Here is a 57,671-nt window from a genome sequence, read left to right on the forward strand (position 1 = left end):
GATCGTCGACAATGAGCGTGTGAATGGCGGAAGCGGCGGGCATGACTGGACCTCAGGCGACGGGACGGGCGACAGCAGAAGGGTCGCCGCAGAGTTCAAGGATGGCGGCCGCCATGCGGCCGAGCGGCAACTGGCGCTGGACGGCGCCCGTTTCGAAAGCGGCGCGGGGCATGCCGTAGACGACGCTGCTGGTCTCGTCCTGGCCGAGGGTGCTGGCGCCGGCCTGCCTCATCTCGAGCAGACCCGCCGCGCCGTCGCGGCCCATGCCGGTCAGGATGACGCCGGTCATCGGGCGACGCAGTCGCGCGACAGAGCGGAACAGGACGTCCACCGAAGGGCGATGGCCGCTGACGGTGTCGGAGCGGACCAGCCGGCACCGCGGCGTAACGCCACCGATTTCGAGATGGGCTTCGCCGCCCGGCGCCAGATAGACGCAGCCCTGCTCCAGCACAGCCCCGTCTGACGCTTCCCGCACGGTCGCGGCCGAGGCCTTGTCGAGGCGGTTGGCGAAGCTGCTGGTGAAGGTCGCCGGCATATGCTGGGTGATCACCGTGGCCGGGCAGTTCGCCGGAAACGCCGAGATGATGGTCAACAGGGCTTCGACACCGCCGGTCGAGGCGCCGATGGCCAGCACGTGGTCGGCGGCGATGCTCCAGTTTCCAGCGGCAGGCCGGGCGTCCATGCCCGCGCCCGAACCGGCCCTGACCCGCGAGCGGGCGGCCACCTTCACCTTGGCGGCGAGATCGGCGAACGCCTCCTGCACGGTCGTCCCGGCTCCCGGCTTTCCGACCGCGTCGACGGCGCCGAGCTCCAGCGCGGCCAGGGTGATCTCCGCACCGGCCTGCGTCAGGGTCGAGACCATCACCACCGGCATCGGGCGCAGCCGCATGATCTTCTGAAGGAATTCGAGGCCATTCATATTGGGCATCTCGACGTCGAGGGTGATGACGTCGGGGTTCAGACGCTTGATGGCCTCGCGCGCTTCCAGCGGATCCGCCGCCGAGCCGACCACTTCGATCTCGGGGTCGCGTCGAAGGGCGGCGGTGATCAGGCCGCGCATGGTGGGAGAGTCGTCGACGACCAGGACGGAGACGGTCATGCGGTCATCCGGTAGGTCGTCAGACCGGTGGTGTTGAGGCGCTTGGCGGCCGCGCCGGTGACGCGCTCGGAATGACCGATGAACAGGGTCGCATCCGGCGTCATCAGAGGCAGGAACCGCCCCCACACCCGTTCCTGGGTCGCGTCGTCGAAATAGATCACGACGTTGCGGCAGAAGATGACGTCGAACTTGCCGCGCATCGGCCAGTCGCCGATCAGGTTCAGTTCCTTGAATGACACCAGCCGACGCAGGGTCGCATTGGCCGACAGCATGTTCGGCCCGTGGCCCGGCGCCTTGTCGAACCAGCGGTGGCACAGCAGGGGCGGGGCGGGCTCCAGCGCCTCCTCGGAATAGAGGCCGGCGCGACCTTCCGCGACCATGTGGGGATCGATGTCGGTGGCCAGGATGCGTACGTCCAGATCGGCCGCCTCGGGCAGGACGGACAGGACCGTCATGGCCATCGAATAGGGCTCCTGCCCGTTCGAGCAGGCCGCGGACCACAGCCGCACCCGCCCGCCGCTGCGGGCGCGCTCGGCGAGGCCGGGCATGACCACGTCACGCAGATGGTCGAAATGGTGCGACTCGCGGAAGAACCGCGTGACATTGGTCGTCAGGGCCGCGGTCATAGCCTGCCGCTCGTCCACGCCATCGACGCCCTGAACGAGGGCGCAATAGTCGCGGAAGCTGCGCAGACCGAGGACGCGCAGACGCTTGGCCAGTCGCGAATAGACCAGGGCGGCCTTGCTCTCGTTCAGGGCGATGCCGGCGTGGCCGTGCAGGATTTCAGCGATCTGGCGGAAGTCCTCGGCGGTGAAGACGAATTCGCCTTCGACCAGGGACGCGCGGCCGGCGGCGGGGGTCATGCGGCCTCGGCTTCGGTCTCGGGCAGGATCCACTCCAGCTCGAGCAGGCTGACCATCCGGCCCTCGACGGCGAAGATGCCCTTGACGAACGTCTTCACCTGATCGCTGGCCACGTCCGGTGTGGCCTGGACCAGTTCGTCCGTCAGCTGGATGATGTCGGAGACGGCGTCGACCAGCAGGCCGACCGTGCGGCCGCCGATGTGCGCCACCATGATCACGTGCCGGGCCGTGGGCTCTGCGGTGCGCAGGCCCAGCCGGGCGCCCAGATCGATGATCGGCAGCACGGCGCCGCGCAGGTTGATGACGCCCTTCATGAAGCCGGGCGCGCGGGGCAGGGGCGTGGCCGGGGTCCATCCGCGGATTTCGCGGACCGACATGATATCCACGCAGAACTCCTGCTCGCCGATGCGGAAGGCGATGAGTTCGCGCGAGGCGGAGGCGCTCAGGTTATCGGACATGATCAGCTCGCGAGTTTGAATTCAGGGCGCGCCTTGCGGCGGGCGTTGCCGACGATGGCGTCGACGTCGAGGATCAGGGCGACCCGGCCGTCGCCCAGGATGGTCGCGGCGGCGACGCCCTCGACCTGCTGGTAGTTGGTCTCAAGGCTCTTGATGACGACCTGCCGCTGACCCTGGATGGCGTCGAACAACAGGGCCGCGCGCAGGCCCGCCTCGGTCTCGATGACCACCGCCACCCCGCCGGACGACGGGACCGGGGCGTCGCGGAAGCCCATGGTCAGGGCCACGTCGATCAGGGGCACGAACTCGTCGCGGAACCGGATCACCGCGTCATGGCCGCCGACGTGGTGCACGTCCTGCGCGCGGGGCGTCAGGCTTTCCACGATGGTGGTGAGGGGCGCGACGAGGGTCTGGTCGGCGGCGGTGACCACCATCCCGTCCAGCACCGCCAGCGTCAGCGGCAGGCTGAGGGTGAAGGTAGAGCCCTTGCCGGGGTTCGAGGCGATGCTGATACGGCCGCCGAGCGCCTGGATCGAGCGGCGCACGACGTCCATGCCGACGCCCCGTCCCGAAACGTCGGAGATGGTCTCGGCCGTCGAGAAGCCCGGCAGGAAGATCAGGTTGTCGATCTCCTCGTCGGACAGCACGACATCCTCGGCGATCAGCCCCTTCGAGGTCGCGATGCCCTTGACCCGTTCGCGGTTGATGCCGCGTCCGTCGTCGCTGATCTCGATCACGATGCGGCCCGAACGGTGCAGGGCGACCAGCCGCACCGTGCCCTCGGCAGGCTTGCCGGCGGCGATGCGGTCGTCAGGGCTCTCAAGCCCGTGATCGATGGCGTTGCGCAGCATGTGGGTGATCGGTTCGGCGAGGCGTTCGACCACCGTCTTGTCGACTTCGGTGTCCTCGCCGGCGGTGACCAGACGCACACGTTTGCCGGTCATCTCGCCGACCTCGCGAACGAGCCGCGGCATGCGCTGGAAGACCGACTTCACCGGCTGGGCGCGGATCGCCATGACGCTGTCCTGGATCTCGCGCGTCAGCAGTTCGAGGTCCTCGAGCCCGACCGAAATGCCCGACGAGCGGGCCAGGCCGCTTTCGACCACGCGCTGGGCCAGCATGGCCTGCTGGATGACCAGTTCGCCGACGACGTTGATCAACCGGTCGACGCGATCGAGATCCACGCGGATGGTCACGGCGGGCGCGGGCTGAGCCGCGGCGGCGGGCGCGGCCGGCGAAGGGGCGGCTGCTGCAGGAGCCTCGACGGGCGCCGCGACGGCGGGTTCCGGCGTCGACGCTGGTGGCACAACTTCGGCGGAAGCCTTGGCCAGCAAGGCGGCGATATCGAAATCGTCAGTCGCAGGCGCATCGGTTGCCACGGACTGTTCGGCCTCCTGATCCAGCGGCTGGACGGAGAGGTCGCAGTCGGCCTCGACGAAGTCGAACACCTCGCGGATCGCGGCCTCGCCGGCGTCCGTATCGATGTCGATCGTCCACGCCAGATACGCATCCTCGGCCGTCAGCGCGGCGAGGTCCGGCAGAGTCGAATGATCGAGCGTCACCGTGATCGGACCCAGCTGCGAGAGTTCCCGCAGCAGCAGACCGGTCTCATTGGCCTTGGCGTACATGGCTGCATGGGGACGCAACACGATACGCCAGCGGCCTTGCGACGGGGCCGCCGCGGGCTGGCCCAGCGCCGCCAGGTCGAAGACGACCGGGCGGAAGTCGAACTCGTCGACGTCGGCCGTTTCCCGCTCGGCGGGAGCGGGCTCCGCGGGAGGCGGGATCGACGCCTCACCGTGCGTCCGGGCTTCAAGTTCAGCCACGAGGGTCGCGGAGCGCTGCGGGTCCACCGGCGCCCCCTGCCCCCGGGCGGCGGCCACATGATCCGACAGGACATCGGCGGCGCGCAGCAACGTCTTCACCGTCGGGTCGTCGCAGGGTTTGCGGCCGGCGCGGATCTCGTCCAGCAGGGTTTCGAAGACGTGGGCGAAGCGCACCAGCTCGTCCAGACCGAAGGCGCCGGCGCCCCCCTTTACCGAGTGGACGGCGCGGAAGACCGCGTTGACGGTCTCGTCATCGGCCGCGCCGGACTCGATCGCGAGCAGGCCTGTTTCCAGGTCGCCAAGCAGCTCGTCGCATTCCTGGAAGAAGACGGCCTTGATGGCTTCAAAGGGATCGGCGGTCATGGTCAGGCGGCCACCCGGCGGACGGCGTCGATCAGCTTGACCGGGTCGAACGGCTTGACGATCCAGCCCGTGGCGCCGGCGTCGCGGGCGCGCTGCTTCTTGGCGGCGTCGCTCTCCGTCGTCAGCACCAGCACCGGCGTGCCGCGATGGGCGGGATCGGCCCGGACGCCTTCTATGAAGCCGAAGCCGTCAAGACGGGGCATGTTGATGTCGGTGATGACGACATCCGCCCCTTCGGCGCTGAGTGTTTCCAGACCATCGATTCCATCGACGGCCTGGATCACCCGATAGCCGGCCTCGACCAGGGCGAGCTGCAGCATCTCGCGCATGGTGCGGGAATCGTCGACTGTGAGCACGGTCTTGATCACGCGGTTTCTCCCGGCCCTGCCGTCGTTGGCGTTGCACCGAACATGTTCCATTGGTTGGCGAAGGACTCCGACGCCTGCTCGATCGCGACGGTCCGCCCCTCACGCGCCCAGCTCTGCTGGGCCGAGATCAGGACCTGAAGGCACAGGGCGCCCAGCCGTTCGACATTCGAGGCGTCGAGGACGACGTCCTGTCCCCGGATGGCCAGCAACTGCGCGCGCAGGGGCTCGGCCGCCTGAATGTCGAGGACCGACGGCAGCGTCAGGGTGGCGGTCATCAGAACTCTTCCCAGCCTTCCTCAGCGCCGACGAAGGCGGGCTTCAGGGCCGCGCCGCCCCGCCCGACGGTCTTGAGGACCGCGACCGGGCGATTAGCGGAAACAGGCGCCGTGCGCACAGGTCTGGCGACCGCACCGATCTCGAACCGGGATACGGAGGCGGCCAGGGTTTCGGCTTCCTGCGACAGCGCGTGGCTGGCGGCGGTGGATTCCTCGACCATGGCGGCGTTCTGCTGGGTCACCTGATCCATCTGGTTGACGGCGGTGTTGACCTGCTGAAGGCCGGTGGCCTGTTCCTGGGCCGAGGCGGCGATCTCGGACACCAGACCGTCGATCTCAGCCACGCGTCCGACGATGCGATCCAGAGCATCGCCCGTCTGGCCGACCAGGCTGACGCCCGAGTTGACCTGGGTGGTCGAGGCCGAGATCAGCACCTTGATCTCTTTCGCCGCTTCCGCCGAGCGTTGCGCCAGGGCGCGGACTTCGGAGGCGACGACCGCGAAGCCTCGGCCGGCGTCGCCGGCGCGCGCGGCCTCGACTCCGGCGTTCAGCGCCAGCAGGTTGGTCTGGAAGGCGATCTCGTCGATCACGCCGATGATCTGGCTGATCTCCTGGGCCGATTTTTCGATCGCGCCCATGGCCGCGACGGCGTCGCGGACGACGATGCCGCTGGTCTCGGCGTCGCCCTTGGCCGCCTTGACCGTCTCAGAGGCCTGACGGGAGGCCGAGGCGGTGCGGTTCACAGTGGCGGTGATCTCGTCCAGCGCCGCCGCGGTTTCCTCGAGGCTGGCGGCCTGCTGCTCGGTGCGGCGCGACAGATCGTCGGCGGCCTGACTGATTTCGCCGGCGCCGGACCGGATGGCCGAGACGTTGGTCGAAACCACGCCCATGGCTTCTTTCAGCTGGCCGATGGCCGCGTTGAAGTCGACCTGCAGCTTCGCATAGTCGGACGGGAAGGACTGGGTCAGGCTGTAGGTCAGGTCGCCGCGGGTGAGGTGATCCAGACCCTCGGCCAGGGCTTCCACGACCAGGGCCTGTTCCCGGGCCGCCGCATCGGCAGCGGCCTGGTTGCGGGCGCGTTCGGTTTCCGCGGCTTCGCGCTGTGCGACGGCCTCGGCCTCGAGGCGGACCTTTTCGATGGCCGCGTCACGGAAGGCGACGACCGACCGGCCCATTTCGCCGAACTCATCCTTGCGGGCGACAGCTGGCACCTCGAAATCCGTATCGCCGCCGACCAGCTTGCGCATGTGGGCGATCATGTTGGCGACCGGGCCGCCGATGCCGCGGGTCAGAACCCAGCCGGCGCCCAGGGAGATCAGCAGGGCTGCGCCGAGACCGGCGAACAAGGCGATCAGCGCGGTCGTCGCAGTGCTGGCCTGGGCCTCGCGCAACACGTCCAGCCGCTCCATCTTGAGAGCCTTGAGCGCATCGAGCGACTCCTCGACGGCGCCGATGTAGGCGTCCGCCGATCCCTGACGCCCGATCATGGCGACGGCTTCGGCCCTCGTGGCCGGATTGGCGGCCAGCGCCGCGCCGGCCTCGACGACATTCTTGCGCCATGCGGCCGCGGCCGTCTCGATCTTGCCGATGTCCGCCAGGACCTCGGGCCCGGCGCCCTCCTTGAGTTCGGCGAGAGCCTTGAGGAAGTCGTTCCGGTGGGCGTCCAGCCGTTCCAGATAGTAGGGGTCATTGGAAACGAGGAAGCCGCGGTAGCTGTTCTCCTGACGGGCCAGCTTCAGCTCGACGGTCGCGAGGGTGCGCACGTGACTGTTGGCGAGGCTGCGGGCCTGGCCGGCTTGATCAAGCGCCCGAAGGTTCATGAAGACGACCGCGCCCATGGCGGCGATGGCCAGCAAGACCGCGGCGAAGGCGATGGCCAGCTTGCGGCCGATAGGCATGTTTGTGAGCAGCACGACAGGGATTCCTTTGGGATCGTTGACGCGAAAGCGGCGAACGCCGGAGATCAGAATGAAAGCGACAGGGCGCCGACCAGGCGGCCTTCGTAGGCCTCGCCGTAGCTGTGGCCGTCGGTGTCGAACCAACGGACGTCCAGCGCCACGCGATCGGTCAGCTTGTGCTTCACCCCGACATTCCAGGCGACGTACTCGGCGCCGCCATCCGCAGTGCGGTTGGCGATCGCCGCCGAGGCCTTGGCGCCTGCGGCCAGGGCCACGGCGCCCTGGGCCTCGATCCACCAGGCCTCTTCCGTCGCGGCGAAACCGTCAGGCGTGTAGTTGAAGCGCAGACGTGTGCTGACCGGTCCAAGCTTTCGCGAGACATCGGCCTGATATTCCATGTAGTTGCCGTCGACCCCGGCCCGGGTGCCGGGCAGGTCGCGGTTGATGACGGACAGGTCCAGATCGAACCCGGCGACCTCTGGCCGGTAGCCGATGGCGCTGATGATCTCGGCGTCCGAACCTTGCGACAGCTCGGCGGTGGAGGCGAACACGCTGGCGTAGAAGGCGCCCGATGAAACCTCTGCCGAGCCGAAGACGCTGGGGTCCTCGGCGCTCTTGCCCACGCCCTTGCCGACGTACTGCGTCGCAACGCCGATCTGGCCACTGAATTCCTGGGCGTTTGCGGGGATGGCGTGGAGCGATCCGATCATGGCCGCCAGGGCGCCGGAAACGGAAAGCAGTTGGGTGAAGGAAGGCGTTTGGCAGGTCATAAAGGGCTCTCAAGTTGCCCGATCATCATTCGCAAGCCGCCGGTATTATTGATGAATCGCGCGTTACGTAGGATTACGTATCGAGGCTCACCCGAACCGGACGAGTTGCGCCTGCACGCGCGGCAGGTCACAGCGAGTCGGCTTCGCGCCTGTCCGGGCAACCTCGTCCAGGGCTGCAAGTAGCGTCGCGGCGCAGACCGGTTTCGGCAGCCAGAGGTTCGCGCCGGCGGCGGACATAGCCGCACGGATTTCCGGATCGTGTTCGCTTGAGACGACGAAGATCGGGCGCTGAAAACCATCTGCCCGCAGGCTCAACACCAGGTCGCGGCCCGTCTTTTCCGGCATTGTGTAATCGGTCAGGACGACGTCCGGGCGGTGCAGCCTGCAGAGGTCGAGACCGACATCGACGCACTCGGCAAAGGCGACATCGTGCCCGGCCGCCTGAAGAATCGCTCCGAGTATCGCCCGTATCGCCGGCGAGTCGTCCACTACCAGAACGCTGAGCACGTCTATCATGATCTTGCTCCCCCTTCATGCACCTTGGAGGGCGGGAGCAAATGAGACGTAAGCCGCGAAGTAGGTAGTATAACCTAGTTAGATTTCCCTATATCAGGGTTTCGTTAGCCATGATTCGATTCATGGAACGATGAATTATCAATTGTTTCCGGCCCCCACGTCTGTCCATGGTCAGTTCAACGACAGCGAAATCTTTGCCGTGGCGTGAGATCAAGCGAGCCGCCCGAAACTATCTGATCGCGGTCGTGGCGGTCGCGGTTTCGCTGGCGTTCAGGATCCTGCTCGAAAGGTTCGGACAGTTCTATTACCTGCCGATGGTGCCGGCGGTGATGGTCACGGCCATCGTCACGGGATGGCGCGGCCCGACCCTGCTGGCCATCGCGCTCGCCATCGCCGCCAACGTCGTGCAGGTTCAACGCGAGGGCCTGACCGACATCATGGTCAACGCCCTGCTGTTCGTCGGTGTTTGCTGGCTCATCGCGGAGATGTGCTGGCGCGTGCGGACGATGCAGTCACGGGCGAGCGACCTTTCCCGGCGGCTTGCGCGGCGTAACCGGATGCTGGACGCCATCCTGGCCTCCGCGCCCGTTGTCACCCTGGACCGGGCCGGCACGATCCAGTTCCTTACACCCCCGGCCTGCGCGGTGCTGGGCGTCGCGGCGGACGCGGCCGTAGGCCGGCCTTTCTCGGAGTTCGTGGAAACCTTCACCGTCGATGCCGTCGGCTCCGACGACGCCGGAGAGACGACATGGACCGGCCGGAAGCCGGACGGGCAGACCTACCCTCTCAGCATCCAGGTCGGCGTGATGGCCGACGATCCGGACGGACCGCACGTCACGCTCAGCCTGACAGACCTGACCCAGGCGCACGCCGCCGACGCGCGCGCGCGCGACCTGCATGCCCAGCTCAATCGGGTCTGGCGACTGAACTCTCTCGGCGAGATGGCCGCGGCCCTCGCCCACGAGTTGAACCAGCCGCTGACGGCGGCCACCAACTATCTCCATGCCAGTCAGACCGCCGCCGACAAGGCCGGCCTTATGGGGCAGCCCCTGAGTCAAACGATCGAACTGGCCAAGGGGCAGCTCCTGCGCGCGGGCGGAATCATCCGTCGCATGCGCGAGTTGCTGGCCCACGAAACCCGCAGCCTGGGAATCGAGCGCGTGGCGCCGATGATCGCGGACATGCACGGTGTTCTGGGCATGATCGAACGCAACGGCTGCGTGGTGATCGAATACCGCATCGACGATCTCAATGACCGCGTGCGCGCCGAGCGGATCCAGTTCCAGCAGGCCATGATCAATCTGATCCGCAACGCCGTCGAGGCGCTGGAGGGACAGGAGGACCGCCGTGTACGGATCGTGGGGCGGGCCACCTCCGACGAACACTATGAGATGAGGGTCGAGGACAGCGGTCGCGGCATCGACGCGGATGCGCTCGACACCATCTTCCGGCCGCTGATGACCACCAAGAGCGCCGGCATGGGGCTTGGCCTGTCGGTCACCCGCACCATCGTCGAGAGCCACGGAGGCGCGCTGGGCGTCGAGCGGAGCGAGATGGGCGGCGCGGCGTTTTCCTTCAGCCTGCTGCGCGAGCGTGAACTGGAGGACGCGTGATGGACGCTTCGGTCTTCGTCATCGACGACGATGGAGCAGTCCGCGATTCCCTGCTGGCGCTGCTGCGGGCCCAAGGGGTCACGGCGCGCGGTTTCACAAGCGGATCTGACTTCTTCGAACGCTTGCCGCAGGCGGAGTCGGCCTGCGTCATCACCGATGTGCGCATGCCCGGCATGGACGGATCGGACGTCGTACGCCGCCTCGCCGAACTCAAGGGTCACGCCTGGCCCGTCATCGTCATCACCGGCCATGCCGAGGTGCCGCTGGCGGTTCAGATGATGAAGGCGGGCGTTGTCGACTTCATCGAAAAGCCGTTCGATCCGCACCGCCTGATCGAAACGGTGCAGGGTTGCCTCGGGCTGCTGGCTGGCCGCCGGAACGAGGCCGAGGCCCGCAAGGCCGCATCCGAAAGGCTGGATCAGCTGACGCCCCGCGAGCGTCAGGTGTTCGACGCCCTGGTTGAGGGACGATCGAACAAGGAGATCGCCCTGGGCCTGGAAATCAGCCCCCGAACGGTCGAAATTTTCCGCGCCAAGGTGATGACCAAGATGAAGGCCAACAGCTTGTCCTCGTTGGTCCGGATGGGACTGTTGTTGTCCGGCGGATGACCCGGGGCCGTCCTCGCCAACCCTCCCGACGTCAGCCGGCGGGCTGCATCTCCGCCCCGGCCGCCAGATCGATTTCCTGCTCATAGTCGTCGCCGGAATCGAGCTGGATGATGATGGCCGTGTAGCCGAGGCGCAGCAGCTCGCCGAGACGATCGATCGAGTTGACCACGATCGGCCGACGGTTGCCTCGCCCTTCGCCTGCGGGGGCGATCAGCGCCACCGCCAGGTTGACCGGCAGCTGGATCACGCCGCTCGACCCCACAATCCCTCCGGCAGGCGCCAGGAAACGGTCGACGAGGATCTGGCGCGCGTCAGTGGAGCCCGAGCCGACCACCGTCTGGCCATTGACGTTGATGGTGCCGTTCGGATCGGTCGTGATGGTTCCGAACGTGCCCTCGACCTTGCCGCCCGGAGCATTGACCACCACCGCACCGGCGTTGACGTTGACGACGACCGGCAGAGGCGAGGTCACGGTGACCGCGCCGGGGGTGGAGACATTGGCGGTGATCGGACCCTGGGCGGCGATCGCCACCCCTGCGCCGCCCTGGACCGAGCCGGTCACCGAGCCGCCGCTGGAGGTCACGGCCACCGCGCCGGTGGAAGTCACATTGGTGTTGATCGCACCCTGGGCCGCGATCGTAACCCCTGCGCCGCCCTGAACCGAGCCGCTCACAGAACCCCCGGTGGACGTCACAGCCGCCGTGCCGTTGGTGCTGACATTGGTGTTGACCGCGCCCTGTGCGGCGATCGTCACTCCGGCGCCGCCCTGCACCGAGCCGCTGACCGAACCGCCGGTGGACGTGACGACCACCGTGCCGCTGGAGGTCACATTGGTGTTGACCGCGCCCTGGGCGCTGACGGAGACGGGGCCGACGCCCTGGATGCCGCCCGTGACCGATCCGCCCGTCGAGGCCACGGCGACCGATCCGGTCGAGGCGATGTTGTGGTTGACCGCCCCCCCCGCGACGACGCTGACGGGACCGCCCGCCGCGATCGAGCCCGTGCTGGTCCCTGCGGTGGCCAGGGTGACAGCCCCCCCGGCGACCACCGGTCCGCTGTCGTTGCCGCCGACCTTGGCGTCCACGCTGGCGAGCGTGTCGAGCGTGTTCGCGCTGAACACCTGATCGCCGCTGAGCACCGAGATGAAGTCGCCCGCCAGCTTGACGGTCTGGGCGGAGAAGTCGTCACCGCTGACCGTCATGGCGCCGAGGCGGAGCGCCTGACTGCCGAGGTTGCCAAGGGTGATGTCCCCGTTGTCGGACCCCAGACCGGAGCCGGCGTTGAACACCACGCTCTGGGCGCCGTTCACCGTGCCGATCAGGTCGGGCTGGATGACGATATCGCCAGCCGTGGCCCCCGCGGTGTTGAAAGTGGTCACCGCCCGGGTCAGGCGCACGGTCGAACCCGCGTCCGAGCCGAGGAAGGACAGGCTGGAGCCGGCGTAGGTCGAGCCGTTCAGCACCGTGCCCGCCGATCGGACCAGCACCGCGCCGAGGCGCACGCCCGCACCTGCCGAACCGAGGGAGGCCGTACCCGCCCCGGCGTCGACCGACAGCGACTGGCCGCCGGCGCCGGAGCCGTCGACCGTTCCCGTGACGACATCGCCGCCGTTGGTGCTGATCGTTGTGGCGCCGTCCAGCGTGGTCAGGCCGATCAGGCTGAAGTCGCCGCCGTCGGTGGCGAAACCACCCGCGAGGCGTATGGCCTCGCCGGTCCAGGACTGGGCGCCCACGGTGCGGGCGCCGCGCGCGACGATCGAGGCTCCGGAGACGTCGAGCCCGGTCAGGGCCGTGATCGCGCCGACGACTCCCAGGCTGACCGCGCCATCGGCGGCGATCGACAGGCGCCGGGCGCCGTCGATGGCTCCCATGACCACCCCGTCGGCGTCGATCGAGGTTGCACCGTTCAGCATCGTCGCGCCGTCGACCACGAAATCACCGCCGGCCGCATAGAGGCCCGCCAGATTGACCGCGGCCGCATCGTACGACTGGTCGCCGCTGGTGACCGCTCCGTTCGAGACGATGGCCGCGGCGGTCACATCCAGATTGGCCAGGGCGATGGTCCCGCCGACCGCACCGAAGCTGGCCGAGCCTGCCGCGCCGACCGACAGCGAATGTGCGCCGTCGACCGTGTCGAGAACGACGTCTTCTTCCGCATCCAGGTTCGCATCGCCGGTCAGAACCGCTGCGCCGTCGACGACCAGATCGCCGCCGGCCGCATAGGCGCCCGACAAACCGACGGAGGCGGCCGTCCAGACCTGGTCGCCCGTGGTCGCCGCCCCCTGCGAGGCAATGGAAGCGCCCGAGACATCCAGCGACGCGAGGGCGACGGCCGAGCCGACGACGCCGAGGCTTACGGCGCCATGAGCGGCGACCGTCAGATCGTGAGCGCCGTCGACCGACGCCAGAGTGACCGCGTCCGCCTCGATCCCGGCGTCGTCGAGGAGGTCCGTCGCGCCATCGACGGCGAAGTCGCCCCCGGCGGCGTAGGCGCCCGACAGGCCCACCGAGGCCGCCTTGAAGATCTGGTCGCCCGTGGTGGTCGCGCCCTGCGAGGCGATGGAAGCGCCCGAGACGTCAAGCGAGGCCAGGGCGGCCGTTGAACCGACCACGCCGAGGTTGACCGATCCGTCGGCGTCCACGGTCAGGTCGTGAGCGCCATCCACCGCGGCGAGGACGACATCGTCGCCCTCGATGGTGACGTCGCCGATGAGGTTCGTCCTGCCGTCGACCGTGAAGTCGCCGCCCGCCGAGTAGATTCCCGACAACCTGGCCAGAGCGGCCTTGAAGAGCTGGTCGCCCGTGGTCGTCGCGCCAACGGAGATGATCGAGGCCCCGGATACGTCCAACGACGCGAGGGCGGTGGTCGAACCGACCGCGCCAAGGTTGATCGCGCCATTGGCGACCACCGTCAGGTCATGGGCTCCGTCGACCGAGCCGAGAGCGACCTCGTCGCCGTCGATGGCGACGTCGCCGTTCAGGTCCGTCACGCCGTCGACCGTGAAGTCGCCGCCGGCGATGAAGGCGCCGGACAGACCGACGCGGACGCCGGAGAAGAGCTGGCTGCCCGTGGTCCGGGCGCCCGCGGCGGTGATCTGATCCGCCTCGACGATCAGGCCGGCAAGGGCCGTGGTCCCGCCGACCGGGCCGAGGCTGGCGAAATTGACCGCCCGGATCGTCAGGTCATGAGCGCCGTCGACCGAACCCAGGACGACATGGTCATCGCTGTTCAAGCTGGTCGCGCCGTTCAGGTTTGCCGCGCCGTTGACGGTGATGTCCCCGCCCGCGGCATAAGCTCCGGACAGACCGACCGTGGGCGCGTTCCAGCTCTGGAAGGCCGTGGTGGTCGCGCCCTGCGAGGTGATGGCCGCGCCCAGCACATTGAGGCCGTTCAGCGCCTCGATTGCACCAATCACGCCAAGGTCGACCGCGCCGCCGGCGTTGAGCGACAGGTTGTACTCGCCGTCGATGGCGTCGAGCCGGATATCTCCGTCGCTGTCGATGACGCTGTCCCCGCCCAGGGTGGTCGGGCCGTCGACGATGAAGTCGCCCCCGGCGTCGAACCCGCCCCAAAGCAGGACCGTGTCGCCGCTGAAGGACTGGCCGCCCGTCGTGTTGGCGCCGCGCAGAATGATGTCCGCGCCGGTCACCGAGAGCGAGGTCAGCGCGGCCGAGGCGCCGACCTGGCCCACATGGACCGCGCCTTGACCCTCGACCGCCAGCGCATGCTGGCCATCGACCCCGATCAGGCTGATGTCGCCGCCCGCCGCCAGACGGGTGTCGCCGCCCAGCACGATCGCGCCGGCGAGATCGAGACTGCCCGTGGCGGTGATGTCGCCCGAGAGGATCGTGCCGGAAGCCCCCGACGTCAGGACCAGCCCGCCCAGTTCCACCACGCCGAAGCGCAGGTCGCGCTGACCGGTCAGGGTGGAGACGCCGCCATAGAGGCCGGAAGCGACGTCGATCACCGATCCGGTCGACGACTTGTCGAAGGCGGTCTGGATCGACAGGAACTGCAGGCCCGCGCCCGCATCGCCTGCGCCGACATGGAAGTGGTTGTCGCCCTGGCTGCCGTTCCAGCCCTGGACGTAGCTGCCGCCCGCCCCCAGACCGACGGCGAAGTTCAGGGCGTCCTGCAGGCCGGCCTTGTAGAAGGTGTATCCCGCTGCGTCCGGCTGGAAGGCGTCGTTGCGGACTGTGAAGTTGAAGCCCGGCAGGGTCAGGCTGCCGAAGTTGAACAGGGCCGACTCGTCCTGGGTGTAGAGTCCCCGGTTCTCGCCGAACGCATTGCTCGCCTCGACCACGATGCCTTCGACCCGCTGATTGTAGAAGCGGTTGGCCTGATAGAGGGCCAGGCCGCCCCAGGCGTTGCCCGAGGTGGTGGTGTTGCGCACCGTCACATCGGCCGAGTCGGTGATCGAGATGCCATTGCCGGCGGTGGCGCCGGTCACGGTGACCCCGTCGATGACCGCTCCCACCACGCCGTTCAGGTCCAGGCCGGTGCGGCGCGTGCCGTTGATGGCCACGCCGGTGATGGTGAAATCGCTGACCCGCGCGCCGGCGGCGCCCGAGTTGGGCTGGACCTTGATGCCGTAGCTGCCGCCCGGGTTGCCGTTGAAAGTGAAGCCGCTCAGGGTCACGTCGTTCGCCGCCGCGAAGATGCCGTAGCCGGTCGAGGCCGAGTTGAAGATGGTGGCCCCTGCGCCCGCGCCGATCAGACTCAGACTCCTGGTGATGCTGAGCTCGCCGGGCAGGGCATAGGTCCCCGCATCGACGCGAACGGTGTCGCCGGCCAAAGCGACATTGACGCCGCGCTGGATCGAACCCGAGCCCGTGGTGACAAAGACCTCGCCCGCCTTGACGCGGACCAGACCACGGCCGGCGACGTCCGTGCCGTGGCTGATCAGATCCTCGACGTCGAACAGTTCGTCGAGGCTCATGGCCGAGCCGAGCTTGCCGTTGAACGACACCCCGGTCAGGTCGAGACCCGCCGCGCTGCGCCACACGATGTGCTGCACCGTGTTCGCGCCGGCGATGAAATTGTTGCCGGCTCCGAAGGTGACCGCGCCGCCCGCCAGGGCGTTGTTCGGCATGTAGATGCCGTAGCGGTTGTTGGTGAAAGTGTTGCCGGCCAGGAAGGTGTTGGTCGAAAGACCGCGGCCCGGCTCGATCGCCAGCACCTGGTTGTTGTTGGCGAAGGTGTTGCCGACGATGTTCAGCTGCTGGACGTCGCGGGTGATCAGCACCGCGCCGTAGGCCGCCTCCCCCGCCGGATTGAAGCCGCTGGTTCCGACGCCGCTGACGCTGTTGCCGGTGAAGTCGACCGTATTGGCGTTGAACACCTTGAAGACGCCGCCGAACGAATTGGTCGAGTTTCCGACATTGCTCACCGTGTTGTTGGCGATGACGATGTTCGGATACGCGAAGGCGCCCGTCTGCTGACGGAAGGCGACATTGCCGCGCGAGTTGTCGATGGTGTTGTTCGAGAAGACGCCGCTGGCGATCTGCGTGCCGCCACCGGCGCCTGCGCCGCTGCGCGTGTCGAAGACCACCCAGCCGTCGATGTTGGCGAACTGCGAGTTGGTGATGGAGATCGCGCCGCCGTACTGGCCGCTGCCGAAGCCATGGCGGCCCGCGACGTTCTGGCCGTCGATACGCACGCCGTCGACCGTCAGATTGGTGATCTGACCGCCCTGGACCACGAAGCCGCCGCCGGCGTTGCCGGTGACGGTGAAGCCCCTCAGCGTCAGATCGTTGAACGCGCCCGACATCAGGATGCCGCCGGTCAGACTGGTCTGCCCGATGCCGGCGCCGGCGAGGGTGAGGCCCTTGCTGAGCCGGACGGTCGGGGCGTAGGCGCCCGCGCCGATATTGATGGTCCCCCCTGTGCGCGCGGCGGCGATGGCGGCGTTGATCGACATGGCCGTCGGGCCGATCACGCCGACGGAGAAGACATTGTTGCCCGCCGTCCCGTTCCAGCCCTCGATGAAGCCGGTCGCGGCGCGGCCCGTCAGGCCCAGCCAGTTGAAGGCCGTGGCCTCATCGCGCTGGAACCAGGTGTAGATGTCGGCCGCATTGCTGCGATCGCTGACGATATAGCCGTAGCCGGCGATGTTGAGCACGCCGTAGTCGAGCCCGACCCCGCCGACCACGCTGCCGGCGCCACCGGCGGACTTGTCCTGGAGATAGACGCCGTTCGCCTCGTTGAAGGCGTTCGATCCATCCACCGAGATGTTGGTGACCTGCTGGTTGAAGAAGTTGTTGGACTGGTACAGCGCCAGACCGCCCCAGGCGTTGTTGAGCGTGGTCACGCCGGTCAGGGTGATGTTGGCGCTGTCGGTGATCGAAATGCCGTTGCCGGCGGTGATCGTCGACCCGCCGACGGTCATGCCGTTGGCCGTGACATTGGAGATGGTCGCGCCGATGACGCCGTTCAGGTCCAGTTCGGTCTTTCCCGAGCCCTGGATGGTGACGTTGCTCAGCGCGAAATTCAGCAAGCGGGCGTTGGGATCGTTCGGGCCGGTCTGCAGCGGCTCGACCTTGACGCCATAGGTGTTGCCGGTCGCCGCGACGCCCCACAGGGTGAAGTCGTGCAGGTTGACGTTATCCGCCTGGACGCGGATGCCGTAGGTCGAGGCGCCACGCGCGTCGATGATGGTCAGCCCCTGGCCCGCGCCGGCGATCTCGACCGACTTGTTGACCCACAGATAGGCCGGTGACCCGGTGGGCTGCACGAAGGTGCCCGCGCCGACATTGACCTTGCCGCCGTTGACCACGGCATTGATGCCGGCCTGGATGGTGGCCAGCCGGCCGAGGGCGCTGCCCTGATTGGCGTCATTGCCCCCGATGCCGACATGGACCGAGGTCCGGTTGGCGAAGCTGTAGCCCTGATCCTGCGCCGACATCCCGCCATTGGCGGCCGACACGGCCAGCAGCGCCTGCTGCACCGCCGTAGAGGCGGTCGGCGCGATCTTGACCGCGTTGCCGACGAGGCCGCCCGGCGTCTGGTGGCCGTTCAGGTGGAAGTTGAAGCCCCACTCATTGCCGAACGGGCCTTCGCTGTTGCCCGCGATATTGACCGCGAAGCCCTCGGCGTTGAGCAGGCCGGCGTCGGTGTACTGGACCGAGACGCCGCTCTTGGTGTTGTCGATGAGGTTGCCGGTGATCGAGCCGCCGGCGTTGCGGCCGTCGACGAGGATGCCCGTGCGCACGCCGTGGATGTTGTTGTTTGCAATGGTGAAGTTGTCGGCCCCGTTCATCGCGAAGATGCCGCGGGTGATGCCCGACCAGCCATAGGTCAGGTAGGACTGGCTTGCCGCCGGGCCGACGATCTCGAGGCCCTGGACGGTGACATTGTCGGCGGCGATGGTCAGGCCGTTGAGCTCGGGCGTCTCGGGCAGGACGATCCGGGCGCCGGCCTGGCCGGTCAGGGTCAGACCATTCCTGTTGATGATCGTGCCGCCGACATAGTCCCCGGCGCCGATCAAAATCCCGGCATTGGCCAAGGCCACGTCCACCGCATTCTGGATGACGCCGCCATTGCGGACGTTCACCTGGGTCGCCTGACCCAGCAGGCGCTGGTTGGCGCCCAGGCGAATGGCGGCGTTCAGGTTGACGGTCAGGCCGGCGACGCCGCCTTCGTCGTTGAGCGACAGGGTGTTGGCGTTCGACTGGGCCGAACTGTTGATCAGGCTGTCGATCGTGATCGAGTTCTGCGCCTGCAGCACGACATTGGTCGTCGCCAGGCTGGCGACCACGGCCGCGGCCTCGCCCGCGCCTATCACCAGATCTTCCGGGTCGATCGACCACGAGCCGTTGGCTCCGTTGGAAGCCGTCGTGTCAACGCGCAGGCCGGCGTCGAGGCTGACAGTCTTGCCCGACGTCTCGATGAAGCCGCCGTCGCCTCCGTTCGCGCCGCCGCGGGCGGACTGGGTTCCGGCGTAGGTCCCCTGGCCTCCGGCGATCGCCACGATCGAACCGCCGTCGCCGGTCGTGGTCGCGTCGGCGCGCAGGACGGCGCCGGCGGCGGTCTGGATGGTCGCGCCGCCGATGGCTATGTCGCCGCCGCCCGTGGCGCCCGAAGCGTTCAGTTCGCCGCTGACGGTTACGCCGCCCTCGGCGCCTTCAAGCACGATGGCGCCGCCCTCGGCGCGGGCCGAGGCCACCGAGATGAGACCTCCGGCGTTGATCACCTGATCGACCACGGCGCCGGCGGCCACGGCGCTGAGCTGCACCCGCCCGCCATCCACCAGAATGGACCCGAAATTCTCGACCAGCGGCGAACGGGCGCCGAGGCCCAGTTCGATCAACCTGTCTCCGGCCAGATCGAGGGTGAAGGTCTCGCCCGACGCCAGCGCCACCCGCCCGAGCCGGGCGTTGATGACGCCGTCGTTGCGGACATGCGGGGCGACAAAGGCGGCCAGACCTGCCGAAGCGATGTTGATCGCGCCTCCCGTCAGGATCTCGCCCGAGCTCGCGTCGGTGAAGTCGAGACGGCTCGAACCGGCCATGAACTGGCTGACGTCCATCCGGCCCGTCGAGGCGACGAGGCCGCCGACATCGACGCGCGAGGTCGCCGAAAAGATCACCCCGTTCGGGTTGAGGATCACCACCGTGCCGTTGGCGCGCAGGACGCCCTGGATCTGGCTGGGGACTCCGCCCTGCGAGATGCGGTTGACGGCGATCGAGCCGCTGCCCGGCTGGAAGAAGTTGACCTGCGCGTCCCGACCGATGTCGAAACTGCGCCAGTCGATAACCACACGGTCCGTCGACTGGTTGATGTCGAGACGCGAACCATCCTCTGCGAAGGTCGCGCCGCCGGCGACCACGTTGGGATCGCGGGGCAGGGCGTTGCGGGCGACATCCGGCAGCACCGCAGGTCCGTTATGGGGAACACGTACGACGCGCTCGCCGCCCGGAAGCCGGGCGGACCCGCCGGACCCATGGGCGATTCCGGCGCTGGACGCGCTGGCGTCCGGGGACACCTGGTCCGGATCTGCCCATGCGGGGCCCACCGGCAGCCCGGTCAGGGCCACTGCGGCGGCCGTGGCCATCAGGAAGGACCTGCGGCGGAGGACTGGGGCGGTGCGGAGTGCAGTGCGCTTGCTCATGGTCGTCTCCAGAACCCCCGTTTACGCCCGGGGCGAGGCGCAGATTTTGTGTCGCCCCTAGAAGGCCGCCGAGATCGAGAAGAAGAGGCGGGCGTCGCGGTCGCCCTCGGACGCGACGTCCCTTTCGAAGGGCTGGGAATATTCGAGAGAGGCGGCCCAGTTGTCGTCGGCGGCGATCCGCACGCCGATGCCGCCTGAGCCGAGCGTGTCCCGCCGGGATTCGGCCGGGAGCGGATCGATCTGACGCACAAAGCCGGTTTCGTAGAAAATGTAGGGTTCGATCGAGGACACGCCGTCGAGCGAGATGGTCTTGAACAGTTCGATCTTGCCGGCCAGGCCTTCGTCGCCGGTGATCTCGGACGGGTCGAAGGCGCGACCGAAATTGGAGCCGCCGAGGCCGAACTCCTCGGACGCCAGCAGACTGTCCGAACTCCACTGGCCGGCGATCGCCGCCTGGAGATAAACGCCGCCCGGAAGGGGCTGGACGCGGGCCATCTCGAAATTGACCCGGATGAAGACGCCGGTGCCGGTGGCGCGCGATTTGTCGAGGTCCGTCCGAACGGTGCCGTCGAAGATGCTGAAGCCGGTGACAACGCCCAGGCGGGCGCTGTTCAGGCCGCCCGTCGGATCGGCGTAGTTGCCGCCGATGTCGGCGGTGAGCGTACGCAGTCGGTCGTCGAAGATCGGATCGACGAGGAAGTTGCTGGACGAGGCGTTGCGCACGGTGAAGGCGGTGCGGCCGATCACGTTGAGTTCGCGGCTGCGAATGAGAGGATATGCGAAGCCGAATCCGGCCGTGGTGCTCTCGCCCTCGATGCCGAGGATGCCCAGCTCTTCGCCGGGCTCGGTGGCGGTGTAGCTGAAATAGCCATTGAAACGCAGGCCCGACCCGCCCACCGGCTGGTCATAGTCCAGCGAGACGTAGCCCAGCTCGCCGTCCGCGGGAGCGGCGACCAGAGTGGCGGAGATGCTCTCGCCGAAGCCGAGCCCGTCATTGAAGGTGACCCCGGCATAGGCCTGGACCGGGCCCAGCCAGCGGGAGCCGCGGTTGTCGACGGCGAAGAAGGCTTCGACCGGCCGACGCTCCACGACCAGGTTGAGGTCAGCCGCTCCCGGCAGGGTGGCCGAAGGGGTCACGACCGAGCGGATGTCGACGCCCTTGAGGTCTCGCGCCAGAAGCAGGGCCCGCGAAAGGACACGCCCGTCTGTGGGACGCGAGGCCGTGACCGGCGCCGTGTACTGTTCGAGGAAGGGACGATAACCGCCCGGGTCGCCCTCGATGGTCACGCCCGCGATATATCCCTCCAGCACCTGGATGGTCACCACGCCGTTCTCGATCCGCTGCGGCGACACCACGGCGCGTGACAGGACGAAGCCACGGCGGCGGTATTCGGCCGTAATGGCCTCGGCCAGCTGGAACACGCCCGACAACGGCATCTCGCGATCAAGGTAGGGCTCCGCGATGCCAGTCAGCGTCTCGAGCGGAACCGAGGTCGCGCCCTCGAACCGCACCTCGCGCAGGGTCACTGACAGGTTCGTCTCGGGTCCTGCCTCCTGTTGGGGCAGCAACGGAACGTCCGCGGGAGAAACGGGCGGCAGATCGCGACGCTCGCGCAGGCGCTCGTCGATCCGACCGGGATCGACCTGGGGCGCGCGGGCCACCTGGGCATGAGCGTTCATCGTCAGGCACAGGCTGCTCACAGCCATGATCATCGTCGCCGTCGCCGGCGCGAACAGACGCGTCAAATTCATGGTCCCCCCGAGCTGGACGGTTGCGGCCGCCCGAGGCTGCTACCCGACCAGAGAAATATATAACCGCATTATTTCAGTGAGACCATCGCTACATATTGCGGTTAACTACGATTGTTTCCCGCTATATATTGATGTCGACCGGCTACCGAGGGTTTTCACCGCCTTCCGGATCCAACATCTACCTAGCTGTATACTTACCATCAACTTCCAGACGTTAAGCAAGACACGAGTATTTCTTGAATATTTAATTTCGATGGTTAAGATTTATATATGGTTTCATAACTATTCTTCTCTTATTAATATTTTAACCAACTCCGTCAGCCGGGTTCTTAAAACCCCGATGCGAACCTCCGGTCAGTCAAACGACGAGGGGTTGCTTCATGCGTCAGGGCTTCAGGATTGCAGCGATCGCCACGGCCGCCTTGCTGTGCGCGGCCGTTCCAGCGAGCGCCCGCGACACCGCGGCGGCGCTGGACCTGGCCTTCTCGCCGGCCTCCGGCGGTGCGTCGATCGTCGCGCCGCGCTGGGCGGCGATGACGGATCGCATGGTATCCGCGGAAGCGCCCGCGTTTCAGACGGGCCCGACCTGCAAGCCCTCCGGCAAGGTCAAGGCCGCGCACTGCGACGTGGCGGACTGGACCCGCCGGCTCGACAGGCTGCGCGCTGATCCGGTCGTTCGCCAGCTGAAGGCGGTCAATCGCCAGGTGAACGCCCTGACCTATGTCTCCGACACCGCCAACTGGGGTCAGGCCGACTATTGGGCTACGCCCGCCGAGATGCTGGCGCGCGGCGGCGACTGCGAAGACTTCGCCACCGCCAAATATTTTGCGCTGCGCCAGCTTGGGTTCTCCGCCGCCGACCTGCGGATCGTCATCGTCTGGGACTCCGTCGATCGCGAACAGCACGCCGTGCTGCTGGCGCGCGCCGGCGGCCGCACCCTCGTGCTGGATAACAAGCGGACCGACCTGACGCCGCTCGCAGCCGTCGCGGACCGGTATCAGCTTCTGTACGCCCTGGACGACGGTCGCATCCGTCTGCCCCTGCAACTCGCAAACGCCGACCGGATCCGGACGCCGCAACGCGCGCGTGCTCGTATCGTCAACGGCGGCCGCACCCTCGTCATGCAGATCCAGCCGCGCCGCCGGCCCCGAAGCCTCGGCCCGACCCCGAACGCCCCGCTCGAAATGGCCCTCGCCGAAACCTCGGCGCCGGCGGGCCGCTGAGCGCGATCCCCGAGGACGAGGCCGTCAGCCCAATTCAGACCCGTCTCACTTCGCCTCGGCCATGACCGGAGCGCCGAGCACCGCGCGCAGCCGGGTCGCCAGCTCTGCGCATTGGTAGGGTTTGTCGATCAGCGGGAAGTCGTGCTGCATCTGGTTGCCGGTTTCGCCGAGATAGCCTGACGTCAGAAGCACCTTGAGCTCCGGACGCCTCTCCTGCGCCTTCTGCGCCAGCTCGATGCCGTTCATGCCGCCCGGCATGATCACGTCCGAGAACAGCAGGTCATAGTCGGAATCGCTGTCCAGCCGGTGCAGGGCCCCGCCCGCGTCCGAGGCGACGTCGCAGCGGTAGCCCAGGCTGGTCAGCATATCGAGGCACAGGCTGAGGACCGCCGGATCGTCCTCGACGATCAGCACCCGTTCCGAACCGGCCTCGACCTCGCTCGCCTCGATCTCGACCTCGGGAGCGGCAGGCGCTTCGTCGGTAAGCGGCAGCATCAGTTCGAAGACGGCGCCCTCGCCGGGTGTCGCCGATACGTCGATGCGACCGCCCGACTGGCTGACAAAACCATAGACCTGCGACAGGCCCAGGCCCGTGCCGCGACCGACTTCCTTGGTGGTGTAGAAGGGTTCGAAGACGCGCTGTGCGACGTCCTCGGCCATGCCCGGCCCCGTGTCGCGGACAAGAATCCGGGCCATGGGATGCGCCTCGTCCTCCGTCACGTTGGACGTGGTCACCACCAGCTGGCCTTCGCCCTCCATGGCGTCGCGCGCATTGACCGCCAGGTTCAGCAAGGCGGTTTCCAGATGGGTGGGGTCGATCGAGGCGTGCAAGGGGCCTTTGGACAGCTCCAGCGAGATGGTGACGCCCTCTCCCACCGCCTGCTGAACCAGCGGCGTGAAGTCCCGGATCAGGGCGTTCAGGTCGATCACCTGCGGGTTCAGTTGCTGCCTGCGGGAGAAGGCCAGCAGCTGACGGGTCAGGGTCTGCCCCCGCTCGGCCGCCGCTCGGATGGCGGACAGTTGTCGGGTGATGCGCGGCTCTTTCTCGCCCAGCCGGCGCAGCAGGATATCTGCATTGCCGAGCACGACGGTCAGCAGGTTGTTGAAGTCGTGCGCCACGCCGCCGGTCAGCTGGCCCACCGCCTCCATCTTGCGCGCCTGCGCCAGATGTTCTTCCAGCTGACGACGATCCGTAACGTCGAGGAGCGTGCCGAGAATCTCGCCGCCGCCGCCGTTGGCGTCCGGGACCCAGACGCCCTGATCGAGGAAGGTCCGGTAGGTTCCGTCCGAACATTGCCAGCGGTATTCGCACGCGTAGGCCCCGCTGATGGAGGCCTGCATCAGGCAGTTGGCGACCTTCTCGGCGTCCTCGGGATGGATACGGCCCAGCCCGATCTCGGGCTCTTCAACGAAGCGGCTGGCGGGGAAACCCGTCAGCGGCATGATGCTGTCGCTGACGAACAGGGCCGGATACGGATGGACATTGGCCCGCGAGGTGAAAACCACCGGCAGGGATTTCAGGATGGTGTCCTGACGTTCCCGCGCCTCGCGCAGCGCCAGTTCAGCGGCCAGCTTCTCCTCGCTGATGCGGGCGTTCGCCTCGAGCAGGGCATGCTGTTCCTCGGCCTGCCGGCGCACCTCCAGCGTCTTGAGGTGCAGCTCGACCAGGATGGCGACCTTGGAGCGCAGGATAAAGGGATCGACAGGCTTGAACACCACATCGACGGCGCCGGCCGTATAGGCCTGGAAGATGTGCGCCTCGTCGCGGAACACAGCGGTGACGAAGACGATCGGCGTGTCGCGCGTGCGCGGATGCTCGCGGATCAGCTTGGCGGTCTCGTAGCCGTCCATGCCGGGCATATGCAGGTCCAGCAGGATGACCGCGAACTCCTGATGCAACAGCAGGCGCAGCGCCTCCTCGCCCGAGCGGGCGATGACCAGTTCATGACCCAGCACCTCCAGCGCCTCGCGCGCGGCGAAGGCGTTGCGCTCATCGTCATCGACGATAAGGACGCGGGCGGTCAGGGGCTTCGGCTTGGTGCGACGACCCATCAGACGGCCGCCGGTTCGGGCAGCGCGGCCTGTTCGGAGACGGTGAGGCGGCCGGCGTCGGCGCGCTGGATCGACACCCGCATGACCGAGATCAGATAGTCGATATCGACCGGCTTGGAGACATAGTCCGAGGCGCCGGCCTGGATGCATTTCTGACGGTCGCCCTTCATCGCCTTGGCGGTCACGGCGATGATCGGGATGCGGGCGAACCGGGGCAGGGCCCGGATCTCGCGCATGGTCTCGTAGCCATCCATGTCGGGCATCATGATGTCGACGAGGATCAGGTCAGTCTCCGGATGCTGGGCCAGCAGGTCGAGGCCCGCGCGGCCGCTTTCCGCATAGAGCAGGTCGACCCCGAACTCCTCCAGGGCGCTGGCCATGGAGAAGATGTTCCGGATGTCGTCGTCGATGACCAGCGCGGTGCGCCCGGTCAGGATGGCGTCCTCCTTGCGGGTCTGGGCCAGGGTGGTGCGGGCGGTTTCCGACAGCTTGTCCGTCGGCTCGTGCAGCAGCAGGGTGGCCTGCTCCAGCAGCTGTTCGGGCGTGCGGGCCAGACGGGCGTGGCCGGCGAAGACGGCCAGCCGCAGACGCCGCTCGTCCAGCGACGACAGGGTGTCGCCGGCGTAGACCACGGCGGGACGGTCGGCGACCTTCAGCCAGTCGACCAGCTCGGGTATCGGCGCCGCCGAGACGTCGACGATCAGGCTGTCGGCCGGCTTCATCTTCGCCTTGGTCAGACCCTTGAGCGCATCGACACGGACGACCGAACCGAAGGCGGATTTCAGCAGCGCCTGCGCCTCGCCCGCGGGCCCGACCAGGATCAGCCGGCGGTTGGCGGCCGAGACGAATTTCTTCACCTCGTCCAGGCTGGCCACAACGCCCTCCCGGTCGATCGGCTTCGGCGTGAAACCGAAGGCGCCGATCGACAGGCCGAGACCGGCCTGATCGTGGGCCGAGATCACATGCACCGGAATGTGCCGCGTCTCGGGCGTGCGCTTCAGCAGGTCCAGCAGGGCCAGACCGTCCATGTCGGGCAGGCCGACATCCAGCATGATCGCCTGCGGTCCGTAGCGGCGGGCAAGTGAGGCCGCGGCCACGCCTTCGTGGGTGATGACGCCCTTGAAACCGCTGTCGCGCACGAGCGCCAGAAGGATGGCTCCGAAGCGTGGGTCGTCCTCGACGATCAGGATGACAGGGTCGCCCGGCGAGACCGTGTCGCGGTCGTCGGCGATGATCTCGACGGCTTCGATCTCCTCCTCTTCCGAGGCGGTGCGAACGGTGACGGCGCGCGAGGCCTCACGGGCCGTCGGCCCGGCGACCGCGGTTGCGGGGGTGAAGTTCAGCGGCAGGTACAGGGTGAAGGTCGAGCCCTGATCGGGCTCGCTCTCGACCTTCAGCTCACCGCCGAGGGTGCGGGTGATTTCACGGCTGATCGACAGGCCCAGACCCGTGCCGCCGTATTTGCGGCTGGTGGTGCCGTCGGCCTGCTGGAAGGCCTCGAAGATGATCCGCTGCTTGTCTTCCGGAATACCGATGCCGCTGTCCTGCACCGAGAAGGCGAGGACCTGACCGGCCTTGTTGAGGTGCTCGTTGCCGGGGCTCCAGCCCTCGGCGACGCGGTCGACGCGCAGCCGCACCGAGCCGCTCTCGGTGAATTTGAAGGCGTTCGACAGCAGGTTCTTGATGATCTGCAGCAGCCGCTTGTCGTCGGTGTACATCGACGGCGGCAGATCCGGATCGATGTCGATCGAGAAGTCCAGTTTCTTGTCCTGGGCGATCTGGGCGAAGGTGCGCTGCATCTGGTCGCGCAGGGATTCCAGCGCCATCTCGCCGATGTCGAGGGTGACGGTGCCGGACTCGATCTTGGACAGGTCGAGGATGTCGTTGATCAGCCCCAGCAGGTCCGAACCGGCGGCGTGGATGTTCTTTGAGAACTCGACCTGTTTGCCGGTCAGGTTCCCCTGGGTGTTCTCGCTGAGCATCTTGGACAGTATCAGCAGGCTGTTCAGCGGCGTGCGCAGTTCGTGGCTCATGTTGGCCAGGAATTCCGACTTGTATTTCGATGTCAGGGCCAGCTGTTCGGCCTTTTCCTCGAGCGCGAAACGGGCCTGTTCCACCTCGCGGTTCTTGGCTTCCACCTGCTGGTTCTGGGCAGACAGCAGGACCGCCTTGTCCTCCAGTTCGGCGTTGGATTGCTGCAACTCCTCCTGCTTGGCGCGCAGCAGTTCCTCGGACTGGCGCAGCGAGGCGGCCTGCTGCTCCAGCCGGTCGTTGGTGGATTTCAGCTCGTCCTGTTGAGCCTGAAGTTCGGCGGTCAGCAGCTGCGACTGCGACAGCAGCCCCTCGGTGCGCATGTTGGCGGCGATGGTGCTGAGCACGATGCCGACCGATTCCATCAGCTGGCTGAGGAAGGACTGGTGGGTTTCCGAGAACTCGCCAAACGTGGCCAGTTCGATCACCGCCTTGACCTCGCCCTCGAACAGGGCCGGCAGGATGATGATGTTCAACGGGGCGGACGCCCCCAGACCCGAGCCGATCTGGACGTAGTCTTGGGGCACGTTGGTCAGAAGGATTCGCTCCTTCTCCTTGGCGCACTGCCCGATCAGGCTCTGGCCCAGACGGAAGGTCGGCGACAGGTCCTCGCGCTCGGTCGCGGCGTAGGCGGCGGCCAGAACCAGTATGGGGTCGTCGTTGGCGTCCTTGTCGGAGACGTAGAACACCGCGTGCTGGGCGTTGATCAGCGGCGCCAGTTCTTCAGGTTCCGGATCATCTCGTTGATGTTGTCCTTCAGCGCCGCCACCTCGCCGGAGGCCTCGACGGTGATGGAGCGGGTCAGCTCGCCCTTGGTCACGGCGGTCGACACCTCGGCGATGGCGCGGACCTGTGTGGTCAGGTTGCCGGCCAGCTGGTTCACGTTGTCGGTTAGGTCGCGCCACAGGCCGGCGGCGCCGGGCACCCTCGCCTGCCCGCCCAGCTTGCCCTCGATGCCCACCTCGCGGGCCACGTTGGTCACCTGATCGGCGAAGATGGCGAGCGTCTCGATCATGCCGTTGATGGTGTCGGCCAGCGAGGCGATCTCGCCCTTGGCGTCCACGGTCAGCTTGCGCTTCAGGTCGCCGTTGGCCACGGCGGTCACGACGTCGGCGATGCCGCGCACCTGACCCGTCAGGTTGGCGGCCATGGAGTTCACATTGTCGGTCAGGTCCTTCCAGGTGCCGCCAACGCCTTCCACGCGCGCCTGACCGCCCAGCTTGCCCTCGGTGCCGACCTCCTTGGCCACGCGGGTCACTTCGGATGCGAAGGCGTTCAGCTGGTCCACCATGACGTTGATGGTGTTCTTCAGCTCGAGGATTTCGCCCTTCACGTCCACGGTGATCTTCTTGGACAGATCGCCCTTGGCCACCGCGGTCGTCACCTCGGCGATGTTCCGGACCTGACCGGTCAGGTTGCCGGCCATGAAGTTCACATTGTCGGTCAGATCCTTCCACGTACCCGCGACGCCCTTCACGTTCGCCTGACCGCCCAGCTTGCCTTCCGTACCCACTTCACGCGCCACCCGGGTCACTTCCGAGGCGAAGGCGTTCAGCTGGTCCACCATGGTGTTGATGGTCGATTTCAGCTCGAGAATTTCACCCTTCACGTCGACGGTGATCTTCTTCGACAGGTCGCCGTTGGCCACGGCGGTGGTCACCTCGGCGATGTTCCGCACCTGACCGGTCAGGTTGTCGGCCATCAGGTTCACATTGTCGGTGAGGTCTTTCCAGGTGCCGGTCACGCCGGTCACCTGCGCCTGACCGCCCAGATTGCCCTCGGTGCCCACTTCACGGGCCACGCGGGTCACTTCCGAGGCGAAGGCGTTCAGCTGGTCCACCATGACGTTGATGGTGGATTTCAGCTCGAGGATTTCGCCCTTCACGTCCACGGTGATCTTCTTGGACAGGTCGCCGTTGGCCACGGCGGTGGTCACCTCGGCGATGTTCCGCACCTGACCCGTCAGGTTGGCGGCCATGAAGTTCACGTTGTCGGTGAGGTCCTTCCAGGCGCCGCCGACGCCCTTCACGTTCGCCTGACCGCCCAGCTTGCCCTCGGTGCCCACTTCACGGGCCACGCGCGACACTTCCGAGGCGAAGGAGTTCAGTTGGTCCACCATGACGTTGATGGTCGATTTCAGCTCGAGGATCTCGCCCTTCACGTCGACGGTGATCTTCTTCGAAAGGTCGCCGTTGGCCACGGCCGTGGTCACTTCGGCGATGTTCCGCACCTGACCCGTCAGGTTGTCGGCCATCAGGTTCACATTGTCGGTCAGGTCCTTCCAGGCGCCCGTAACGCCCTCCACTTGGGCCTGACCGCCCAGCTTGCCGTCCGTGCCCACTTCCTTGGCCACGCGGGTCACTTCCGAGGCGAACGCGTTTAACTGGTCCACCATGACGTTGATGGTGTCCTTCAGCTCCAGCACCTCGCCGCGCACCTGCACGGTGATCTTCTTGGACAGGTCGCCCTTGGCCACGGCGGTGGTCACTTCGGCGATGTTCCGCACCTGACCCGTCAGGTTGTCAGCCATCAGGTTCACGTTGTCGGTCAGGTCCTTCCACGTGCCGCCGACGCCTTCCACGCGCGCCTGACCGCCCAGTTTCCCTTCCGTGCCCACTTCACGCGCCACGCGGGTCACTTCCGAGGCGAAGGCGTTCAGCTGGTCCACCATGGTGTTGATGGTCGATTTCAGCTCGAGGATTTCACCCTTCACGTCCACGGTGATCTTCTTGGACAGGTCGCCCTTGGCCACGGCCGTGGTCACTTCGGCGATGTTCCGCACCTGACCCGTCAGGTTGGCGGCCATGAAGTTCACGTTGTCGGTCAGATCCTTCCAGGTCCCGGCCACGCCCTTCACGTTCGCCTGGCCGCCCAGCTTGCCTTCCGTACCCACCTCGCGGGCCATCCGGGTCACTTCCGAGGCGAAGGAGTTCAGCTGGTCCACCATGGTGTTGATGGTGTTCTTCAGCTCCAGCACCTCGCCCTTCACGTCCACGGTGATCTTGCGGGCGCGTCGTCGTGTGACGTCTCGGGCGCGCCCGAAACCCGGGGGNTCGCGGGCCATCCGGGTCACTTCCGAGGCGAAGGAGTTCAGCTGGTCCACCATGGTGTTGATGGTGTTCTTCAGCTCCAGCACCTCGCCCTTCACGTCCACGGTGATCTTGCGGCTCAGGTCGCCGTTGGCCACGGCGGTGGTCACCTCGGCGATGTTCCGCACCTGACCCGTCAGGTTGGCGGCCATGAAGTTCACGTTGTCGGTCAGGTCTTTCCAGGTGCCGGCCACGCCCTTCACGTTCGCCTGACCGCCCAGCTTGCCCTCGGTGCCCACTTCCCGCGCCACGCGGGTCACTTCGGAAGCGAACGAGCCCAGCTGGCCCACCATGGTGTTCACGACCCGGCCGATGCGCAGGAACTCGCCGCGCAGGGGCTGCTCCTCATTCTCGAGGTCCATGGTCTGCGACAGGTCGCCCTTGGCCACGGCGCCGATCACGCGCGCCATTTCGGCGGTGGGGTGGACCATGTCGGCGATCAGGGTGTTGACGGCGTCGACGCTGTCGGCCCACGCCCCGGTGGCGGACGGCACGCGCGCGCGGTTGTTGATCTTGCCCTGACGGCCCACGGCCTCGCCGAGGCGGCTGAACTCACGGCTCATCCGGTCGTTCAGTTCGACGACGTCGTTGAAGGCCTCGGCCAGCTCGCCGTCCATCCCCGTCAGGCCGCCTGGCAGCCGGACCGAGAAATCGCCCCTGCGGAACGCCCTCAGGGCCGTAAGAAGCTGGCGGTTGTCGAGGGTGGGCTCAACGACGGTGGCAAGTGACATCATTCACCTTCAGCTCAGAAGCAAGCGCTTCGAAGGTTCCGCCGTTCGTCTGTCAGGAAGGAGGCGCCCCGCTTTCGCGCTCGCCATGCCCCCCGGCCACGCCCGTACGTTCCCCCGAACCAACTCCAGAAAACCGTGAAGATTGCGAAGAGTTCCGACCATCACGAAGATATTTTGTCATTGCCAACCGGAATTCAGCGACTAGCTTCCCGCGCCATGCACACGAAGCCAGATCGGGCGTTCGGGGCGTGAGCGCGGCAGGGCAAGGCGGCGTGGATCCTGAGTTGGCGGCCTTCATCGAGGCGGCCATTCCATCTGTGTGGGCGCTCGAGGCCCTGATCCTTCTTAAACGGAACCCGGACCTCGCCTGGGCGACCAACGATCTGGTCGCGGAAATGCGCGCCAGCACGACGCTGGTGACCGACTGCATACGCGTCCTGCAACGCGCCGGCCTGGTCATCGAACAGTCGGGCTCGGTCCAGTATGCGCCCGCATCGCCGGCGCTGGCCGCCCTCGCAGACGCATTGCAGGGCGCCTATCGCGAGCGGCCCGTCGCGGTCGTAAACAGGATCACGGCGCGCCGGTCGGACCCGTTGAAGGGTTTCGCCGACTCGTTCCGGCTGGGAGGGTGGAAGGCATGACGGAGTGGATGCCACAGCTCGTCTACGGACTTTGCGTGCTGACCAGTGCGATCTGCGCCGTGCTGCTTGTGCGATCCTGGCGGCGGTCGCGGCAGCCCCTGCTGCTGTGGAGCGGGTGCTGCTTCACCCTGCTGGCGGCCAACAACCTCTTGCTCTTCCTCGACCGGCTGGTTCTGCATGACGTTGATCTGGGACCGGCGCGCGTCGGGACTGCGCTCCTCGGGGTCGGCGTCCTTCTGTACGGCTTCATCTGGGAGGTCGATCGATGAGCGCGATGGCGTTGGCCAACGGCGCGGTGATCATGGGTCATGTCATCGCGGCGCTTTTCTTTCTCAAATTCTGGCGCCGCACGGGCGACCGGCTGTTCCTCGCCTTCGCCGCGGCCTTTCTCCTCATGGGCATGGTGCCGCTTCTGACCAACCTGATGCAGGTGCCGCGCGAGGAACAGAGCCCCTTCTATCTGCTCCGCCTCGCCGCCTTCCTGATCATCATCTGCGCCATCGTCGGCAAATCCCGGTCCCGGAAGGAGCCGCCGGTCGAATAGCCGGCTCCGCGCCTTTCAGTGGACTTGCAGGCGCCGGGGCGTCAGCGTCGGGACATGATCGAATCGCCCGCTCAACCGTCCGAAGACAGGCGGCCCGGCTTCTACGAATTCTTCGCCGGCGGCGGCATGGTCCGGGCCGGGCTGGGCGAGGGCTGGGGCTGCCTGTTCGCAAACGACATCGATGCGGCCAAGGGTCAGGCCTACTGCGCCAACTGGGGCGAGGACGATTTTCACCTCGGCGACATCGGCGCCGTGATGGCCCGTGATCTGCCTGGATCGGCGGATCTGATGTGGGGCTCCTTCCCGTGCCAGGACCTGTCGCTGGCAGGTGCGGGCGCCGGTCTCGGCGGACGCCGGTCGGGGACCTTCCACGCCTTCTGGGACGTGGCCCGGGGTCTGGCGGCGGAGGGGCGCGCGCCGGCCATCGTGGCGGTCGAGAACGTGTGCGGCACGCTGACATCGCGAGGCGGGCGGGATTTCGAGGTCGTCTGCCAGACCTATGTCGACGCCGGCTATCGCTGGGGCGCCCTGATCATCAACGCCGACCGGTTTCTTCCCCAGTCGCGGCCGCGCCTGTTCGTGATCGGCGTCCGGGGCGATCTGACGCCGCCGTTCGGCCTCACAGCCCCCGGGCCGCTTGAACCGTTTCATCCCGCCGCCCTGCGCCGCGCCGTCGACCGCCTGCCGGAATCGCTGCGCGCCCGGATGGTCTGGTGGCGGCTGCCTGAGCCGGAGGCGCAGCCTGCGGATCTGGCTGCGGTCATTGGCGACGACACGGCCGACGCGCCTTGGAGCCCGCCCGAACGGACGGCGCGGCTGCTGGCGCTCATGGCGCCGGTTCACTTGGCCAAGGTCGAGCAGGCCCGCCGCGCCAGCGTCCGGCGCGTCGGGGCCCTGTACCGCCGGACACGGCAAGGCGCCGACGGAGGCAAGCTGCAGCGCGCCGAAGTGCGGTTCGACATCGCCGGCTGCCTGCGCACCCCGGCCGGAGGCTCCAGCCGCCAGACGGTGCTGATCATCGACCGGGGGGAGGTGCGGTCGCGTCTGATGTCGGCGCGCGAAACAGCGCGGCTTATGGGGCTGTCCGACAACTACCGGCTGCCGGCGTCCAACAGCGCCGCATATCGGTTGACGGGAGACGGCGTCGCCGTGCCCGTGGTGCGGCATCTGGCGGAATGGCTGTTTGAGCCGATCCTCGAGGCGGCGGCCCGGACGCGCCGCGCAGCCTGATCCCCCTTGCCAAAGCCATCCAGCGGCGCATCATAGGGTGCAGGGGTCTGGGGAGATCGTCGTGAAATATCTTGTACTAAGCCTTGCCGTTCTGGCGGCCGGAGCGGTGACTCCGGCGGCCGCCGAGAGCTGGCATCCCTTCTCGCGCAGTCCGAACAACGTCTTCATGGCCGACGTCGACAGCATCGTCGCCAACGGAAACGTCACCTCGGTTCGCGTCGTCACCGCGCCCCGGCGAGGCGAGCCGGGCGACTACAGCCACTCGATCGAGACGTATGAGCTTCAGTGCGCCACCGGGAAATGGCGCACCGCCGGCGTGGTCGAATACGGTCCGGACGGCGCAGAGACCGAACGCTATCCCGAAGAGGGCGCGGCGTGGGAAGACGTGCGTCCGAACACCTCGCCGGAATTCCTCACCAAGATCGTCTGCGAGGGCACGCGCGCCCAGCCGCCGGTCTGGGCGACGATCAAGGCCTTCGTCGACGCCGGCCGGCCGTAGCCGTCAGGCGTCGACCGCAGCGTCCAGCGCATTGGCCTGGATGAACTCGCGGCGCGGCTCGACCACGTCGCCCATCAGTTTGGCGAACAGGTCCGACGCGTCTTCCTGATGCTCGACCTGCACCTTCAGCAGGGTGCGGGCGTTCACGTCGAGCGTGGTCTCCCACAGCTGTTCGGGGTTCATCTCGCCCAGACCCTTGTAGCGCTGGATGGCGATGCCCTTTTTGCCGGCGTCGAGAACCGCTTCCAGCAGGTCCAGCGGACCGCGGATGGTGACGGTCTTGTCCTTGCGGCGGAAGACGGCCGGCTTGTCGAACAGGCCCTCGAAAGCGGCCGAACGTTCGGCCAGACGGCGGGCGTCCAGCGAGCGGATCAGGGCCTCTTCCAGCACGATGCGTTCGGTCACGGCGCGGCGCACGCGTTCGAAGGCCACAGCCCCCTGGGCGCCCGGCGAGCCGGTCCAGTCGCCGTCGCCTTCCTCGGCATACAGGTTCAGGCGGGCGGCGGCCTTGGCCGGATCGGCGCTGGCCTCGTCGAACAGACCGGCCAGGGCCGCCTGTTCGATGGCGAAGGTCGGCGCGCGCTGGCTCAGGCGGTCAACGCCGGCCTTGAAGGCCTTGGCCTCGCGCACCAGCGACTGCAGGTCCATACCGGTGCGGCGCTCGCCGGTCGGCAGGTCCAGTTCGGCCTCTGACGACCCTTCCTCAATGAGGTAGGCGTCCATTTCGGACTGATCCTTGAGGTAGCGGGACTGCTTGCCCTTGGCGACCTTGTAGAGCGGCGGCTGGGCGATGTAGACGTGCCCGCGCTCGATCAGCTCCGGCATCTGGCGATAGAAGAAGGTCAGCAGCAGGGTCCGGATGTGGGCGCCGTCGACGTCGGCGTCGGCCATCAGGATAATCTTGTGATAGCGCAGCTTGTCGGCGTTGAAGTCGTCAAGCAGGGTCCGGATGTGGGCGCCGTCGACGTCGGCGTCGGCCATCAGGATAATCTTGTGATAGCGCAGCTTGTCGGCGTTGAAGTCGTCACGGCCGATGCCGGTGCCCAGAGCCAGGATCAGCGTCCCGATCAGTTCCGAAGACAGCATGCGGTCGAAGCGGGCGCGTTCCACGTTCAGGATCTTGCCGCGCAGGGGCAGGACGGCCTGGTTCTCGCGGTTGCGGGCCTGTTTGGCCGAACCGCCGGCGGAATCGCCCTCGACGATGAACAGTTCGGACTTGGCCGGATCGCGCTCCTGACAGTCGGCCAGCTTGCCGGGCAGGGAGCTGATTTCCATCGCCGTCTTGCGGCGGGTCAGGTCGCGGGCCTTGCGTGCGGCCTCGCGGGCGGCGGCAGCCTCGATGATCTTGGCGACGACCTGTTTGGCCTCGACCGGATGCTCCTCGAACCAGGTCGACAGGCCTTCCGAGCACAGGGCCTCGACGGCCGGGCGCACCTCTGACGAGACCAGCTTGTCCTTGGTCTGGGAGCTGAATTTCGGGTCCGGAACCTTGACCGACAGGACGCAGGTCAGGCCTTCGCGGGCGTCCTCGCCCGAGACCGAAACCTTCTCCTTCTTCGCGGCGCCGGCGGCGTCGATATAGCCGCCCATGACGCGCGTCAGCGAAGCGCGGAAGGCCGAAAGGTGGGTGCCTCCATCCCGCTGGGGGATGTTGTTGGTGAAGCACAGCATGGTCTCGTGGTAGCTGTCGTTCCACCACAGGGCGAGATCGAGCTCGATCCCCTCCTTCTTGCCGCGGATGACGATGACGTCCTTGAGGATCGGCGTCTTGGACTTGTCCAGGTGGCGCACGAAGGCCTCGACCCCGCCCTCGTAGTGCAGGATTTCCTCGAATTTCTCGGCGTGGCGGTCATCGCGCAGCTTGATGACCACGCCCGAGTTCAGGAAGGCCAGCTCGCGCAGGCGGTGTTCCAGCGTCTTCAGGTCAAAGTCGATGTGGGCGAAGGTCGTGACCGACGGATAGAAGGTGACCTCGGTGCCCGACAGGGGCTGGCCGGCGCGTTCGCCGCTCTCGCGCATGGGGGCATCGCCGGTGACCCGCAGGCTTTCGACCGTGTCGCCGCGCGCGAACTTCATCTCGTGGCGTTTGCCGTTGCGGTAGATGACCAGCTTCAGCCAGTCCGACAAAGCGTTGACGACCGAGACGCCGACGCCGTGCAGGCCGCCCGAGACCTTGTAGGAATTCTGGTCGAACTTACCGCCCGCGTGCAGCTGGGTCATGATGACCTCGGCCGCCGAGACGCCTTCGCCCTCATGGATGTCGGTGGGGATGCCGCGGCCGTTGTCGGTCACGGTGACCGAGCCGTCGGCGTTCAGGATGACCTGGACCAGGTCGGCGTGGCCGGCCAGGGCCTCGTCGATGGCGTTGTCGACCACCTCATAGACCATGTGGTGCAGGCCCGAGCCGTCGTCGGTGTCGCCGATGTACATGCCGGGCCGTTTGCGGACCGCGTCCAGGCCCTTGAGGACCTTGATGGAATCGGCGCCGTAGGCGGCCTCTTCGGCGGTGTCTTCGTTACGCGCGGTCGGGGTCTGGTCAGTCATATATTCGGTCGGTGAAACGCCCTCTGGGAGGGCCTCTGAAGGCGGCGGCGGCGCCGCCTTGAACGGACGGTTTTCAGGACGCGAATCCGATCCGCGCCGATGCCCGCAACATATAGGGATTCAGGGCGAAATTGCGAGGAAAAGCGACGCTGGAAATGGCTGCACGCGCGCCGCCACAGGGTGCTGGATTCGCCGCCCCGTGGGGAGGCCTGGCGGCAGCGCCCCATTCGTCGAAGCTTCGTCGCATTGCAGGGAATTCACTGGGCTCAAACGGCCCGGCTTCCTAGCGTCGCGGCGCCTTCCCGGAGCACGCCATGATCCACCGCGCCCTGCCCGTCGCCCTCCTTATCGCCGCCCTCGCCAGCCCCGCCGCCGCCGACCCCGTCGACGACCTCATGCGCAGCTATATGGAGGCCAGCCACATCCCGGGCGCAGCGGTGGCCGTGGTCGACGACGGCGGCGTTGAAAAGCTGGAAGCGTATGGGATCGCTGATCTCGCGCAGGGGCGGGAGGTGACGCCCGACACGCCTTTCCAGCTGGCCTCCGCCTCCAAGATTTTCACCGGGGTGATCCTGATGCGCCTGTCCGAACAGGGCGTCATCCGGCTGGACGATTCCGTCACCCTCTATCTTCCGGAAGCTCCGGAGACCTGGAAGCCGGTGACCCTGCGCCAGCTGGCCAGCCATATGTCAGGCATGCCGGAGCGTCTGGGTCTCCCACCGTCCGCGACGGCGCAGGAAGTGGCGCAGGCGGCAATGACCCGACCGCTGGCCTATGAACCGGGCAGCGAGAGCCGATACGGCTTCACCGACTTCATCGTCCTTACCGCCGCACTGGAGAAGGCGACCGGGCTCCCGTTCGCCGACCTGCTCAGGCGCGAGATCACCACGCCGCTCGGCCTGACCAACACCGGCTTCACTTTCGCGACGCAAGGGGCCCCGGCGGCCCCATCCCAGGTCCGGGGCGAGACCCTGATCTACGACTGGCGCGACGGCGTGCAGCAGAACGACACCTTCCTGTACGCGCCTCAGGGCTATGCAGCAGGCGGCCTCTACAGTTCGGCGCGGGATCTGGCGAAGCTGTTCGTCGCCATCGACGCCGGCGAGTTCCTGTCGGCCGAAAGCTTCGCCGCCCTGACCACGGCCGCGCCCCTGAACGACGGGAGACCCGGCGGATTCGCTATCGGCTGGACGGCGAACACCTATCGCGGCGAGCCGGTCTTCGGGCACAGCGGCGGTCCCGCGCTGGCGGACATTCTGCATGTTCCGTCGAAGCGCCTGACCCTGATCGCCCTGACCAACCAGAGGCGCTTTTTCCCGCTGCTGGCCCAATCGATCGCGGACACCGAGCTGCCGGCCATCGCGCCGCGTCCGCCAACTCCGGACAGCCGGCCGGAGCTGACCTCCGCGGTCGCGGCCGCATTGACCTCAGCCGGCGCAGGAACGCTGGACAAGGCGCTGTTCACGATGGAAGGCGACGCGTCGCACGGGTTCCTCTCCGACTTCGGGCGCGCCCTCCTGACCGCCGTCGGGCCGCTTCAAGGCCTTGATCTGCTGTCGGAAGCGTCCGCCGGAGACAGCGTCCGTCGCAGCTACCGCGCGCGCTTCGCCAACCGCGAAATGGTCTGGATCGTCCGCTTTGACGCCGACGGGCTCTTCGCCGAACTGCGCCCCGGCGGCGAGAACGACTGAGACGCGCTACTCGATTTCGAACCCGCCGTCGGCCACCCGCACGAACTGCGCCCGGCCCCTCAGCGGCGCGAACAGCTCGGCCTCCGTCCCGGTCATGAAGGCCTGAAGGCCGAGCGCCTCGATCTCGTCGAAGAGGGCGGCGCGGCGGGCCGTGTCGAGGTGGGCGGGGGCCTCGTCGAGCAGGAGGACCGGGGGCGCGCTGTCGCCCGCCAGCCGCGCGATCTGGGCGAGGATCAGGTTCAGGACCAACGCCTTCTGCTCGCCCGAGGAGCCCTCGGCGGCGGGGCGGTTCTTCTCGCGGTGCAGGGCCGTCAGGTCGGAACGATGCGGGCCGTACAGCGATCGGCCGGCGGCGGCGTCGCGGGCGCGGGAGCGGACCATGCCGTCGCGGATCACCGCGGCGATGGCGGCCTCGTCGGCGCCCTCGGCGGCCTGCGTCTCCGCCTCGCCGGTGAGGCCGAGGTCGGCCTGTGGGAAGGGGCGGTCCGAACGGGCGTCGATGGCGGACTGGAGGGTTGTCAGGGCGGCGGCGCGGGCGTGGGCGGCGGCGGCCCCGGCCTCGCCCAGCCGGATCTCCAGCGCGTCGAGCCACAGGGGATCGGCGGCCCGGCCTTCAGCCCCCTCGGTCAACAGGCGCAGCCGCTCGCGCAGGGCCTTCTCATAGGCCGAGACCGAGGCGGCGTGGGCGGGCTGGGCGGCGAAGACCAGCCGGTCGAAGAAGCGCAGCCGCGCGGCGCGGGCGTCCGAGAACAGCCGGTCCTGTTCGGGTGTGGCCCAGACGGGTCGCAGGTGGTCGAGCAGCCGGCCGGGCTGGGCCGTCTCGCCGTCGATGCGGACGATGCGGCGGGCGGCGCCGGGGCTCTGGACGCCCGTGCCCAGTTTCGCCTCGCCGTCCCCGTCGGTCAGGACAGCCGCCACGGCCCATGCGCGGCCGGCCGCCTCGCCCGGTTCGCGCCGGCCCATCTCGGGCGCCGTGGCCCCGCGCAGCCCCTTGCCCGGCGTGAACAGGCTGAGCGCCTCCAGCAGATTCGTCTTGCCCGCCCCGTTCGGCCCGTGAAGCACCACCGACCCCGCCGCGATCGGCAGGGTGGCCGCTGCGTAGGAGCGGAAGTCGGTGAGGGTGAGGGAGGTGATCAAGGGATCATCCCTAACCCGCGTCGCCGTCCCCGTCATCTGAACGCGGCTCCTCGCGCGCTTCGACGAATACCGGTCGATCAGATGAATCAGGAAAGGACCGCCGTGTCAGGGTGGCTTCGTACGAGACGGGGGCCGGCGAGGGATATGGGAGACGCGTCTTCCGGCAGATGGGTATGGTGGCTTCTGGCCGCGGTGGCGGCAGCGTACCTGCTGGTCTATCGGGCGCCGATCGAGAACAGTCTCAAGCCCCGCCTTTCACCCCAAGGCGCCGTTCACGACGCGCTGGGCTCCGAAGTGCAGCTGGATAGCCCGGTTCGCATCCGGCCGCGATGGCTGGGCGAACCCGGACGGCGCATGGCCTTCAAACGGGTCGTCATCTGCGGCCGTGCCGTGTCACCCAACAGGACGACCCCGGTCGCCGTGGTCTATCCGCTGGGGCGAAGCTCGCGGGCGCCGTCGGTGGTCACGCCGGACAATCCCGACGGTTCACAGAACGAGGGCGCCTTCATCGGCCGGGCCGTGCTGGCGGAATGCGCCATGGCTTTGGGCCGGGCCTCCTCGGACGCGCGTAAAGCCCGCCAGGCCCCGGCGGCCTAGACCCGCAGCGGCATCAGCACATACTGCACGCCCGGATCGCCCGGATCGAGGACCAGTGTCGGGCTGGCCGGGTCGGCGAATTTGAAGTGCGCCGTCTCGCCGGTGATCTGGCCGGCGACGTCCAGCAGATAGCGGGCGTTGAAGCCGATCTCGAAGGGTTCTTCGGAATAGCCGATCTCGACCTCCTCGACTCCCTGCCCGGCTTCCATGTTGCGCACCGTCAGGGTCACGCGGTCCAGCTCGAAGGCCAGTTTCACCGACCGGCTCTTTTCGGCCGAGATGGTGGCGACGCGGTCGACCGCCTGGGCGAACAGGGCGTTGTCGATGTCGGCCTGTTTGTCGTTCCCCTTGGGGATGACGCGCATGTAGTCGGGGAAGGCGCCGTCGATCACCTTGGAGGTCAGGGACGCCTGGCCGAATTCGAAGCGGATCTTCTGCGGCGAGACCATGACCTCGACCGGGCCCGAGCCGTCGTCGAGCAGGCGGCGGACCTGATCGACCGTCTTGCGCGGAACGATCACGCCGGGGCCGCCGGCGGCCCCCTCGGGAGCAGGCGTCTCGGCCAAGGCCAGACGGTGGCCGTCGGTGGCCACGGCGCGCAGCAGCGGAATGCCGGCCTCGGCCACCGTGTGCAGGTACAGGCCGTTCAGATAGTAGCGCGTCTCCTCCGTCGAGACGGCGAAGCGGGTCTTGTCGATCAGCCGGGCGAGGTCTTCCTTGGGCAGGGAGAAGCGCGTGCCGGTCGTGTCCGTCGACATGACCGGGAAGTCGCCGGCCGGCAGGACCGGCAGGTTGAATTTCGAACGTCCGGCCTGGACCACCAGACGGGGATCGTCGCCGTTGTAGGACAGCGAGACCTCGGCGCCGTCGGGCAGTTTGCGGACGATTTCGTAAAGGGTGTGGGCGGGGGCGGTGATCTGCCCCTCGACGTTCACCTGGGCCTCGGCCTCGTCGACCATCTCCATGTCCAGATCCGTGGCCGCGAAGGCCAGCTTGTCGCGCCCGGCGCTGAGCAGGACGTTGGACAGGATCGGAATGGTGTTGCGTCGCTCGACGACGCTCTGAACGTGCCCGAGGGCCTTGAGGAGCGCGGATCGTTCGATGGTCAGTTGCATGTGGTCTCGCCCGGGGTGCGGCGACTCAAAGCGTCACCGCGACTGGAGGGCCTTGGACACTAGCGGATTGAGCGGGCGGAGCAACGGGGGACGGCGAAGCCGTCCCCGCTGTCCACAGTCAGCCCCTGAGTTTGCGTGTCAGTGTCTCGACGTCCCGCGCGATCTGGTCGTCCAGACCCATCAGCTCCTCGATCTTGCGCACGCCGTGCAGGACCGTGGTGTGGTCGCGCCCGCCGAAGCGGCGGCCGATGTCGGGATAGGAGCGGGTCGTGTGCTGNATCAGCTCCTCGATCTTGCGCACGCCGTGCAGGACCGTGGTGTGGTCGCGCCCGCCGAAGCGGCGGCCGATGTCGGGATAGGAGCGGGTCGTGTGCTGTTTGCACAGCCACATGGCGATCTGGCGCGGCCGGGCCACGGCGCGGGTGCGGCGTTCGCTGAGCAGGTCGGCCTGTTTGAGGCTGAAATGGTCGGCGACGGTCTTCTGGATCTCGTCGACGGTGATGCGGCGCTCGGGGCCGCCGCGCAGGGCGGACCCCAGCAACCCTTGCGTCTCGTCGACGGTCAGGGACGACAGGCGGGCGCCGGCGACGGCGGCCAGGGTGTTCACGGCGCCCTCAAGCTCGCGCATCGACCCTGGCGTGCGGTCGACCAGATGCTCCAGCACCTCGGCCTGGGCCTCGCCCGAGACGACGCCGAGCGCGGCGAGGCAGAGCACCGGCCGGTCCACCTCGCCCATCAGCCCNGTTCACGGCGCCCTCAAGCTCGCGCATCGACCCTGGCGTGCGGTCGACCAGATGCTCCAGCACCTCGGCCTGGGCCTCGCCCGAGACGACGCCGAGCGCGGCGAGGGCCTGCATGCGGTTGCGGGCGACGGCCAGCTTGAGCGCGCGGTCGGCGGGCTCCACCGGGCAGGTCAGGCCCGAGGCCAGATGGCTGCGCAGGCGCGGCTCGACCTCGGTCAGGGCCATCGGCGGGCGGTCGGCCGAGATGACGATCTTCTTGCCGTCCTCGATCAGGGCGGTCAGCGTCGAAAGCAGTTCTTCCTGGGTGCCGGCCTTGCCGCCGACGAACTGGACGTCGTCGATCAGCAACATGTCGGCGCCGCGCAGGCTGTCCTTGAAGGCGGCCATGGTGCGGTCCTGGGTGGCGCGCACGAAGGTCGACAGGAAGCGTTCGGCGGTCAGATAGACCACCTTCGCGTCCGGTCGGAGGCGCTGGGCCTCCCAGGCGATGGCGTTGAGCAGGTGGGTCTTGCCGTAGCCATAGGGGCCGCAGAAGAAGATCGGGTTGAAGTGGCCGTCGGCCCAGGCCGCAGCCTGACGCGCGATGGCCAGGGCGAAGGCGTTGCCCTGCCCCTCGATGAAGCTGTCGAAGGTCAGACGGTCCTGCAGGCCGGCGGCGCGCACGGCGCGGGCGCCGTCGGCGACGGGCGGCACCGTGGCCATGGGCATGGGAGCCAGCGGCACGACATTGGCGCCCTCGGCGCGGCCGGCGGCGACCTGCGAGGCCGACGGGGTCGAGCCCATCTCGGCGCGGCAGCGGACGTCCAGACGGCGGGACAGGCCGTCCAGGCCCAGCCACAGCTCGTTCATGCGGCGCAGGGCGTTCTTGCGCACCCAGTCGCGGGCGTAGGCGGTCGGGGTGACCAGGATCAGCTGGCCCGATCCGTCGGCGCGGACGGCCGAAGGGGCGATATAGGAGCTGAAGGGCCCCTCGCCGATTTCAGTGCGAAGACGGCCCGCCGCCTCGGTCCAGATACGATCCGGATCCGTCATCCCCGCCATTCCCGCGCTCCCCGTAAACATCAGCCACCCGTTCGGTCCATCACCGCTGACGACCTTCGAGACAGCCTGAAACCCGGGACGACTTCTCCTGTCCCGCGTGGCGATGGCGCCGCGCAGGTGGGGTCGAACTCTTGAACAGGCGTCTCACGCCGACACGAAAACAGGTTCCGCGCCGTCTTCATCCGTGTGGGGATGGAAGTGCGTCAGCCCCTCAAACTTACGCCCGGCGAGGGGGGCGTCAACGCTGATTCGCGACTCGATTTGCACTTAAAATTGTTGACTCCGCTAAAGCCAAACGCAGTCAACGAAAAACCGCATTTCGCCACAGACGGGAGAGCCAATTCACGTCGGGGCGGTTAGCCGAACACGTGCAAACGGCGAGGAAGCGTTAGCTTCCTCGCCGTTGATATCGTTGGCATTTACCATGACAGGCCCGTGAAAGGCCGTCAGCAGACCTCTATGTCAGGCAGCCGACATTTTCTTCAGCTGAGCGGCCAGACGGCCGACCTTGCGCGAGCCCGTGTTCTTGTGAACCACGCCCTTCGAGACGGCGCGCATCAGCTCGGATTGAGCCTCGACGAACGCGGTCTTGGCCGCACCGGCGTCGCCGCCCGTGACGGCTTCCTGGAACTTGCGCAGGAAGGTGCGGACACGCGTACGGCGCGCCTTGTTCACTTCGGTGCGGGCAGCGATCTTGCGGATCGCNCGCCGCCAGATGAGACTCATAGACGGCGCGCATCAGCTCGGATTGAGCCTCGACGAACGCGGTCTTGGCCGCACCGGCGTCGCCGCCCGTGACGGCTTCCTGGAACTTGCGCAGGAAGGTGCGGACACGCGTACGGCGCGCCTTGTTCACTTCGGTGCGGGCAGCGATCTTGCGGATCGCTTTCTTGGCGCCGGCATTGTTGGCCATCAGTCAAACCTTACGAACGGAAACGCCGCGGAGCACGGTCCACGGCGGGGAAATCTCGAAGAGCGCGCGGCTATAGCGGAAAGGGCTCAGGGGGTCAACGCGAGTCTGGCCGGACGTTTCGGTCACGCCGGCGGAGCCGTCAGNCGGGGAAATCTCGAAGAGCGCGCGGCTATAGCGGAAAGGGCTCAGGGGGTCAACGCGAGTCTGGCCGGACGTTTCGGTCACGCCGGCGGAGCCGTCAGAGGCGGCGCGCCCGTCGACACGCCCACGCCGGTGCAGATCCCGCGGTTGGTGTCGATACTCCCGCCCGCCTCGCGACAGGCGTCGGCGTTGCGGTAGCTTCGCAAGGCCCAGCCGCCGCCGAAGCCGATGGCCAGAACCAGAATGACGCCGAGAAGCTTGAGCATGACAGATCTCCTGTCACCCCAACGCTCAGCGCCCGGTGAAGTTCGGCTTCCGCTTCTCCACGAAGGCCGCCATCCCCTCTTTCTGGTCCTCGAAGGCGAAGAGGCTGTGGAACAGGCGACGTTCGAACTGGACGCCCTGGGTCAGGGTCGTCTCCAGCGCGGCGTTGACCATTTCCTTGTTGGCCATGACGGCCAGCGGGCTTTGCGAGGCGATCTTCGCGGCGATCTTGCGGGTCTCGTCCAGCAGGGTCTCGTGCGGAACCACGCGGCTGGCAAGGCCGGCGCGCTCGGCCTCGGCGGCGTCCATCATCCGGGCGGTCAGGACCATGTCCATGGCCTTCGCCTTGCCGACCAGACGCGTCAGGCGCTGGGAGCCGCCGATGCCGGGGGCGACGCCGAGATTGATCTCGGGCTGGCCGAACTTCGCCTTGTCCGAGGCGACGATGAAGTCGCACAGCATGGCCAGTTCGCAGCCGCCGCCCAAGGCGAAGCCGTTGACTGCGGCGATGATCGGCTTGCGGAAGCGCGTGATGCGGTCATGGCCGAGGGCGAAGAAATTGCCCGTGTACATCTGGGCGTAGGTCTGGTCCGACATCTCCTTGATGTCGGCGCCGGCGGCGAAGGCCTTGTCGCCCGAGCCGGTCAGGATCAGGCAGCGCACGCTGTCGTCATGCTCGACCGCGTCGAGGAAGGCGGCCAGATCCCTGAACAGCTGCGAGTTGAGCGCGTTCAGCGCCTCGGGCCGGTTCAGGGTCACCACCGCATAGCCGTCGGCGTGGCGTTCGATGAGCAGGGTGGAATAGGTGTCCGCGGTGTCAGACATGGGAGCTCTCGGAGTGGCTGGTGGCTAGTGGCTAGTGGCTAGTGGCTAGCGGTTCGGGACGCAACGGCACCGCCGGGAATCCGTGTCGCGACCCACCGGCTGCACCAGCCACTAGCAACTAGCCACTAGTCACCCAGGCTCACCGCCGCGGGATCAGCGCCAGCGTCAGGGCGGCCCGCAACAGTTCGGCGATTACCACCATGGCCAGCAGGACGTTGGCGGCGATGACCTGCCCTTGCGCGCCCGACAGATCGAGGCTCCAGCCGAACAGCGAGGCGAAGGCGAGGACCGCCGCGGCGGCCAGCGCCATGACGACCAGCAGCATAAGGGCGACATGGCTGGCCTTGAGCGCCGCCTGCAGCGTGGGGCCTTCGTCCAGTTCGCGGGCGCGGCGGCGGAACAGCCATGCGATCAGGCCGGTCGCCACGGTCTCGGCGACGACAGTCACCGCCAGGGCGCCGAGGAACCACAGGGCGAGACCCCCGGTCTCGCCGCGCCGCGTCAGCTGTATGAAGTGGAAGAAGTAGGCGCCCCAGACGGCGAGGCCGACGACGAGGCTGATCCAGAGATGGGTGCGACGATGGGTCATGCGCCACTCTTACGTCTTCAGTCCGCCGGTGTCCGCATGAAGAGGCCGGGGCGGCCGAAGCCGCCCCGGGTCAATCAGAGGATAGGCGCGCGGTCGGTGAGGCTGTCCTCACGACGGACATCGTCAGGGCGATGGTCGTCGCGACGACCATCGACGGCCTTGTCGATCCAGCGATGATTGCGGCCGCCGTACAGGCCGCCGAAGATCGCGGCGATCGCGCCGATCAGCATGGTCAGGAAGCCCCACAGCGCCAGCATGGCGGTGGTGTCGGCGACCTCTTCGGCGACGGCGGGGGCTGAAGGCTGGACCACCACCGGGGCAACCAGTTCACCCTCGATCACGCGGCTGGCGGGGGCGATGTCGGTCACGACGCTGCGGCCGTCGCTGTCAGCGGCCTCGCCGCCCAGCAGGGCCGCCGCCCCGCCGGCGCCGGCCGCGCTGGCGATGGTGATGGCCAGCAGGAAGGCCAGGGCCCAGACGGCAAGGCCGTGCAGGGCGCCCTTGTGATGGTCAGCGTATTTGGCGGCGCGGGTGGCGACGGCGCCGCCGATGAACAGGGCGATGGCGTTGGCGAAGGCCATCCACATGCCCGCGGCGGCCGTGAAGCCCTCGGCGTCCCCGCCGCCGAACTCATAGGGATTGAAGGCCGAGGCGCCGAGCGCGACGCCCAGCAGATTCAGCATGGCGCCGACCGCGACGGCGACGATCCCGCCGGCGATCACGGCCGGCCAGGAAATCAGGGTGTGCAGCGGATGGCGAATGGGATCGGAAAAATGGGCGTCGGTCATGGGCTTCCCTCCAGGGTTATTACCTTGGGGCCACAACCACCTGGGAGCTCTGCGGTTCCGGCGGCCCCGGGGAAGATCCTCAGGCTGCGCTGGCCATCTCCGCCAGTTTGAGAACGGTGTTCCAGTTCCGGCCAGTGCCCATGCCCAACATCCGTGGCGTGGCCTTTTTGAAAATCCCGGACTCGCCCTGCCCGTTCGGGAACCAGAAATAGAGCACGCCATCCACCGCCTCGACCGCCTCGCCGCCTTCCGCCAAGGCGCGGCACGCTTCCACGGCGCCGTCCTTGATCTCTTCCTTCATCACCATGGCGATGACCTTGGCCGGATGGCTCGCGGCTTCTTTCGGGAAGGGGTTGGCCGCGATCAGCTTCGCCCACTGGTCGGGCGTGCGGACCATGGCCGCGACCTTTAGGCCGAACGTCTTCTCCATGGCGGCTTCCAGCGCCTCGGCCGCCTTGCCGCTCTCGACCACCAGATTGCCGCTGGCCGCGAGGGTCCGCGGGTTCTTCAGCCCCATGGCCTCGGCCATCTTCCGCTGCTCGCCGACCGGCGCGCGGACGCCGCCCGTGTTCATGCCGCGAAACAGGATGATGCGGTGGGTCATGGGCTCAGCGCTTCTGGCAGGACGGACAATAGAAGGTCGAGCGCCCGCCCTGGACGATGCGCTTGACCACCCCTGTGCAACCGTCGCCGAGGCAGGGCTTCCCCTCGCGGCCGTAGACGTCGAACCGATGCTGGAAATAACCCTGCCCGCCGTCGGCGTTGGCGAAATCCTTCAGCGTCGAGCCGCCCGCGGCGATGGCGTCGTTCAGCACGTCGCGGACCACCGCGGCGAGGGTCTCGAGGCGCGGCTTCGAGACCTTGCCCGCCGCGGTCAGGGGCGAGATGCGGGCGCGGAACAGGGCCTCGCAGACATAGATATTGCCCAGACCCGCGACGATGCGCTGGTCCAGCAGGCTGACCTTGATGTTCTGCTTCTTGCCGGCGAAAGCCTCGGCCAGATGGGCGCCCGAGAATCCGTTGCCCAGCGGTTCGGGACCCAGACCCGCGAACCACGGATGGGCGTCCACCTCGCCCGTCGGGATCAGGCCCATGAAGCCGAAGCGGCGGGCGTCCGCGAAGCCGAGCCGGGTCGTCGCCTTGCCCTTCACCGCGCACAGGCTGACGTGCTCATGCTTGCCCGCGATCGGGGCCGGTTCCTCGAATTCGCCCAGCTGTTCACCGTCCAGGGTGAAGCGGCCGGTCATGCCCAGATGGGTCACCCAGGTTTCGCCGGTCGACAGGGGCATCAGCAGATATTTGGCCCGGCGGTCGATCCGCTCGACCGTCGCCCCCTCCAGCCGGCCGGCGAACCGGTCGGGGAAGGGAAAGCGCAGGTCGGGCCGGTTCTGGCGCACGCGCGTCAGCCGCGCCCCGGTCAGGACCGGTTCAAGGCCGCGCCGGACGGTTTCGACCTCCGGAAGCTCTGGCACTAGGGCAGCAGGTCGACCGGCAGGATCTGGCTCGAGAGCAGGGTCTCCATGCCGTCCCAGCGGTTCGGTCCCTGCCGCTCGACCCAGGCCTGGACCACATCGCGGCCGAGGCCGTAGTTGATGATGTAGCTGCGGTAGGTGTCGATGAAGCGCAGCCGCTGGGCCGCCTTGGCCGGATCGGCGAGGCTGTATTTCGACAGGCGGGCGATCGTCTCCTCGCGGCCGACCCGTCCCGCCAGATAGTCGTCGGCGATGGTGTATTCGGCCCTCGCCAGACGGCGCTGCAGCGCGCCCAGCTGCGCCTTCTTCTCCGCCGTTGACGGATCGAGGCCGGCCAGCGGGAACAGCACCTCGCGCTCGAACACCGTGCCTTCGTCGCCCGGGAAGGCCAGGTCGATGCCGTAGTTGGCGCTGCCCTCGGCCACGAAGGACATCGGGCTGAACAGCGGATAGACGCTCATCTCGACCCAGTTGCGGTCGCGCACGAAGGTCTTCTCCAGCAGGGCGTTGTAGACGTGGTGGCCGGGGTAACCCTCGTGGCAGCCCAGGTCGATCGCCCGCTCGGTGTAGATGGGGAAGTCGGCGTTGATCTCGATCCGGCTGGCGGCGTCGCCGAGATAGTAGTTGTACCCCGACCATGGCTTGTCGCCGACGAAGCTGAGGGTGAACCGTTCATTGGCCGGCAGGTCGATGTGGCGGACGGTGCGGCGGCGACACTCGGCGATGGCGGCGTCCATCACCGGCTGCAGCCGGTCCTTCGGAATAACGTAATGAGCCTTGAAGGCCGTGACCCGGTCCGCCAGCGAGCCGGGGCCCGGCAGCAGGGCGCCGATCTCGGCCAGGACGGGATCGTAGCTCGACAGGGGCATGAGTTCGGGGCGGATGCCGAACAGGGCCTCGGCCTCGTCGGCGAAGCTCATCTTCTCGCCCGACAGCATGCGCAGGCGCGCCGACGCCGCCGAGACATGGGACAGCAGATATTTGCGGCGCTGGACCACGGCGGGCTCGACGCCCCGGGTCGGGACGGCGTTCAGTCGTTCGGTCAGGGTCGCGGCGCCCTGGATCAGCTGGGGCACGGTGCGGGGACTGGCCTTCGCCGCCTCCTGCCAGGCGGCCGGACCGTAGTAGGCGTCGACATAGCCGGGCTCGCGCTCGCCGATCTCGAGGATCAGGGCGACATAGTCCCGGGCGATGGCGTCCAGATTGTCGCCGGTCGGATCGGCCGCCGGCGTCGGCGCCGTGGCGCAGGCGCCCACCAGCATCAGCAGTCCAAGCAGAAAGGCGCGCATCGGAACCTCCATCGGCGAAGCGGCCGCACGCTAGATCACGATGCGTCGGGCCGGAACCGGAAAAGCGTCGCGAACGGCTTTGGTTCGCAGGCGCGCGCATTCGGGATTGAGGGCGGCGCGGTCCTGCTGTAAGGCCCTTCGTCCGGCGTTTCGCCGCCGACGCACCCGTAGCTCAGCTGGATAGAGTACTGCCCTCCGAAGGCAGGGGTCAGAGGTTCGAATCCTCTCGGGTGCGCCATTTTCTCCTGCCCTCAGGCCCGGAGCTCCCCGTGACCGACGCCCTGCCGACCCAGCCGATCGGCCAGCCCGTCGGGCGGGTTATCGCCATGCCGGCGGACACCAATCCCGAAGGCGACATCTTTGGCGGCTGGTTGCTGGCGCAGATGGATCTGGCCGGCGCGACGCCCGCTTTCGAGCTGGCGCGGGGCCGGTGCGTGACCATCGCCCTGGACGCCATGGTGTTCCACAGCCCCGTCTCGGTCGGCGATGAAGTCTCGCTCTACGCCAAGGTCGTGAAGGTGGGGCGGACCTCGATCGGGGTGCACGTCGAGGCATGGAAACGGCCCCGGGATCAGGGCCAGGCCTCCTCGGTGCGGGTGACCGAGGGCGTCTTCACCTATGTGGCCATCGATCAGGACCGCAAGCCGCGCCCGTTGCCGCACCTGTCCGCATAACCTAGCGCGACGCTCGGAAATCTTGATCTTTCGGCCTGCCCGGCCTATCTCGCGGGCATGTCCGTACGCCGCATCCTCACCATCGACAACGCCGCCGACCTGGCCGTGCTGAAACAGGTTTCCACCCCCGTCGAAGGGCCGGTGACCGACGACCTGCGCCGTCTGATGGATGACATGCTGGAGACCATGTACGACGCGCCCGGCATCGGCCTGGCCGCCGTCCAGATCGGCGACACCCGCCGCGTCATCGTCATGGACCTGGGCGACAAGGACGGCGCGGCCTGTGACGTCGACCCCTCCGAAATGAGCGACGAGGACCGGGCGAAGTGGGAGGCGGAGCGCAAGAACCCGCGCTTCTTCATCAATCCCGAAATCCTGTGGACCTCGGACGAGACCATTCCCTACGAGGAAGGCTGCCTGTCGATCCCCGAGTATTTCGACTCGGTCGAACGGCCGGCCCGGGCCCGCATCCGCTACCTGAACTACACGGGCGAGACCGTCGAGGAAGAGTGCGAGGGCCTGTACGCCGTCTGCATCCAGCACGAGATGGATCACCTGAACGGCGTGCTGTTCATCGACCACCTGTCCCGGCTGAAGCGCGACCGCGCCGTCGCCAAGGTCAAGAAGAACGCAAGGCTGGCCGCCTGATGGCCCGGCTCAAGCGCTCTCGCGACCGCATCATCGATCCGTCCGGCCGTCGTCGCCTGACGCGCAACGAAAAGGTCGGGGTGGCCAGTCTCGCGACCCTGATCGGCGTCGCCGCCATGGGCGTGATCGCCGGGGTGATCCTGGATCGGCTGCTCGATTTCGACGACGCGCTGGACGCGGGCGGCGAATGGGACGAGGGCGGCGGCGTCTCGACCCGCTGGCAGTAAGCGGCCCCAACCTCTAAAGCCGGTCCCATGCGCCTCGCCTTCATGGGTACCCCCGATTTCGCCGTGCCGTCGCTGGCCGAACTCATCGCCTCGGGCCATGAGGTCGCCGCGGTATATTCGCAGCCGCCCCGGCCGAAGGGACGCGGCCAGAAGCTGACGCCCTCGCCGGTCCACGCCTTCGCCGAGACCATGGGCCTGCCGGTGTTCACCCCGGAGTCGATGAAATCGGCCGAGGCGATCGAAACCTTCCACAGCCTTGAGGTCGACGCCGCCTGCGTGGTCGCCTACGGCCAGATCCTGAAACGCGAGGTGCTGGAGGCGCCGCGCCTCGGGTGCTTCAACCTGCACGGCTCCCTGCTGCCGCGCTGGCGAGGTGCGGCGCCGATCCAGCGGGCGATCATGGCCGGCGACCGTCAGACCGGCGTCCAGATCATGCGCATGTCCGAGGGTCTGGACGAGGGCGCCATCCTGCTGTCCGAGGTGCTGGACATCCGCCCTGACGACACAGCGGCGACCCTGTCCGAACGCATGTCGCACACCGGCGCCAGCCTGTGGCCCCGGGCCCTCGCCGCCATCGAGCGCGGTCAGGTCGAGGGGACCGAACAGGCCGGCGATCCCACCTATGCGAAGAAGATCACACCGGCCGAGGCGCGCATCGACTGGACCCGCCCGGCCGCCGAAATCGACGCCCACATCCGCGGCCTGTCGCCCTTCCCCGGCGCGTGGTTCGAAGTGGAGAGCACGGAGGGTCCCGTGCGGATCAAGGCGCTGATGTCGCGGCTGTCGCTGCGCGGATCCGGCGCGCCGGGCGAGGTGCTGGACGGCGACCTGCGGATCGCCACGGGCGACGGCGTGGTAAGGCTGTTGCGGGTGCAGCGGGCCGGCAAGGCGGCCCAGACGCCAGATGAAATGCTGCGCGGCTTTCCCCTGCCCGCCGGAACCCGGCTGGCCTGATGCCCCGCTACCGGCTGACGCTTGAATACGACGGCTCGGGCTACAACGGCTTTCAGGCCCAGCCGGAACAGCCTACTGTGCAGGGCGCCATCGAGACAGCGATCACCGCCTTCTGCGGCCAGACGGTGCGGATCGCGGCCGCCGGCCGAACGGACACCGGGGTTCACGCCACCGGTCAGGTCATCAGCTTCGATCTGGACAAGGCCTGGCCCGCGCGCACCGTCATGAACGCCATGAACGCCCATCTGGTCGGCGAGGCGGTATCGGTGCTGGACTGCGAGCCGGTGGATGATGAGTGGCACGCCCGTTTCTCGGCGACGGGGCGGCGCTATCATTACCGCATCCTCAGCCGGTCCGGGCCGCCGGCGCTGGATCAGGGCCGGGTCTGGCATATCCGCAAACCACTGGACGCAGACGCCATGCACGCCGCGGCGCAGTCGCTGGTCGGGCTGCACGACTTCACCACTTTCCGCGATGTGAACTGCCAGTCGAAGTCGCCGGAGAAGACGCTGGACGTCGCCCGCGTGACCCGCAGCGGCGAGGAGGTGCATCTGGTGTTCGAGGCGCGCAGCTTCCTGCATCGGCAGGTTCGCTCGATGACCGGCACCCTGGCGGAAGTGGGTCAGGGCCGTTGGGCCGTGGAGGATGTGGCCACGGCGCTGGCGGCGCGTGACCGCGCGGCCTGCGGGCCGGTGGCGCCGTCGAACGGCCTGTATCTGACCGGAGTCGTCTACTGATGTGAAAAGGCCCGCCGGAGACCGGCGGGCCCTTCATTCGACGGGTGGCGAAAGCCTTAGTTCTTGGCGTCTTCCGCTGTCGCGGTGACGGCGCGGCCGGTGGCCGAAACGTCACGACCGGCGCCGGCGACGGTGTTGCAGGCCGAGACGGCCAGCGCGGCGGCGACGAGGGTCAGGGCGACGATCTTTTTCATGGGTCTTCCTCGGGGGCAGTGTGAACCTTCACCGTAAACGCGGGCGTGGCCGCCGGGTTGCATAGCCAGGCCGGGGGTCGATCTGCTAACCGCAGGACATGACCCAGCCCGCGAACACCGCCGCCCGCCGCCTCGTCGAAACCCTCGTCATGAACGGGATCGACCGCGTCTTCTGCGTGCCCGGCGAAAGCTATCTGGCCGTGCTGGATGCGCTGGCCGACGTGCGCGAAAGGATTCAGGTCATCGCCTGCCGGCATGAGGCGGGCGCCGCCAATATGGCCGAGGCCTACGGCAAGCTGACCGGCAGGCCCGGCGTCTGCATGGTCACGCGCGGACCGGGCGCGACCCACGCCTCGATCGGCGTGCATACGGCGCATCAGGACTCCACGCCGATGATCCTGTTCGTCGGCCAGATCGCCCTGACTGACCGCGGCCGCGGCGCCTTCCAGGAGGTCGACTACCGCGAGGTCTTCGGCGGACTGGCCAAATGGGCGACCGAGATCGAAAGCCCCGAACGCACCGTCGAAGTCGTCGAGCGCGCCTTCGCCACCGCGCTTCAGGGCCGGATGGGCCCCGTGGTCATCGCCCTGCCCGAGGATATCCTGCACGAGGACGGCGGCCCGGCCCCGATCCGGCCCGTGACGCCCGCGAAGGCGGCGCTCGACCCCGCCTTCGTCGAACAGGTGCGCGCGAAACTGGCGAAGGCCGAACGCCCCCTGCTGGTGCTGGGCGGCTCAGGCTGGACCGTCGCGGCCGCCGCCGCCATCGGCGACTGGGCCGAGCGGATCGGCCTGCCGGTCAGCCTGTCGTTCCGGCGCAAGGACCTGCTGTCCAACGACCGCTCCAACTACGCCGGCGATCTCGGCCTCGGCTGCAATCCGAAGCTGACGGCGCGAGCAAAAGCCGCCGACCTGATCATCGCCATCGGGGCCCGGCTGGGGGAGAACCCGACGCAGGGCTACACCCTGTTCGACCGCGCGCGGACGGCGGATGCGCTGATCCACATTCACCCGGGCCCCGAGGAACTGGGCCGCGTATGGACCCCGCTGCTCAGCGCGGCTGCGGACAATTCTCTGGCCGCCCTCGCCCTCGCGGCGACCGATCCGGGCCGGACCTGGCATGACGAGGCCGCCGCCGCCCACGCCGACTATCAGGCCTTCTCGACCCCCGTGCCGGTGACGGGCGACGTGAACATGAGCGAGTGCATGGCCCATCTCGGCGAGATCCTGCCGCCGACCGCCATCGTCACAAACGGCGCGGGCAATTTCGCCGCCTGGCTGCACCGCTTCTATCGCCACCGCGCCTGCCGCACCCAGTTGGCCCCGACCTCGGGCGCCATGGGCTACGGCTACCCCGCAGCCATCGCCGCCAAGAGCGTCCATCCGGAACACGACGTCATCTGCATCGCCGGGGACGGCGACTACCTGATGACCGGGCAGGAGATCGCCACCGCAGTCCAGTACGGGATCAACGTCGTCGTCGTCGTCGTCGACAACGGAACCTACGGCACCATCCGCATGCACCAGGAGACCCACTATCCGGGCGCCCAGCGGACCATCGCCACGGACCTGAAGAACCCCGACTTCGTCAAATACGCCGAGGCGTTCGGCGCCTTCGGCGTGCGCTGCGAACGGACGGAGGACTTCCCCGCCGCGCTTGAAGCCGCCCGGAACGCAGGCCGCCCCGCCCTCGTTCACCTGATCACTTCGGCCGAGGATATCGCACCCAACCGCACCATCACCGGCCTTCGTTCCTGACAGGAGCCCGCATGCGATTCGTTCCCGCCCTGACCGCCGCCGCCCTGCTGACCGCCTGCGCCACGTCGATGGAGCCCCTGCCCTCGCCGCCGGGTCCGATCGCCGACAACGGCAACGACTGCGCCGTCATCGCTGCGGTGGCGAAGGAGCATTTCCGGTTCGGCCCCGACAATCCGCCGCCGCCGGTCCGCTTCCTCGGCGACTACGAGCCGAGGTGCAACTGGAGCCGCTACGGTCTCGCCTTTACCCCCTATGACCGGAACGGGCCTGACGGCGGCCGACGCTGGGTCAGTTTTGAGCAGCCTCGCTATGACGGTCAGGGCGCACTGATCAAGGTCGGGATCATGCACGGACGCCTGGCCGGCCAGGGCTCGGAATGCCGCGTCCGATCCGGCTTCGCCGGCTGGACCGTAAGCGAATGCCAGGCGACCTGGGTCAGCTGACCGCCGAATCCTGATGCGGCGGCGGTGACGGGCGCGCGTCGCCCGCCTATGTTCGCCGCATGACCGATACAGCGCCCGAAACCACAGACCGCCCGCTCACCCAGGACGGCCCCGCCCTGCGGCTGTGGATGATCGACGCCTCGGCCTACATCTTCCGCGCCTACCACGCCCTGCCGCCCCTGACGCGCAAGTCCGACGGCCTGCCGGTGGGCGCGATCCAGGGCTACTGCAACATGCTGTGGAAGCTGCTGCAGGACATGAAGGGCGCTGACGGCCCCACCCATCTGGTGGCCATCTTCGACCACTCCGAGAAGACCTTCCGCAACGACCTGTACGACCAGTACAAGGCCAACCGCTCGGCTCCGCCCGAGGACCTGATCCCGCAATTCCCGCTGGTGCGTGAGGCAACCGCCGCCTTCGGCGTCGCCTGTCTGGAGCTGCCCGGCTACGAGGCCGACGACCTGATCGCCACCTACGCCTGCAAGGCGCGGGATGCGGGCGGCGAGGCGGTGATCGTCTCCTCCGACAAGGACCTGATGCAGCTTATCGGCGGCGGCGTCGTCATGTGGGATCCGATGAAGGACCGACGGCTGGAAGAAGACGCCGTCATGGAGAAGTTCGGCGTCCTGCCCGAGAAGATGGTCGACCTTCAGGCCCTGATCGGCGACAGCGTCGACAACGTCCCGGGCGCCCCCGGCATCGGCCCCAAGACCGCCGCCCAGCTGCTGGACGAATACGGCGACCTCGACACCCTCCTCGAACGCGCCGGCGAGATCAAACAGCCGAAACGCCGCGAGACCCTGATCAATTTCCGCGACCAGATCCTGCTCAGCCGCGAGCTGGTGCGCCTGACCTGCGACGCCCCGGCGCCCGAGCCGATCGACGACTTCGTGGTCCGCCACCCCGACCCGGAAAAGCTGGGCGAGTTCCTCGACCGGATGGAGTTCCGCAGCCTTCGCAACCGCGTCGGCGACGGCAAGGCCCCGGCCAAGGACGGCACCGCCTTCGTCGTCCGCCCGAAAGTCCCCAGCGCCCCTGTCGCCACGCCCCGCTACGGCCAGGTCGCGACCGGCCCGGCGGAACCGCAGAAGATCGACGTCGAGGGCTATCACTGCATCCAGACCCTCGAGGAACTGGACGTCTGGATCGCAAAGGCGACCGAGGCCGGGGTCGTCGGCTTCGACACGGAAACGGACGCGCTCAGCGCCACCCACGCCGGGCTGTGCGGTGTGTCGCTCGCCATCGGGCCGAACGAGGCCTGCTATGTGCCGCTGACGCATGAGCATGAGCCGGCGGCCAATGCGGGCGGGCTGGATTTCGGGGGGGAGCAGGAGCAGCGCGAACCCCTGAACCAGATCGACAAACCCACCGCCCTCGCCCGCCTCAAGGTGCTGCTGGAGAACCCCGGCGTTCTCAAGGTGATGCAGAACGGCAAGTACGATATCGCGGTGATGGCGCAGCGGGGCATCCGCATCGCCCCGATCGACGACACCATGCTGATCTCCTACGTGCTGGAAGGCGGACTGCACGGTCACGGGATGGACGAGCTGGCGCGGCTGCACCTCGGCCACGACCCGATCCCGTTCAAGAAGGTGGCCGGGACCGGCAAGGCCCAGAAATCCTTCAAACACGTCGAGCTGAAACCGGCCACCTGCTACGCCGCCGAAGACGCCGACGTGACCCTGCGCCTGTGGCGTATTCTCAAGCCGCGCTTGGCCGAGGAGAAGCTGACCACCGTCTATGAGACGCTGGAGCGCGGCATGCCCGCGGTGCTGGCCGACATGGAGCGGGCCGGCATCCGCGTCGACCCCGACCGCCTCAAACGCCTCTCATCCGAGTTCGGCATGCGCATGGCCGAGCTGGAGGCCCAGGCCCACCAGATGGCCGGCCGCCCGTTCAACATCGGCAGCCCCAGACAGATCGGCGACATCCTGTTCGGCGAGATGAACCTGACCGGCGGCAAGAAGACCGCCTCGGGCCAGTGGGAAACCGGCGCCGCCACCCTCGAAACCCTGGCCCTGACCCACGACCTGCCGCGCGTCCTGCTGGACTGGCGGCAGCTGTCCAAACTCAAGGGCACCTACACCGACGCCCTGATCGAGGCCGCCGACAAGGCCACCGACCGCGTCCACACCAGCTACCAGCTGGCCGCCGCCACCACCGGCCGCCTGGCCAGCAGCGACCCCAATCTGCAGAACATCCCGATCCGCACCCCCCGGCCATGTCCTGATCAGCGCCGACTACAGCCAGATCGAACTGCGCCTGCTGGCCCACATCGGCGACATCCCCGAGCTGAAGCGCGCCTTCGCCGCCGGCATCGACATCCACACCGCCACGGCCTCGGAGATGTTCGGCGTCCCCGTCGACCAGATGGACCCCGAGACCCGCCGCCGCGCCAAGGCGATCAATTTCGGCATCGTCTACGGCATCTCGGCCTTCGGCCTGGCCAACCAGCTGAACATCGACCAGGGCGAGGCCGGGGCCTACATCAAGACCTATTTCGAGCGCTTCCCCGGCATCCGCGCGGGCATGGTCTCGACCGTCTTCGGCCGCCGCATCCACATTCCCGCCATCCACTCAAAGTCGGGGGCCGAGCGCCAGTTCGGCGAACGCGCCGCCATCAACGCCCCCATCCAGGGCGCCGCGGCCGACATCATCCGCCGCGCCATGATCCGCATGCCGGGCGCCCTTGCCGAGGCCGGGCTATCAACCCGGATGCTGCTGCAGGTCCACGACGAACTGGTCTTCGAGGCCCCCGAAGCCGAGGCCGAACGCGCCATCGCGGTGATCAAGCGGACCATGGAGGGCGCGGCGGAACCGGCCGTGGCGCTGACCGTGCCGCTGGTGGTGGATGCGCGGGCGGCGGGGAACTGGGACGAGGCGCACTGAGGGGGGCGAAAAGTTGGCTAGTGCAGGCGAGAAACGATTCCTTTCTGAGTACGCCGCCGCGCTCGGCGACGATCAGGCTGCCCTGTTTGTGGGTGCTGGTGTGTCGCAAGCGGCGGGATATCCCAGTTGGCGAGACTTACTTGCGGATATAGGCGAAGAGCTGAGCGTTCGGTCCAAAGACATTCAGGATTTGGCCGCGCTCGCCCAATGGAGCATTCAAGAGTCGGGGAGCCGGAATCGGGTTCGAGACGTAATTCGACGTGAAATCGGGCCCAATCGCCCCCTGACTGCAACGAACCGTATCTTGGCGCGGCTTCCCACACGTTCTTATTGGACGACCAACTACGACAAGCTCATCGAGCGCTCGTTCGATGAAATCAGCCGCCCCTACGATGTCATTTCCTCTGCTGCCGACCTGTCGACCCGGGCGTCACCAGGGGC

The 57,671-nt window shown here is 67.8% G+C and carries 46 protein-coding genes, 1 tRNA gene and 5 pseudogenes (2 of these 52 cut by a window edge); 20 read left to right on the forward strand and 32 right to left on the reverse strand.

Going from position 1 to position 57,671, the window contains the following annotated elements:
- The 10 genes from ASD25_RS16295 to ASD25_RS16340 all read right to left on the reverse strand — a co-directional run.
- A protein-coding gene (locus ASD25_RS16295) for a response regulator (RefSeq protein WP_056618889.1) crosses the window boundary here: on the reverse strand, positions 1–43 show its 5' end (the start). The gene continues 347 nt to the left of window position 1, outside the view; 43 of the gene's 390 nt are visible here — the first part of the coding sequence; its start codon is at positions 41–43; its stop codon lies off the left edge, out of view.
- A gap of 9 nt (positions 44–52) precedes the next feature.
- Positions 53–1,099 (reverse strand): chemotaxis response regulator protein-glutamate methylesterase, encoded by a 1,047-nt coding sequence (locus tag ASD25_RS16300; protein WP_056618890.1) that lies wholly within the window; start codon positions 1,097–1,099, stop codon positions 53–55.
- Positions 1,096–1,962, reverse strand: a complete 867-nt coding sequence (locus ASD25_RS16305) for a protein-glutamate O-methyltransferase CheR (protein ID WP_056618893.1) — start codon at positions 1,960–1,962, stop codon at positions 1,096–1,098. Before ASD25_RS16305 ends, ASD25_RS16300 begins: the two co-directional genes overlap by 4 nt.
- Positions 1,959–2,420 (reverse strand): chemotaxis protein CheW, encoded by a 462-nt coding sequence (locus tag ASD25_RS16310; protein ID WP_056618896.1) that lies wholly within the window; start codon positions 2,418–2,420, stop codon positions 1,959–1,961. Before ASD25_RS16310 ends, ASD25_RS16305 begins: the two co-directional genes overlap by 4 nt.
- Before the next feature lie 2 nt (positions 2,421–2,422).
- A complete protein-coding gene (locus ASD25_RS16315) occupies positions 2,423–4,609 on the reverse strand; it encodes a chemotaxis protein CheA (protein WP_056618899.1) in 2,187 nt (728 codons plus the stop codon).
- Between the two features lie 2 nt (positions 4,610–4,611).
- A complete protein-coding gene (locus ASD25_RS16320) occupies positions 4,612–4,977 on the reverse strand; it encodes a response regulator (protein ID WP_056618903.1) in 366 nt (121 codons plus the stop codon).
- Positions 4,974–5,252: an STAS domain-containing protein gene (locus ASD25_RS16325; protein ID WP_056618906.1), complete on the reverse strand. Its 279-nt coding sequence runs from the start codon at positions 5,250–5,252 to the stop codon at positions 4,974–4,976. Before ASD25_RS16325 ends, ASD25_RS16320 begins: the two co-directional genes overlap by 4 nt.
- Complete coding sequence (locus ASD25_RS16330) at positions 5,252–7,165, reverse strand: methyl-accepting chemotaxis protein (RefSeq protein WP_369816600.1); 1,914 nt, start codon at positions 7,163–7,165, stop codon at positions 5,252–5,254. Before ASD25_RS16330 ends, ASD25_RS16325 begins: the two co-directional genes overlap by 1 nt.
- Before the next feature lie 50 nt (positions 7,166–7,215).
- Positions 7,216–7,920, reverse strand: coding sequence for a TorF family putative porin (locus ASD25_RS16335; RefSeq protein WP_056618910.1), 705 nt, complete (start codon positions 7,918–7,920; stop codon positions 7,216–7,218).
- Between the two features lie 87 nt (positions 7,921–8,007).
- A complete protein-coding gene (locus ASD25_RS16340; RefSeq protein ID WP_056618913.1) occupies positions 8,008–8,436 on the reverse strand; it encodes a PleD family two-component system response regulator in 429 nt (142 codons plus the stop codon).
- 194 nt (positions 8,437–8,630) lie between these two features.
- On the opposite strand from ASD25_RS16340, the gene ASD25_RS16345 reads away from it, so the two are divergent.
- Together ASD25_RS16345 and ASD25_RS16350 are read left to right on the forward strand one after the other, a co-directional pair.
- The gene (locus ASD25_RS16345; protein WP_056618916.1) at positions 8,631–10,049 is read left to right on the forward strand and encodes a sensor histidine kinase; all 1,419 of its coding nucleotides are present in this window, start codon (positions 8,631–8,633) and stop codon (positions 10,047–10,049) included.
- Entirely contained in the window at positions 10,049–10,657 is a 609-nt protein-coding gene (locus tag ASD25_RS16350; protein ID WP_056618920.1) for a response regulator transcription factor, read from the forward strand. The genes ASD25_RS16345 and ASD25_RS16350 overlap by 1 nt, the downstream gene beginning before the upstream one ends.
- A gap of 31 nt (positions 10,658–10,688) precedes the next feature.
- Here ASD25_RS16350 and ASD25_RS16355 read toward each other — a convergent pair whose 3' ends face one another.
- Positions 10,689–19,766 (reverse strand): filamentous hemagglutinin N-terminal domain-containing protein, encoded by a 9,078-nt coding sequence (locus ASD25_RS16355; RefSeq protein WP_082572470.1) that lies wholly within the window; start codon positions 19,764–19,766, stop codon positions 10,689–10,691.
- Positions 19,767–19,823: 57 nt separating this feature from the next.
- The gene (locus tag ASD25_RS16360) at positions 19,824–21,518 is read right to left on the reverse strand and encodes a ShlB/FhaC/HecB family hemolysin secretion/activation protein (RefSeq protein WP_056618926.1); all 1,695 of its coding nucleotides are present in this window, start codon (positions 21,516–21,518) and stop codon (positions 19,824–19,826) included.
- A gap of 380 nt (positions 21,519–21,898) precedes the next feature.
- Between ASD25_RS16360 and ASD25_RS16365 the strand changes: the two genes are divergently transcribed.
- Complete coding sequence (locus tag ASD25_RS16365; protein WP_056618929.1) at positions 21,899–22,741, forward strand: transglutaminase-like cysteine peptidase; 843 nt, start codon at positions 21,899–21,901, stop codon at positions 22,739–22,741.
- A 45-nt stretch (positions 22,742–22,786) separates the two neighbouring features.
- Here ASD25_RS16365 and ASD25_RS16370 read toward each other — a convergent pair whose 3' ends face one another.
- The 4 genes and pseudogenes from ASD25_RS16370 to ASD25_RS33240 form a co-directional block, all read right to left on the reverse strand.
- On the reverse strand, positions 22,787–24,793 hold the full coding sequence (locus ASD25_RS16370; protein WP_056618931.1) for a response regulator: 2,007 nt from the start codon (positions 24,791–24,793) through the stop codon (positions 22,787–22,789).
- Positions 24,793–27,513 carry a response regulator gene (locus ASD25_RS32065; protein ID WP_235562756.1) on the reverse strand — a complete coding sequence of 907 codons (2,721 nt, stop codon included), beginning with the start codon at positions 27,511–27,513 and terminating at the stop codon, positions 24,793–24,795. Before ASD25_RS32065 ends, ASD25_RS16370 begins: the two co-directional genes overlap by 1 nt.
- Positions 27,514–27,530: 17 nt before the next feature.
- Positions 27,531–29,876 (reverse strand): HAMP domain-containing protein (locus ASD25_RS32070; protein ID WP_235562757.1); only part of this gene is annotated, 2,346 nt, incomplete at its 5' end.
- A gap of 1 nt (position 29,877) precedes the next feature.
- A pseudogene (locus ASD25_RS33240) lies at positions 29,878–30,647 on the reverse strand (HAMP domain-containing protein); the annotation flags it as partial.
- A gap of 269 nt (positions 30,648–30,916) precedes the next feature.
- Between ASD25_RS33240 and ASD25_RS16380 the strand changes: the two are divergent.
- The 5 genes from ASD25_RS16380 to ASD25_RS16400 all read left to right on the forward strand — a co-directional run bounded on the left by ASD25_RS16380 (position 30,917) and on the right by ASD25_RS16400 (position 33,558).
- Positions 30,917–31,285, forward strand: a complete 369-nt coding sequence (locus tag ASD25_RS16380; protein ID WP_156389343.1) for a hypothetical protein — start codon at positions 30,917–30,919, stop codon at positions 31,283–31,285.
- Complete coding sequence (locus tag ASD25_RS16385) at positions 31,282–31,554, forward strand: DUF5985 family protein (RefSeq protein ID WP_200943640.1); 273 nt, start codon at positions 31,282–31,284, stop codon at positions 31,552–31,554. Before ASD25_RS16380 ends, ASD25_RS16385 begins: the two co-directional genes overlap by 4 nt.
- Positions 31,551–31,829 (forward strand): DUF5985 family protein, encoded by a 279-nt coding sequence (locus tag ASD25_RS16390; RefSeq protein WP_156389344.1) that lies wholly within the window; start codon positions 31,551–31,553, stop codon positions 31,827–31,829. The genes ASD25_RS16385 and ASD25_RS16390 overlap by 4 nt, the downstream gene beginning before the upstream one ends.
- Before the next feature lie 54 nt (positions 31,830–31,883).
- Positions 31,884–33,059: a DNA cytosine methyltransferase gene (locus tag ASD25_RS16395; RefSeq protein WP_056618938.1), complete on the forward strand. Its 1,176-nt coding sequence runs from the start codon at positions 31,884–31,886 to the stop codon at positions 33,057–33,059.
- Between the two features lie 61 nt (positions 33,060–33,120).
- Positions 33,121–33,558: a surface-adhesin E family protein gene (locus ASD25_RS16400; RefSeq protein ID WP_156389345.1), complete on the forward strand. Its 438-nt coding sequence runs from the start codon at positions 33,121–33,123 to the stop codon at positions 33,556–33,558.
- Positions 33,559–33,561: 3 nt separating this feature from the next.
- Here ASD25_RS16400 and ASD25_RS16405 read toward each other — a convergent pair whose 3' ends face one another.
- The gene (locus ASD25_RS16405; RefSeq protein WP_056618945.1) at positions 33,562–36,102 is read right to left on the reverse strand and encodes a DNA gyrase subunit B; all 2,541 of its coding nucleotides are present in this window, start codon (positions 36,100–36,102) and stop codon (positions 33,562–33,564) included.
- A 314-nt stretch (positions 36,103–36,416) separates the two neighbouring features.
- On the opposite strand from ASD25_RS16405, the gene ASD25_RS16410 reads away from it, so the two are divergent.
- Positions 36,417–37,793, forward strand: coding sequence for a serine hydrolase (locus tag ASD25_RS16410; protein ID WP_056618948.1), 1,377 nt, complete (start codon positions 36,417–36,419; stop codon positions 37,791–37,793).
- 6 nt (positions 37,794–37,799) lie between these two features.
- Here ASD25_RS16410 and recF read toward each other — a convergent pair whose 3' ends face one another.
- Entirely contained in the window at positions 37,800–38,930 is a 1,131-nt protein-coding gene (gene recF, locus ASD25_RS16415) for a DNA replication/repair protein RecF (protein ID WP_156389346.1), read from the reverse strand.
- 144 nt (positions 38,931–39,074) lie between these two features.
- Here recF and ASD25_RS16420 point away from each other — a divergent pair, with 144 nt between their 5' ends.
- Positions 39,075–39,527, forward strand: coding sequence for a hypothetical protein (locus ASD25_RS16420; protein ID WP_056618954.1), 453 nt, complete (start codon positions 39,075–39,077; stop codon positions 39,525–39,527).
- On the opposite strand, the gene dnaN is transcribed toward ASD25_RS16420, so the two are convergent.
- The 13 genes and pseudogenes from dnaN to ASD25_RS16480 all read right to left on the reverse strand — a co-directional run bounded on the left by dnaN (position 39,524) and on the right by ASD25_RS16480 (position 48,707).
- Positions 39,524–40,642: a DNA polymerase III subunit beta gene (dnaN, locus tag ASD25_RS16425; protein ID WP_056618957.1), complete on the reverse strand. Its 1,119-nt coding sequence runs from the start codon at positions 40,640–40,642 to the stop codon at positions 39,524–39,526. The genes ASD25_RS16420 and dnaN overlap by 4 nt on opposite strands.
- Positions 40,643–40,760: 118 nt before the next feature.
- Positions 40,761–40,919: helix-turn-helix domain-containing protein (locus ASD25_RS32840; RefSeq protein ID WP_304439658.1), on the reverse strand; the 159-nt coding region annotated here is incomplete at its 5' end.
- Position 40,920: 1 nt separating this feature from the next.
- A pseudogene (locus tag ASD25_RS32080) lies at positions 40,921–41,384 on the reverse strand (helix-turn-helix domain-containing protein); the annotation flags it as partial.
- Position 41,385: 1 nt separating this feature from the next.
- Positions 41,386–42,447: pseudogene (locus tag ASD25_RS16435) on the reverse strand (DnaA ATPase domain-containing protein); the annotation flags it as partial.
- A gap of 441 nt (positions 42,448–42,888) precedes the next feature.
- A partial coding sequence (gene rpsT / locus ASD25_RS16440; RefSeq protein ID WP_235562758.1) for a 30S ribosomal protein S20 occupies positions 42,889–43,131 on the reverse strand: 243 nt, incomplete at its 5' end.
- A 1-nt stretch (position 43,132) separates the two neighbouring features.
- A pseudogene (gene rpsT / locus ASD25_RS29540) lies at positions 43,133–43,339 on the reverse strand (30S ribosomal protein S20); the annotation flags it as partial.
- A gap of 221 nt (positions 43,340–43,560) precedes the next feature.
- Positions 43,561–43,746 (reverse strand): hypothetical protein, encoded by a 186-nt coding sequence (locus ASD25_RS16450; protein WP_056618968.1) that lies wholly within the window; start codon positions 43,744–43,746, stop codon positions 43,561–43,563.
- A gap of 25 nt (positions 43,747–43,771) precedes the next feature.
- Positions 43,772–44,569 (reverse strand): enoyl-CoA hydratase-related protein, encoded by a 798-nt coding sequence (locus ASD25_RS16455; protein ID WP_056618971.1) that lies wholly within the window; start codon positions 44,567–44,569, stop codon positions 43,772–43,774.
- Between the two features lie 139 nt (positions 44,570–44,708).
- Positions 44,709–45,158 carry a hypothetical protein gene (locus tag ASD25_RS16460; RefSeq protein ID WP_056618973.1) on the reverse strand — a complete coding sequence of 150 codons (450 nt, stop codon included), beginning with the start codon at positions 45,156–45,158 and terminating at the stop codon, positions 44,709–44,711.
- 74 nt (positions 45,159–45,232) lie between these two features.
- Entirely contained in the window at positions 45,233–45,946 is a 714-nt protein-coding gene (locus ASD25_RS16465; RefSeq protein ID WP_056618976.1) for a hypothetical protein, read from the reverse strand.
- 79 nt (positions 45,947–46,025) lie between these two features.
- Positions 46,026–46,550, reverse strand: coding sequence for a DUF1697 domain-containing protein (locus tag ASD25_RS16470; RefSeq protein ID WP_056618979.1), 525 nt, complete (start codon positions 46,548–46,550; stop codon positions 46,026–46,028).
- A 4-nt stretch (positions 46,551–46,554) separates the two neighbouring features.
- Positions 46,555–47,418, reverse strand: coding sequence for a bifunctional DNA-formamidopyrimidine glycosylase/DNA-(apurinic or apyrimidinic site) lyase (gene mutM / locus ASD25_RS16475; RefSeq protein WP_056618981.1), 864 nt, complete (start codon positions 47,416–47,418; stop codon positions 46,555–46,557).
- Positions 47,418–48,707 (reverse strand): hypothetical protein, encoded by a 1,290-nt coding sequence (locus tag ASD25_RS16480; RefSeq protein ID WP_056619255.1) that lies wholly within the window; start codon positions 48,705–48,707, stop codon positions 47,418–47,420. Before ASD25_RS16480 ends, mutM begins: the two co-directional genes overlap by 1 nt.
- 161 nt (positions 48,708–48,868) lie before the next feature.
- Here ASD25_RS16480 and ASD25_RS16485 point away from each other — a divergent pair.
- The 6 genes from ASD25_RS16485 (at position 48,869) to truA (ending at position 51,947) form a co-directional block, all read left to right on the forward strand.
- Positions 48,869–48,945 (forward strand) — tRNA-Arg (locus ASD25_RS16485).
- 31 nt (positions 48,946–48,976) lie between these two features.
- A complete protein-coding gene (locus ASD25_RS16490) occupies positions 48,977–49,381 on the forward strand; it encodes an acyl-CoA thioesterase (protein ID WP_056618984.1) in 405 nt (134 codons plus the stop codon).
- Between the two features lie 57 nt (positions 49,382–49,438).
- Positions 49,439–50,029 (forward strand): peptide deformylase, encoded by a 591-nt coding sequence (locus ASD25_RS16495; RefSeq protein WP_056618987.1) that lies wholly within the window; start codon positions 49,439–49,441, stop codon positions 50,027–50,029.
- Positions 50,029–50,256 carry a hypothetical protein gene (locus ASD25_RS16500; protein ID WP_056618988.1) on the forward strand — a complete coding sequence of 76 codons (228 nt, stop codon included), beginning with the start codon at positions 50,029–50,031 and terminating at the stop codon, positions 50,254–50,256. Before ASD25_RS16495 ends, ASD25_RS16500 begins: the two co-directional genes overlap by 1 nt.
- A 27-nt stretch (positions 50,257–50,283) precedes the next feature.
- A complete protein-coding gene (gene fmt, locus ASD25_RS16505; protein WP_056618991.1) occupies positions 50,284–51,210 on the forward strand; it encodes a methionyl-tRNA formyltransferase in 927 nt (308 codons plus the stop codon).
- Complete coding sequence (gene truA, locus ASD25_RS16510) at positions 51,210–51,947, forward strand: tRNA pseudouridine(38-40) synthase TruA (protein WP_056618994.1); 738 nt, start codon at positions 51,210–51,212, stop codon at positions 51,945–51,947. Before fmt ends, truA begins: the two co-directional genes overlap by 1 nt.
- Before the next feature lie 56 nt (positions 51,948–52,003).
- Here truA and ASD25_RS16515 read toward each other — a convergent pair whose 3' ends face one another.
- Positions 52,004–52,141: an entericidin A/B family lipoprotein gene (locus ASD25_RS16515; protein WP_056618997.1), complete on the reverse strand. Its 138-nt coding sequence runs from the start codon at positions 52,139–52,141 to the stop codon at positions 52,004–52,006.
- 98 nt (positions 52,142–52,239) lie between these two features.
- Here ASD25_RS16515 and ASD25_RS16520 point away from each other — a divergent pair, with 98 nt between their 5' ends.
- From ASD25_RS16520 to ASD25_RS29545, 4 genes and pseudogenes are all read left to right on the forward strand, one after another.
- Positions 52,240–53,898 (forward strand): thiamine pyrophosphate-dependent enzyme, encoded by a 1,659-nt coding sequence (locus tag ASD25_RS16520; protein ID WP_056618999.1) that lies wholly within the window; start codon positions 52,240–52,242, stop codon positions 53,896–53,898.
- 11 nt (positions 53,899–53,909) lie between these two features.
- A complete protein-coding gene (locus ASD25_RS16525) occupies positions 53,910–54,341 on the forward strand; it encodes a hypothetical protein (protein ID WP_056619002.1) in 432 nt (143 codons plus the stop codon).
- Positions 54,342–54,400: 59 nt separating this feature from the next.
- Positions 54,401–57,230, forward strand: a pseudogene (polA, locus tag ASD25_RS16530) (DNA polymerase I).
- Between the two features lie 304 nt (positions 57,231–57,534).
- Positions 57,535–57,671, forward strand: partial view of an SIR2 family protein gene (locus tag ASD25_RS29545; protein ID WP_235562771.1) — the beginning only. Its footprint extends 1,021 nt past the window's final position; only the first 137 of its 1,158 coding nucleotides appear in the window; the start codon lies at positions 57,535–57,537; its stop codon lies beyond the right edge, outside the window.

The organism is Brevundimonas sp. Root1423 (assembly GCF_001426805.1).

Coding starts and splice junctions, on each gene's coding strand:
- ASD25_RS16300 (WP_056618890.1), bottom strand. CDS start 1,099: ATGACCGTCTCCGTCCTGGTCGTCGACGACTCTCCCACCATGCGCGGC.
- ASD25_RS16305 (WP_056618893.1), bottom strand. CDS start 1,962: ATGACCCCCGCCGCCGGCCGCGCGTCCCTGGTCGAAGGCGAATTCGTC.
- ASD25_RS16310 (WP_056618896.1), bottom strand. CDS start 2,420: ATGTCCGATAACCTGAGCGCCTCCGCCTCGCGCGAACTCATCGCCTTC.
- ASD25_RS16315 (WP_056618899.1), bottom strand. CDS start 4,609: ATGACCGCCGATCCCTTTGAAGCCATCAAGGCCGTCTTCTTCCAGGAA.
- ASD25_RS16325 (WP_056618906.1), bottom strand. CDS start 5,252: ATGACCGCCACCCTGACGCTGCCGTCGGTCCTCGACATTCAGGCGGCC.
- ASD25_RS16335 (WP_056618910.1), bottom strand. CDS start 7,920: ATGACCTGCCAAACGCCTTCCTTCACCCAACTGCTTTCCGTTTCCGGC.
- ASD25_RS16340 (WP_056618913.1), bottom strand. CDS start 8,436: ATGATAGACGTGCTCAGCGTTCTGGTAGTGGACGACTCGCCGGCGATA.
- ASD25_RS16350 (WP_056618920.1), top strand. CDS start 10,049: ATGGACGCTTCGGTCTTCGTCATCGACGACGATGGAGCAGTCCGCGAT.
- ASD25_RS16355 (WP_082572470.1), bottom strand. CDS start 19,766: ATGAGCAAGCGCACTGCACTCCGCACCGCCCCAGTCCTCCGCCGCAGG.
- ASD25_RS16360 (WP_056618926.1), bottom strand. CDS start 21,518: ATGAATTTGACGCGTCTGTTCGCGCCGGCGACGGCGACGATGATCATG.
- ASD25_RS16365 (WP_056618929.1), top strand. CDS start 21,899: ATGCGTCAGGGCTTCAGGATTGCAGCGATCGCCACGGCCGCCTTGCTG.
- ASD25_RS16370 (WP_056618931.1), bottom strand. CDS start 24,793: ATGGGTCGTCGCACCAAGCCGAAGCCCCTGACCGCCCGCGTCCTTATC.
- ASD25_RS16385 (WP_200943640.1), top strand. CDS start 31,282: ATGACGGAGTGGATGCCACAGCTCGTCTACGGACTTTGCGTGCTGACC.
- ASD25_RS16390 (WP_156389344.1), top strand. CDS start 31,551: ATGAGCGCGATGGCGTTGGCCAACGGCGCGGTGATCATGGGTCATGTC.
- ASD25_RS16395 (WP_056618938.1), top strand. CDS start 31,884: ATGATCGAATCGCCCGCTCAACCGTCCGAAGACAGGCGGCCCGGCTTC.
- ASD25_RS16405 (WP_056618945.1), bottom strand. CDS start 36,102: ATGACTGACCAGACCCCGACCGCGCGTAACGAAGACACCGCCGAAGAG.
- ASD25_RS16410 (WP_056618948.1), top strand. CDS start 36,417: ATGATCCACCGCGCCCTGCCCGTCGCCCTCCTTATCGCCGCCCTCGCC.
- ASD25_RS16420 (WP_056618954.1), top strand. CDS start 39,075: ATGGGAGACGCGTCTTCCGGCAGATGGGTATGGTGGCTTCTGGCCGCG.
- dnaN (WP_056618957.1), bottom strand. CDS start 40,642: ATGCAACTGACCATCGAACGATCCGCGCTCCTCAAGGCCCTCGGGCAC.
- ASD25_RS16450 (WP_056618968.1), bottom strand. CDS start 43,746: ATGCTCAAGCTTCTCGGCGTCATTCTGGTTCTGGCCATCGGCTTCGGC.
- ASD25_RS16455 (WP_056618971.1), bottom strand. CDS start 44,569: ATGTCTGACACCGCGGACACCTATTCCACCCTGCTCATCGAACGCCAC.
- ASD25_RS16460 (WP_056618973.1), bottom strand. CDS start 45,158: ATGACCCATCGTCGCACCCATCTCTGGATCAGCCTCGTCGTCGGCCTC.
- ASD25_RS16465 (WP_056618976.1), bottom strand. CDS start 45,946: ATGACCGACGCCCATTTTTCCGATCCCATTCGCCATCCGCTGCACACC.
- ASD25_RS16470 (WP_056618979.1), bottom strand. CDS start 46,550: ATGACCCACCGCATCATCCTGTTTCGCGGCATGAACACGGGCGGCGTC.
- ASD25_RS16480 (WP_056619255.1), bottom strand. CDS start 48,707: ATGCGCGCCTTTCTGCTTGGACTGCTGATGCTGGTGGGCGCCTGCGCC.
- ASD25_RS16495 (WP_056618987.1), top strand. CDS start 49,439: ATGTCCGTACGCCGCATCCTCACCATCGACAACGCCGCCGACCTGGCC.
- ASD25_RS16500 (WP_056618988.1), top strand. CDS start 50,029: ATGGCCCGGCTCAAGCGCTCTCGCGACCGCATCATCGATCCGTCCGGC.
- fmt (WP_056618991.1), top strand. CDS start 50,284: ATGCGCCTCGCCTTCATGGGTACCCCCGATTTCGCCGTGCCGTCGCTG.
- truA (WP_056618994.1), top strand. CDS start 51,210: ATGCCCCGCTACCGGCTGACGCTTGAATACGACGGCTCGGGCTACAAC.
- ASD25_RS16515 (WP_056618997.1), bottom strand. CDS start 52,141: ATGAAAAAGATCGTCGCCCTGACCCTCGTCGCCGCCGCGCTGGCCGTC.
- ASD25_RS16520 (WP_056618999.1), top strand. CDS start 52,240: ATGACCCAGCCCGCGAACACCGCCGCCCGCCGCCTCGTCGAAACCCTC.
- ASD25_RS16525 (WP_056619002.1), top strand. CDS start 53,910: ATGCGATTCGTTCCCGCCCTGACCGCCGCCGCCCTGCTGACCGCCTGC.